The organism is Pantoea sp. GM01 (genome assembly GCF_000282675.1).
GTDB lineage: Bacteria > Pseudomonadota > Gammaproteobacteria > Enterobacterales > Enterobacteriaceae > Pantoea > Pantoea nemavictus.
The window spans coordinates 1-57,671 of sequence record NZ_AKIU01000086.1; the positions used below are offsets into that span (position 1 = coordinate 1).

Here is a 57,671-nt window from a genome sequence, read left to right on the forward strand (position 1 = left end):
GGCGGCGCCCGCCGCAGCGTAACCGTCCCACGCCGAAGGACCGGTCATCTCACCGGACAACACGTTGTTAATGAAGTCCTGCAACTCCACGTCATAGGCATCGATGAAACGCTTTTTCCAGTCGGTGAGAATGCGGGTAGAGAGCTTCGCTGCGCTGCGTGTTTGCACGGACATCGGCTCAGGAAGCCGCGCAATACCGCTTTCGCCCACCACTTCACACTGGATATCGTAGCCGTAAGCACAGTTGACGAAGATTTCAACGTCGATGCGCACACCTTTGGCGGTTTCCAGCAACACGATTTGTGGATCTTTCAGATGCGCAGAGGCTTTACGGGTTGTGCGTGGATAGATCACCTGCGCGCTGACATAATCGTCTTTTAGCAACCAGCGCAGCACATCGAGCTCATGAATCAGCGTATCGGTGATCGCCATGTCGGTAGTGTATAAATCGCCCACCTCGGGATTACGGTGCGCGCAGTGCAGCATCAACGGTTCGCCAATCTCGCCACTGTCAATTACCGCTTTCAGCGCGCGATAGCCGCTGTCGTACGGTCGCATAAAGCCAACCTGCACCAACTGCTTACCGGCTGCCATTTCGGCTTCAACAATGTTCATGCAACCTTGCGCGGTGACCGCCAGGGGTTTTTCACAGAACACCGCTTTACCCGCGTTGATCGCCGCGAGCACGAACTCTTCATGCGTCGGCCCCCACGAGGTAACCAGAATTGCCTGCACCTCGGGCGCGTTAATCAGGTCGTGTGCGTTGTCGTAGATCTCGGCCTGAATGGCCAGATCCTTGATGATCTGTTCGCAGTTAGCGCGGTTGATGTCATTCAGCGCCACCACGCGTGAATGCTGCAGCACCTGGCTACAACGACGAATGTGTTCGCGGCCGATCGCGCCCGTGCCAATTACACCAATATTGAGCGTCATGGAGTGTTCCTTAGGGGGATGTTAGTCGTTCAGGTAAGCAATGCTGGATTTAATTTGCTGAGCAATCTCTTCTTCGCTCCATGCCTCCATCACCGAAGAAAAAGGTTCAAAGGCATAAATACCGCGATAACCCCTCTCTTCCAGACGCTGCACCTGCTGTTTTGATTTCAGCAAGTCATCAGCGCTCAGCATGATGCGCTCTTCGTCGGTAAGCTGATGCGTTGGACGCGTGTCGGCCACACCCGACAAGTGCACCAGCCCGATGTTGCTCACCTCAATACCACCAGCGAAATCCTGCTCAGCGCCTTCATACAAGTGGTGATGAAAGGTATCCAGTACGATTTTGAACGGTGCACCAGCTTGCTTAATCAACTGTTGTGCCAGCGCGGCAGAACGCAGTGAGCTTTGTGGGAAACCGAGCGGCTCGACCAGACCCGCAATGCCATATTCGGCAAACAGCGGCGCAAGGGTTTTCAACGCGTCTATGGTTTGCTGCTGGGAAATAGCGGTGCCATCATTCAATGGACAAAGTACCAATGCTTTAGCACCGGTTGCTTGCGCATCTTTTAATAAGCCGCGCGTTTTTTCCAGTACCTCATCGGTTAATTGATTAAACGGATAAACTGCATTAATCGTTTCGATGGTGAAAGCATGTTGAGTCGCGAGATCACGCACTTCCTCAGCGGATAAATTATCGGTCACGCGGCCACTTTTCATATCATTGCGGATTTCAACTTTATTTAAACCCAGCTGTTCAACCAGCGAGAAAAAACGATCAATACTGAGGTTAGGGGCAATTTTACGATTAACGCACAGTCGGTCATGGCTTATTTTGTAGGTCATGGTGTGTTCTATCCTGAAATAATGATGTTGTTTTAATTTCTGTTTTGTTGTGACGCGACGACACCTAGCGATAGTAAGCTATCTTTTTATGCTGCTCTGCCAGAACGTTGATGGATTTACATCAGCGCAACATCATTTATACAACTCATGGAAATAGTGCTCGACCTGCTCCAGGCTGCGTCCCTTAGTTTCCGGAATCGTGCGCAGCACGAACATTGAACCGCCAATTCCAATCACGGCAAAGGTTAAGAACGCACCCGCCAGACCAAATGCCGCCAGCAGCAGCGGGAACGCCATCGATATGGCAAAGTTAGCCATCCACAGTGCAAACACTGCGCCGCCCATGCAGATACCACGCATGCGCGCGGGGAAAATCTCCGACAGCAGCAGCCAGGTGACCGGCGACAGCGCACCCTGCTGGAAGCACAGGAACATCAACATGCCCGCTAACACCAGATAAGCACGCAGCAGATTGACCTCACCCGCCTGATGATATTCCGGCATGAAGAAGCACACGGCAGCGATGAAGAACAGGCAAGCGGTGCAGCCCATCTGACCGACCAGTACCAGCGGGCGACGGCCAATTTTGCCGATCAGCCAGATACCCACCAGCGTCATCACGACAGAAATCACGCCGTTGGCGATAGTGGCAAACAGCGCTGCATCGTTGCTTAGACCGGTTGCCGTGAGCATGGTCGGTGCGTAATACATGATGGTATTGACGCCGGTGAGTTGCTGGATCGCGGCAATACCAATCCCCAGCAGGAACACTTTTCGCAGCCACGGCGTGCGCAGATCGCGCAGGCGGCCTTTACCCTGCTGCCGGTTCTCTTCGAGGGTCTCTTCAATCTCCTCCAGCTCCCAATCGACATCATCGGCCGCGCGCGTTTTCTCCAGTACTTTACGTGCCTCTGTGCTATTACCGCGCATCACATGCCAGCGCGGGCTTTCCGGCATGAAGATCATGCCAAACCACAGCAGTACCGCTGGCACGGTGGAAATGGCAATCATCCAGCGCCAGGTGTGTTCGCCGCCCCAGATTTCATTAAAGGTGGCGTTGGAAACGTAAGCCAACAGCTGGCCCGAGACGATCATCAGCTCCTGTAAGGTCACCAGCTGGCCACGTTTGTTTGCCGGTGCGATCTCTGCGATATACACCGGCACCGTAGCCGCTGCGCCGCCGACGGCGATACCGAGAAACAGGCGTGAAGCGATCATTGAGATGACATCGGGTGCGAAGGCCGAACCGATAGCGCCAAGCGCGAAGATAAAGGCCAGAGAGATGATGATCTTGCGGCGGCCCCATGCATCAGCAAAATGGCCAGCAAGCAGTGCACCAAAGGCGGCGCCAAATAGCAGTGAACTGGTGACTAATCCGGTGGTAAAAGGCGTGAGCTGTAGATCGTCACGCATAAACAGTAAAGCGCCCGATACTACGCCGGTATCGTAGCCAAACAGTAACCCACCCAGCGTCGCGACCAGCGCAATAATTTTAACAAAAGGTTCAGTTCGCGTGATGCTATTTGGGCCTGATGCCGTGTTGGTCGATATATAAAGTTCTCTTTCCATAATACCTCCTGGTAAAAAATGCTTAAGGAAATACGGCAGAACAAAACAGAACCTTTACGCTATCGATATTTATATTTCATGTTAATTTTTACTTGAAATATAATTTCCGAAATGTGAGTTCAAGCATTTTGCGATTTTTATTTTGATGGAATTACATCAGGTGGGAAGATGGTTATTTGAGCGGGTTTTGGATTGGCAATAAATAAAAAGGTCGCCATGAATGGCGACCCAACAGAACAACAGCGCGGTTATCATGGAATGCACGGATTGGCTTCGTAAGGTGCGCATTTATGCGCACCTGGAAACAAAACGCTTTAATTTAAAACATCCAGCGTACTCCCGCATTATAACGCCAGCCTTTGGCACCATTACCGTCAATCTCCTGGCGGTAATCCGCTTCCGCATACAGCGATACATCACTTTTCAGCGTTGCCGTGCCGCCAAGGCCAATATCCCACATCTGACCGAACTTGCCGCTGTTAAAGCTCACGCTGTCTGGCGCACCTCTGGCACCGGCGCGTGTGGTCGCCGATCCGCCCCAACCGCGCGTATAGCTGGTACGCAAATAGGGCGTATATTGCTGATCGGCCTGATCCTGCCAGGTGCGATCGAGACGCGCACCCACGCGGCCAATGGTTTGATCGTAATTGCCCCAGCTCACGCGGGTGTTATCGCGATCGACCACATCATCCATGTTCAGCTGCAAATACATCAGCTGCGCCTGCGGCTCGAGGCGGATGCCGTTGGCAAACTGCCATGGATAACCGCTTTCCAGCGAGGCGCCCCATCCATTACCTTTAAGCTTGCCGACCTCTTTTTGCCGGGCAATGTCGGTGTCGCCGCGATGCCAGTCAAACGACAGCGCGCCATCAAGATACAAACCGCTGTCGCGCAGCCAGGTGGCATACAGCGACAAGGTGTCGTTATCAAAGCTGGTCGAGCTGTAGCCATCGACTGCATCGGGGCGGATACGCGCATTACCGCGCGTGTAAGCCACACCCGCTCGCAAGCTGTCGTTGGCGCCCTGCAGATGCAGCAGATTGCCGCCGAGCTGAACCGCGCTGTAATCAAGGTCAAAGTCATAGCCGTATTGGCTAACATCGCGATTAGTTTTGTACTTCAGGTTTGAACCGAGATAACGGATAAACATCTCACCGCTGGCGTCACTTCTATCTGAACGCAGCTCGCCAAGACGCTTATGCAGATCGTCCATGACCGCCATGTTGTAATATGCCAATCCGACCGGCGCAGAGATATACGCGGGCATCTGCGGCGTCACCTGCGGCCGCACCACGCTACCTGCCGCATCCGTAATAAAATTGTTTGCCAGGCGATAATTCCATGCGGCCGCGTTTTGTGTTCCGTACAGCCCATATTGCCACGGACCGCTTGCCACATAACCGTTGCTCAGCGCAAAACTACTGGCGCTGGCCGTGCCGCTCACCTGCGCCAGTGAGATGCCTTGGTCCGGCGAGAGGATTGCCGCACTGCCTGCCACTGGCGTGACATCAAGCAAAGTGGTGCCACGGGTATTGCCGTTCACGCGCAGGGTGTCGCTGGTTCATTTTCAGGTTGCTATATATAGTTGTATGCATAATTAATAATGCACATTTCGAGGCGCTGTGTAGTCGATATTAATTAGAAGTCTCAAATAACAGGGTTTTGAAAACACACGCTGCATTAGGCCGCAACGACATCTATCCGCAATCACTTTCGCACCTCATTTTGTCTCTTACGATCTGTGATCATATTCGCAACATCCTGGCAAACACCCTTGTATGGTAGTAGAGCATTTATAGCGCAGGGATTTACCCCATGGCATCGACAACCATTACGCAAACGCCAGTCACCGAGAAAGATAACACTTCACTGATTAATCGCGTCGCCAGTGCATCCGCAATTGGTACTGCAGCCGAATACTATGATTTCTTTGCTTACGGCACGGCGGCCGTGCTGTTTTTCGGCCACCTTTTCTTTCCGAGCCACGATCCACTCATCAGCACCCTTGCCGCGTTTGCCACCTATGCGGTCGGGTTTCTCGCTCGCCCGATTGGCGGCATCGTTTTTGGCCATATCGGCGATAAAGTAGGACGGAAAAAAGCGCTGGTCGCGACCATTCTGATTGTCGGACTCGGAACGTTTTGCATCGGCTTACTGCCGACCTACGAAAAGATCGGTATCTGGGCGCCGGTGCTGCTGATTTTGATTCGTCTGTTGCAGGGCTTTGGCGTGGGGGGTGAACAAGCTGGTGCCTATTGATGACGGCGGAGTATGCGCAGCCCGCCCGTCGCGGCTTCTTCGCCAGCTGGGTGCAAATTGGCGCTCCGGTTGGTTTTCTACTGCCGCTGGCGCTCTTCGCGATCCTCAACGCGACGCTGTCGTCGGACCAAATGATGGATTGGGGCTGGCGCGTGCCGTTTCTGTTGAGTGCGTTGCTGGTCATTGTCGGTTTGTTCATCCGCCTGCGCATTGATGAGTCACCGGTATTTGCCGCCATCCGGGAAACCAAAGCCGCGGAGTCGCGTCCTTTAAAAGAGGTGATTCGTGGCAATCCGCGTTTGGTGATCAATGGCGTGGCGGCCAAACTGATTGAAGCCTGTGCGTTTGCTTTGTTTACCGTGATTATTCTGGCATGGGGCAAAGCCAATAACCTGGATTCCGGCATTCTGATGAACAGCATGATTGTGGCGGTCATTCTTGAAGTCTTTGCCATTCCACTGATGGGCGCACTGTCAGACAGAATTGGCCGTAAGCCGGTGTATATGATGGGTGCGCTGCTGATCGTCATCGCCATTGTGCCGTTCTTCCTCGCCCTGCAGCAAAACAGCTATTGGTTGACGCAGATCGCCATGATCATCGCGCTGACGCTGGGCCACAGCATGTGTTACGCGCCGCAAGCATCCTGGTTCCCGGAGCTCTTCCCCACTCACATTCGCTGCAGCGGCATCGCAGTGATCTGGCAAGTCGGTTCATTAATTGGCAGCGGCGTGCTGGGATTAGTGGCGGTTAAAATTCTGCAAATGACCGAGGGGCATTGGTATGGTTTAGCGCTGTATGTCGCGGTGTTGGGGGTTATTTCGGTCATTGGTTTACTGCGGTTGCCCGAAACTGCGCCAGGTCGCCGCAACGGCGAATATCATCAGTGGCAACAGCATTGATATCCTGACAGAGCGGCGACTTGCCGCTCTGCAATTTTTGTTTATGCATTTTTCGCAGAAGCATTGCCGGTTTAGGGATTTGTAAAAGTTCGCCGATGCAATATCCTTTATTTTCAACATTTTCCTGTACCTCTCGCCTAATCGGATCGCTATCTCCATGCGCAATATGCTGTCGCGTTGTCTTTCCCTGAATGACTTCGAAAAGTACGCCCAACGTCATTTGCCGCATCCGCTCTTCGCCTATGTTTCGGGCGGCGTCGAAGACAATATTGCGCTGCGCAATACGCTCGCATCCTACGCACGTTACAGCCTGATTCCGGAAAATATGGTGGATGTGTCGCAGCGCAACATCCACGTTGATCTATTTGGCCATCGCTACGCCGCACCGGTGGGTATAGCGCCGATGGGCATTTCTGCCTTAACCGGTTTTGATGGGGACATTACGCTGGCACGCTGCGCAAAGGAGAAAAATGTGCCGTTTATTATGAGTGGCTCCTCGCTTACGCGGCTGGAAGATGTGGCGCAGGTCAATCCCAACATGTGGTTTCAGGCCTATCTACCGAAAACGCTGGAAGAGATTGATGCCCTGATCGATCGGGTAAAACGCGCAGACATTCCGGTGCTGGTCATCACCGTGGATACGCCCGTCAAAGCCAACCGCGAAAATAACGTGCGCGCCGGTTTCGCTACACCGTTCCGTCCCAGCCTGCGGCTGGCGTGGGAAGGCATCACGCATCCACGCTGGTTAACCGGCACCTTGCTAAAGACGGTGTTAAAAAGCGGCATGCCCTATTTCGAGAACAATAGCGCGCAGCGTGGCGCACCGCTTTTTTCGAAAAACGCGGTGCGGGATTTCAGCGGCCGAAGCCATTTAACCTGGCAGCATATTGAACACATTCGCGCCCGCTGGCCGGGTGCCATGGTGATCAAAGGTATTCTCAGTCGTACCGATGCGCTGCGCTGTAAAGCTATCGGCATCGATGGGATTGTGGTCTCCAATCATGGCGGGCGCCAGCTCGATACCGTGATTCCGCCACTCTACGTTTTGCCGGAGATTGTTGAGGCCGTCGGGGATATGACGGTGTTGTTTGATAGCGGCATTCGGCGCGGTACCGATGCGATAAAAGCCATCGCGCTGGGCGCGCAAGCCTGCTTTGTTGGACGGCCCTTTAATTATGCCTGCGCCGTGGGCGGCGCGGCGGGGGTAAACCTGGCGATTGACTTGATTACCAGCGAGATCAGTCGCGATTTAGGCATGCTGGGCGCGGCTGCGTTGGCGGATTTAGGGGAAAAGCATCTGCGGGTTACGGGCTGAATCCTACCCCACTATGAAATGGGCTTAGCTTCGTTTCGGTGACGACACCAGCAGCAACCCCAGCACGATCAGCATTACGCCCGCAAAGCTGCTCCAGCGGAAGTTTTCACCGAATGTCGGTAATGAAATCGCGGCCAGCCAAACCAGCACATAGCTCAAGCTCAGTAATGGATAGAGTCGATTCAGCGGCAGATGACGCAGCGCCAGCATCCAGCACAGCATCGACAGCGCATAGGCGCCGAGGCCGATGGCGAGTAACAGCAGCGGTTTCAGGTGATGCATCTGCAATATCTCCCTAAACGGCGGGAGATCGAGCATCGCCAGGCGCAGAACCAACTGCGCCAACGACACCAGTAACACGCTGCACAGCGCCAGCGTCAGCCCTTTCATAGATGACTTCCCATTAGCGCCACGCCGGCGACAATCGCCAGGGTACCGATCCACTGCTGCACGCTATAGGTTTCCCGCCATATCAGCCGCGCGGCTACAGCCACTAACACAAAATTAAGGCTCAGCATCGGATAAGCAACGCTGACCGGCACAACGCGCAGCACCATCAACCACAACAACATTGCCGCGCCGAGTAGCAGTATGCTCAGGGCGATCCACATCAGCAGGCGTTTTTTACCGCGTTGCTGGCCCAAATGTGCCGCCTGCTTTTGGCAAAGCTGGGCGGCGCAACTCAGCACGCTTACTAATAAAATCAGCAGTAGATTCATGGTTTCGCATCGTAGCCGTAATAAACCAGCCGCCCCTGACGATAGACGTCATCGGGTTGCGGTAAGTTTTTGTCCGGCGTGCTGTCACTCGAACTCATCATCAACACCAACGAAACCCGCCCCTGACGACGATGCACGCGTAGCCAGTCGGCAAAGTCATCTGCATCAATATAATGCGACTGCGCATCCGGATAGCTCAGGCCATATTGCAACTCACCTTTCGCATCATAGAAATTGATATCGCTGCGCTGCAGCTCCCACGCAACCGCCGATGCCACGCCAGGATTATTTGCCAGCAGATAACGGCTGGATGCCAGTTGGTCGTGCACCGCACTGACAAAGCTCTGCGGCTGTTTTGAGTCGCGCACCTTGTGTGGGATAGCAAAACCAACCAGCAGCGCCAGCGCCAGCGGACAGAGCGCGGCTAACTGCCAGCGGCCCTGCTGCGGTTTGCGGCTCAGCCAGCCCATCACGCCCCATGCGATAAAGATGAGCGCCGCACAGATCACCCCGTTAACTTCATCGCTGCTGTAAACCGGCCGATGTGCCACGCCCCAGGGCGCCAGCACCACCAATAACACCAGTGTGGTAAGCGCGCCGAACAGCAGGTTAATCCACCCATTCAGTCTGAGCGCTTTCATCACCTGCGCCGATCCGCTGTGCGCATAGTGCGCCATTAACAGCGCCAGCGGGGCGAAGCACGGCAGAATATAGGTTGGCAGTTTGCCCCTGGCGATACTGAAAAACAGCAGTGGCAGCAGCACCCAGCTCAGCAGATACACCGTTCCGGCATGCTGACTGCGCTGGCGCCACGCCCCCATCAGCGATCCTGGCAGCAGCGCCAGCCACGGCAGACATCCCGCCAGCAGCACCGGAAGGTAGTACCAGAATGGTGCCTTGTGCTGCGCATCCGCCTCGGCGAAACGCTGAATATGCTCAACCCAGAAGAAGTAGTGCCAGAAATCGCCTTCTTGCTGATTGATTGCCAGCGCCCACGGCGAGCTGAGCAGCGCGGCAACCACGATAGTCAGCGGCCCCCAGCGTAACAGCTCAGTAAAACGACGCTGCCAAATGGCCCAGGGGAGAATTGCCAGCACCGGCACCGCCAGCGCGAGAAAACCTTTGGTCATGAAACCCATGGCGCAGGCGGCGCCGAGCAGCACATAACCCCATAAGCGCTGCTGCGTGTTCTGCGCCTGGGCGGCCAGCCAAAAACTGCACATCGCCGCTACCAGCCACAGCAGCAGGATCGGGTCAAGCACCGCATAAGTTCCCACGCCGTAAACTAATAGCGATGTCAGGAAAATAACGCTGCCGCTCAGTGCGATTTGGCGACGGGCAAACATCTGCATACCCAGCCAGTAGATCAGTAGCGCACTTAACGTGGTGCTAAAAATCGCGCCGGCGCGTACGCCAAAGTTACTGTGTCCGAACAGCAGTTGGCCGAGATTATTCAACCAATAACCGGCAATCGGCTTCTCGAAATAGCGTAAATCAAAGAAGTGCGGTACCACCCAATTACCGCTGAACAACATTTCGCGGCTGATTTCGGCATAGCGAGTTTCATCCGGCTGCCATAAGGCGCGGAATTGTATCGGGATCAGGTAATACAGCGCAAAGAGTGCCAAGAGCAGCGCAGTTTTGGTGCCTGTTCGCATCCGTGAGTCCTGTTGAAAATTAACGTTGGCAGCCTAGCCAGCCTTCGCGTCCGGGAATATGTCCGCGCACGATGGAGCCCTGTGGCAGCGTAGTGAGATCATCGGGTAACAGCGCGCTCAGCGGACAAAAACAGATCTCCTGCTGCGCCGCACGTCGTAGCAGATCGCCGAACGCCTCAAGGCCAACAATGCCTTCCACTTCGGCATGAATGGTGTAAACCGGTGAGCCGCTCGCGGCATGAATTTGCTCAAGGATGTAGTCATTAAATCCTTCGGCGCTAACTGACTGGCCGACCACTTCATCCCATGTGGGTAACGTCACTGGAATCTGTACCGTGCCCGTGCTGCCATCACTGAGCATGGGCAAGAAGGGTCCGCTGCCGCGGCAGTCGCTGTTATAACGAAAACCAAAGCGCTGTTTAGCGTCTACCACGCGGCCATCTGCCCGCCAGCCCGCCACCGCAGAGCAGGTGACATTGTCACTAATTATCGCCTCCAGCGCCTGTTTACCACGGGCTATCTGCTCTTCCAGCTTATCTGCTGGCCAGACACCCGCCCAGGTTTGCCAGGCAAAGTGATCCCAGGCGTGCAACCCCACTTCATGGTGGTCGGCAGTGGCGCTGATAATCTCCTCCAGGCCGCGACCAATTTCACGTCCCGGCCAGGCGGTGCCGGCCAGCAAAATATCCCAGCCGTAGAGCGATGCTGCGCGGGAACGCAGCATTTTCCACAAGAAGCGCGGTTTCATCAGACGCCACAAGTGGCGTCCCATGTTGTCAGGTCCTACGCTGAAGAAAAAACTGGCCTGTAGCTGATGCAGACTGAATTGCTCCAGCAGAGCCGGCACGCCAAGTTGGGTGCCGCGCCAGGTATCCACATCAACGCGTAAACCGACTCTCTTCATGGCTTCTCCTGCAGCTCAACGGTGCGCAGGAAGAAGTCCAGCGTGTTATCGATGGTGGTGTCCATTTCGACCGTCGGCGTCCAGTCGATCAGGCGGCGCGCATTCTTGATTGACGGCTTGCGGTGTTCCACGTCCTGATAACCCTTGCCGTAATAGCTGCTGCTTTCCACTTCGCGGAAGCCGGCAAACGGCGGGAAGTTGCTGCGCAGTGGATGACGCTCAAAGCTGGCCAGCAATCGCTCAGCCAACTCTTTGATGCTGGCTTCATTTTCCGGGTTACCGATATTCACGATTTGGCCATCGCAATTGTTGTGCTGGTTTTCGATGATGCGGAACAGCGCTTCAATGCCATCGCTGATATCGGTAAAACAGCGTTTTTGCGCGCCACCATCGATTAGCTTGATCGGCGAACCTTCCACCAGATTGAGAATCAACTGGGTAATGGCGCGGGAGCTGCCGATACGCGCGGCGTTAAGGTTATCCAGACGCGGTCCCATCCAGTTAAACGGACGGAACAGCGTGAAGCGTAATCCCTCTTTTTCGCCGTAGGCCCAAATCACCCGATCCAGCAGTTGCTTGGAGACCGAGTAGATCCAGCGCTGTTTATTGATCGGCCCCACCACCAGGTTGGAGTGATCCTCATCGAAATGCTGATCGGTGCACATGCCGTACACTTCGGACGTTGAAGGGAAAATAATGCGCTTTTTATACTTCACGCAGTCACGAATGATTTTAAGGTTCTCTTCAAAATCGAGTTCGAATACGCGCAGCGGATTACGGGTGTACTCAATCGGTGTCGCAATCGCCACCAGTGGCAGCACCACATCACACTTCTTGATGTGATACTCAATCCACTCCGAATGAATACTGATGTCGCCTTCAACAAAGTGGAAGCGCGGCTGCTCAAGGAAGCGGCTGATGGCATCAGAACCAATATCTAAACCGTAAACGTCGAAGTTATCATCCTGCAGCAAACGTTCGGTCAAATGGTTACCGATAAAGCCATTCACGCCGAGGATCAGCACACGCGTGCGGCGTTTCACTGCAGCCACCGGCTGGGAATAGAGCAACGCGCCCTTCACCATGCCGAGGCTCTGTGCCAGCTGGCTGCCATTCATATACACACCGTTGTCACTTTGACCGGTGACCACTTCCAGCGCCCCTTCACCACAGGCAATAATGAAGGGTTCGACGGATAGCACGGTGCCGGGTTTGGCGTGCTGCTCCGTGCTGTGCACGCGCCCTTTCCACACCACAAATTTCACCGTACCGGCGAACGCGAACGCGCCGGGCCAGGGATCGGTTACCGCACGCACCAGATTATTAATAGATTGAGCCGACTGCTCCCACTTGATGCGCCCATCATCCGGCGTACGGCGTCCCACCATCGTCGCCTGACTGTGATCCTGCGGCGTTGTCACGATATCGCCGTATTGCAACGCGGGCAGTGCGCTCTCCAGCAACTGCGTGGCGCAGGCCACCAGTTTGCGATGCAAGGTTAACGCATTGTCCTGTTCGTCGATGGCGACGTGCTGTTGCGCCACGATGTCGCCCGCATCAGCACGTTTCACCATGCGATGAAGCGTAACACCGGTTTCTTTTTCACCGTTCACCAGCACCCAGTTGAGCGGCGCACGCCCACGATATTTTGGCAACAGCGAGCCGTGCAGATTAAACGCCCCCACGCGGGCGCAATTGAGAATGTTGTCGCTCAGCAGCTTGCGATAATAGAAGGAGAAGATGAAATCCGGCGTCATCGATTTGATGCGATCGACCCACAGCGGGTGATCCGCATCTTCCGGCGCATACACCGCAATGCCATGTTCCGCAGCCAGCCGCGCCACCGAAGGAAAAGCGTGGCTCTCTGGCGAGGTGTCAGCGTGAGTGAAGATAGCGCTGATTTCATAACCCGCGTTCAACAACGCAGTAATGCCAGTGCAGCCCATTTCGGCGTAGGCGAAGACGATTGTTTTCATTGCTTAATTTCCTGTACTGAGGCGGTGTCTTGCTGTGGGTGAATAACACGTTGAATGAAGTAGCGCGGACGCGCGCGAACATCGTTGTAAATACGTCCAATGTATTCACCGAGTAAGCCCATACCGATAAACTGCGCGCCGACAAAAATGAACAGCACGGCGAACAGCAGGAATACGCCGTCGCCAGACCAGGCGGCGCCGAGGAACAGGCGCAGCACGATCAACACTAGCGAGAAGGCGAAACCGGTTAAGGCGATTAAGCTGCCAACGATGCTTAACAAACGCAGTGGCGTGGTGGTCAGGCAGGTCACCAGGTCGTACATCAGGTTGATCAGCCGCATAAAGCTGTATTTGGAATCACCAAACTCACGCTCAGCGTGCGCAACGGGCAACTCAATGGTGCGTCGCGCGAAGGTGTTGGCGAGGATCGGGATAAAGGTGCTGCGCTCATGGCAGTTCAGCATCGCATCAACAATATGGCGGCGATAGGCGCGCAGCATGCAGCCGTAATCGCCCATCGCTTTGCCGGTGACGCGCTGAATAAGCTGGTTGATGGTGCGCGATGCACGGCGACGGAACCAGCTATCCTGACGGTTCTGCCGCACCGTGCCGACCACGTCATAACCCTGCAGCGCGGCATGCACCAGATGCGGGATCTCCTCCGGCGGGTTTTGCAGATCGGCATCCAGCGTAATGATCACATCGCCACTGACGTTGCTGAAACCGGCCATAATCGCCGAGTGTTGACCGTAATTACGATTTAGCAACACGCCGACCACGTGGCTGCCGGGCATATCCGCCGCATCGGCGATCATCTCGCCGGAGCGATCGCTGCTGCCGTCATCTACCAGCAGGATTTCATAATCGAGCCCCAATCCCGCGCAGGCCGCGTCGGTGCGACGCAGCAGTTCCGGCAGGCTCTCCTGCTCGTTAAAGACTGGGATCACCACGGATACTTTACGAATCGCTTTCTCTTCCAGCATGTCAAACTCCAGCAATCTGACGTAACGCGTTAACCACGCGAGCGACGTCCTCGTCGCGCATATCAGGGAACAACGGTATTGAGCAGATGCGATCGCTGTTCCATTCGGTATTCGGCAGCGACAGCTGCGGATAGCGCTCGCGGTAATATTTGTGCGTGTGCGCCGCGCGGAAATGCAGCCCGGTGCCGATATCCTGGGCTTTTAATGCTTCCATCAGCGCATCACGGCTGATGCCGCACTGCGCTTCATCGACGCGAATGATGAACAGGTGCCAGGCGTGCTGATGTGGCCAGCCAGGCTGCGCCAGCGGCATAAATGGCGTATCCGCCAACTCGGAAAGATAGCGCTGTGCGATGGCGGCACGGCGTTGGTTAATAGCGGGTAACTTCTTCAATTGAACCAGCGCAATGGCGGCGCTGATATCCGGCAGATTGTATTTAAAGCCAGGCATGATCACTTCCGCCTGTGGTTTGCGCCCGTGCGTATGTCGGTCGTAAGCATCCACGCCTAAGCCGTGGAACTTCAGGCTGCGCATCCGATCGGCCAATGCCGCATCATCCGTCACAATTAAGCCACCTTCGGCGCAGGTCATATTTTTAATAGCGTGGAACGAGAAGATGGCGGTGCCCTGATGACCGACGTGCTGCCCCTGGTAGTAACAACCCGCCGCGTGGGCTGCATCTTCAATTACCGCGATACCGTGACGCGCGCCAATGGCACGAATGGCGTCCATATCGGCCGGCGCACCGGCGTAATGCACCGGAATAATGGCGCGAGTACGCGGGGTGATGGCCGCTTCGATCTGCTCCGGCGTTACCATTAAGGTGTCACGATCGATATCTATCATCACCGGTGTGGCACCCAGCAGCGTGATGATATTGAGCGTGGAGACCCAGGTCAGTGAAGGCGTAATCACTTCATCGCCCGGCTGAATGGCCAGCGCCAGCAGCGCAACGTGCATGCCGGCGGTCGCGGAGCTGAGGGCAATCGCGTGTTGATTGCCGGTCAGCTGGCAAAAGGCCTGTTCCAGTTCTGCGTTTTTCGGACCGGTGGTAATCCAACCTGATTCAAATACCGCTTGGACCGCTGCTAACTCTTCCTCGCCAAGCGAAGGGCGTGAAAAGGGTAAAAAATTCATAGCATTACCTTGGATTTAAGTGTTTTTACGACCATGCAATCCAAAATACGCCGGTAAACTTAACGCAACATTAAATGGGTCAGGTGCTCAATGGCCTTTTTCTGACACGTTGAAGATTGGTAGAGGAAAAGTCGCATTTGCTCATTATTGAGCATGAACCAGCACTGTTCTTAAGGTTATCCTAAGGTTTTAACCCTATACTGAGTCAGGTTATGTCTTATAACGACTGGAGGAGATTGCGATGAGTAACGCGACAGACAGACTTTCTCAGGCTGCACTGCGCCGCCACCATATTGGCGTTAAGACCAAAGGGTTACGTTATCGCGGCGATCTCTATGTGTTTCGCTTTAATGCCGATCACTATGATGTTTTTCTAAATAACGACCGCATCATGTCGCTTGCCACCAGTAACGTGCAGGAAGCCATTCAGCTGTTTAAACAGCAGTCTTAAAGATTTTGAACCAGCTGATTCTCGAGCCCGCTCTGCAATTCTGATGTAAGCCGCTGCAACCTCCCTTTTCCTCTCGCACTCCTGCTCGCTACGGCGTAACGTCTCGGCACCAATGAGCTGGATGGTGCGGAGTAGCGGCAATGGAATGGGAATATGGGTTAATTGGCAGTTTGCTGGGGTTGTCGGTTGGCAGCTTTCTCAATGTGGTGATCTATCGTTTGCCGCGGCAATTGCTGCAACCGGGCTTAGCGCTCAGTTTGTTCTACCCACCTTCTCATTGTCCAAATTGTGCTACCCCCTTGCGCTGGCGCGACAATATTCCGCTGTTGAGCTGGCTGCTGCTGCGCGGAAAATGTCGGTATTGCCGTGGCGAAATTAGCGGGCGTTATCCACAGGTCGAGTTGTTAACGGCACTTTTAACGCTGCTGTTTATCTGGCTTTTACCTTTCACTCTGCACTTGATGGCCGCGTTGCTATTGCTGTGGGCGCTAATAGTCCTCGCCCTGATCGACTTCGAACATTTGCTGTTGCCCGACGTGATTACGCTGCCTTTACTTTGGGCCGGTCTGTTGTTTAAAACCCTCGGCTGGCTGCCAGGTTCGTTACACGAAGCCGTATTAGGTGCCATCGCCGGATACGCCGTTTTATGGCTCTTAGCCGCCGTATATCAACAAATTAGAGGCATTGAAGCGCTCGGAATGGGTGATGCAAAACTGCTGGCAGCGATGGGCGCCTGGCTAGGCTGGCCACTTTTACCCTCCGTGCTGTTATTCGCTTCGGCTGGCGCTATTTTATGTGTTTTGATTGCCAGAATGGCCTGGCGGCGCGAGCTCAATCACGCTATCGCCTTTGGTCCATGGATCGCCTTAGCGGCTATAAGTCACTTTATTCATTCGGTTATTTTTTAACCACCCCATTAGCGGTGCGAAATTAAGCGGCCAATTTCTGGCCAACGCCCTGATTCATATATGGAAAGAGTAAACAAATCTAAACAAAATTAATCATTGTGATGTAGGTCAAAAGGCTCTATATTGGCCGCGTTTTTTCACAGCTGTTACTTTTTTGTTCAATTAGTCAATTGGCGAGCCATACGAGCCCCGGTTGAAGGAGAGATATGATGACGGATAAAGTCCGTATTGATAGTTTTGGTGCCAATGCATTCAACGGAAACAACGACGCATTCTTAGCCCGTCAGGCTGAGTTTGAATCTAACGTTAGGAGTTACCCGCGCAAATTGCCTTTAGCGATCGCTAAAGCCCATGGCGTGTGGATCACAGATGTTGAGAATAAACAATATCTTGACTGTCTGGCTGGCGCAGGGACGCTGGCACTGGGTCATAACCATCCTGATGTTCTTCAGAGCATACAAAATGTCATTACCAGCGGCTTGCCGTTACATACTCTTGATCTGACTACGCCTCTTAAAGATCAGTTCTCTGAATCTCTGCTCTCGCTGCTGCCTGGCCAGGGTAAGGATTATTGCCTGCAGTTCACCGGTCCTTCCGGTGCCGATGCCGTTGAAGCCGCGCTGAAACTGGCGAAGAAAGCCACCGGCCGTAGCGGTGTGATCAGCTTCTCTGGCGGCTACCACGGTATGACGCACGGCGCGCTGTCCGTCACCGGTAACCTGGCGCCTAAAGAGGCGGTTGATGGCATGATGCCAGAAGTCCAGTTCATGCCTTACCCGCACCAGTATCGCTGCCCGCTGGGCATCGGTGGTGAAGCCGGCGTTAAAGCGCTGACTTACTACTTCGATAACCTGATCAACGACGTGGAAAGCGGCGTGCGCAAGCCTGCGGCAGTTATCCTTGAAGCCGTTCAGGGCGAAGGCGGCGTGAACCCAGCGCCAGCTGAGTGGCTGCAACGTATCCGTAAAGTGACTCAGGAACACGGCATTCTGCTGATTCTTGACGAAGTTCAAGCTGGCTTTGCCCGTACCGGTAAATTCTTCGCCTTCGAACACGCGGGTATCGAACCCGACATCATTGTGATGTCTAAAGCGGTCGGCGGCGGTCTGCCACTGGCGGTGCTGGGCATCAAAAAGCAGTTTGACGTTTGGTCTCCAGGTCACCACACCGGCACCTTCCGTGGTAACCAGCTGGCGATGGCCACCGGCCTGACCACGCTGAAAATCCTGAAAGAGCAGGATATCGCGGGCAAAGTTGCGGCGCAGGGTGAATGGCTGAAAGCGCAGTTGACCGCGATGCAGAAACGCTTCCCGGTGATTGGTCACGTTCGCGGTCTCGGCATGATGATCGGTATTGAGATCGTTAAACCGAACGAAGCGGCAGACCACATGGGCAGCTTCCCGGCAGACGGCGAACTCTCTGCGCTGCTGCAGAAGAAGTGCTTCGAAGCAGGTCTGATTCTGGAGCGCGGTGGCCGTCATGGCGCAGTGTTGCGTCTGCTGCCTTCACTGCTGATCACCAACGATGAGCTGGCGATTTTCCTGGATAAATTTGAGCAGGCGCTGATTGGCGCTGGCGTCAAACCTGTTTGATTGGAAGAGTAAATGTCTGAAGTAAACCCGATTCTGGCCGCCTCTGCATCGAGCATTGAGGCTTACCAGCAGGCGATTGCCCAAAGCAGCGCCGCGGTTGTGCAGTGGCTGCAACAGCCTGAGATGTATCAAGGCAAAACGGTTGCCGAACTGCGCGAGCGTATCACGCTCGACTTCAATCCAAACGGCCTGGGTAACCAGGCCGCGATTGAACGCGCGATTGAATATTTCCTGAAAGATAGCCTTTCAGTGCATCACCCACAGTGTGTGGCGCATCTGCACTGCCCTAGCCTGGTGGTAAGCCAGGCGGCTGAAGTGCTGATTAACGCCACCAATCAGAGTATGGATTCGTGGGATCAGAGCCCTTCTGCCACCATTATTGAGATCAAACTGATCGAATGGTTGCGTGCTCAGGTTGGTTATCCGGCTGGCGATGCGGGTGTCTTCACCAGCGGCGGCACACAGAGCAATCTGATGGGCCTGATGCTGGCGCGTGATGCGTTCTATCAGCGTCAGGGGCACTCGGTGCAACAGCACGGCATTACTGGCGATCTGCGTAAGATCAAAGTGCTGTGCTCGGAAAATGCGCACTTCTCCGTACAGAAGAACATGGCATTGCTCGGCCACGGCTATCAGTCTGTGGTGCAGGTGAAGTCCGATCAGTTTGCCCGTATGGATGTGTTAGACCTGAAAGCCAAACTGGCTCAGGCCGACGCTAACGGCGAACAGATCCTGGCTATCGTCGCAACCGCCGGTACCACCGATGCAGGTGCTATCGATCCGCTGCGTGAAATTGCCGGTATCGCTGCAGAACACAATATCTGGGTACACGTTGATGCAGCCTGGGGCGGTGCACTGCTGCTGTCCGAGAAGTATCGCGACTATCTTGACGGCCTGGAACTGGTGGATTCTGTCACGCTGGACTTCCACAAACAGTATTTCCAGACCATCAGCTGCGGTGCCTTCCTGCTGAAGGATGAGCGTCACTACGAGCTGATGCGCTACCAGGCGGCTTACCTGAACTCTGAGTTTGACGAAGAGGCTGGCGTACCGAATCTGGTATCCAAGTCACTGCAGACCACGCGTCGTTTCGATGCGCTGAAACTGTGGATGGGCCTGGAAGCGCTGGGGCAGAAACAGTATGCCGCGATCATCGATCACGGTGTTACCCTGGCACAGGAAGTGGCGAAGTTTGTCACCTCTGAACCGCGTCTGGAGCTGGTGATGCAGCCACAGTTGGCCAGCGTACTGTTCCGCTACCGTCCAGAGCAACTGACTGATACCGCGCAGATTGCGCTGTTCAACCAGCGTATCGGCGATGCGCTGCTGGATTCAGGCCGTGCCAACGTCGGCGTGACTGAGAATCAGGGCGTAACTTGCCTGAAGTTGACGCTGCTGAATCCAACCGTGACGCTCGAGGATGTTAAAGTCCTGCTGGCGCTGGTTGAAAAAACGGCAAATCAGCTGCTGAACGCGTAATAACCTGTGATGCGAAAAAGCCGATAACTGGCAACGGTTATCGGCTTTTTTATTGGCCTTTAGTCGTGGTCGTCGCGACTCTTGTTTGCTGATTAATCTACAGACGTCTGAGCATTAAGCTCGCGCACATAATCAAGAAATGCTTGCAGCGGCGCGGGGATTAGGCGACGCCCGTTGTAGTAGAGCCATAGGCCGGAAAAGCTTTGCCACCATTGCGGCAAAATCGGCTGCAGGCTGCCATCGTTGAGCGCCGGTTTGATCCAATCTTCAAACAGATACACTACGCCGCAACCGGCAATCGCCGCTTCCACCGTCAAATCCATTGCTGCGCCAATGCTACAAATGAGCGGCCCCTGCGGCTGCAGGCGCACGGTTTCCTCGCCGTAGGTAAATTCCCACTCGCCCACCACGCCCGTCGCATAGCGCCCGTACAAACAGCGATGCTGCATCAGTTCGCGCGGATGCTGCGGCGTACCAAACTGCGCCAGATAGCCGGGCGATGCCGCCGCGGCGAAACGCTGGGTGCGAGGTCCAATCGGTAGCGCCACCATATCCTGCTCCAGATGATCGTCGTAACGAATCCCTGCATCGCAGCTATCGCGGAACACATCCTGCACGTTACTTTCTGCCACCACTTCCAGCTGGATATCCGGATAACGCTGCAGAAAGCCCGGCACAATCGCCGGTAACACGATGCGCGCCGCGCTCACCGGTACGTTCAGACGCAAAGTGCCGCCCGGCGTATCGCGGAAATTATTTAGCGCATCCAGTGCGGCATCCACTTCATTCATTGCGGGCAGTAAGCGCGACATCAGCGCCCTGCCGGCTTCGGTTAACGCTACCGTACGCGTGGTGCGATTGAACAACCGCACGCCGAGCTGTTCTTCAGCGCGCCGTACCGCATCACTCAAGCGCGACGGGTTACTGCCGGTCATCCGTGCCGCTTCACGAAATCCACCTGCTTTTGCTACTGCTACGACTGCGTGAAGCAGTGCGATATCCAGCGCCATTGTCCGTCACTCCGTACACTGTGTCCCGATTTGCACGGATAGTTGCACAGCGACTGGGCGATTACAATCTCTCTACACACTGACCAAGGAGCTTTCCATGTCTCATCCCGCATTGACTTATACACTTGGCGATCGCCAGGTTGCACGACTCGGTTACGGTGCCATGCAGTTGGCTGGCCCCGGCGTATTTGGTCCGCCGAAAGATGAAGCACGCGCTTTACAGGTGCTGCGCGATGCTATCGCCGCTGGCGTCAATCACATCGACACCAGTGACTTTTATGGCCCGCACATAACCAATCAGCTGATTAAAACAGCGTTGCACCCTTACGCTGACGATCTGGTGATCGTCACCAAAGTGGGCGCGCGGCGCGATGAGAAAGGCGGCTGGCTGCCGGCCTTTACGCCGGAAGCGCTGACGCAGGCGGTGGAAGATAACCTGCGTAATCTCGGACTTGAGGTAATGGACGTGGTAAATCTGCGTTCGATGCTGGACGTGTATGCACCAAAAGAAGGTTCGCTGGAGCCGCAGGTTGAAGCGATGATCAAGCTGAAAGAGCGCGGTTTGATTCGTCATATCGGGCTCAGCAACGTTACCGCCAAACAAGTAGCCGATGCGCAGGCGATGACGCCGATTGCCTGCGTGCAGAACCTCTACAATCTGGCCAATCGCCAGGATGAAGCGCTAATCGATCAGCTGGCAGCACAAGGAATTGCTTACGTGCCGTTCTTCCCGCTGGGCGGTTTTTCACCGCTGCAGTCGGATCGGCTAACCGAAGTGGCGAACGAGTTGAACGTTACGCCGTTACAAGTCGCGCTAGCGTGGCTGCTGCAACGTTCACCGAACATTCTGCTGATTCCCGGCACCTCATCGCCAGAGCATTTGAAGCAGAATCTAGCGAGTCGCGAAGTGACGCTGTCTCCAGAAGTGTTTGAGCGTTTAGACAGCATCGGAAAGGCATAAAGCACCTATCGTAGCGGCGCAATTTATTGCGCGATTTCTGGATGAGCAACGTGCCGCCATTAAAACGCGCGATAAATCGCGCCGCTACAGTGTGTATCATCGTCTAAACGATTCCTGCGTCTACCAGACAACCTTTAAGCACACCAAATGCATCCTGGCACTGCCGTTCGTCGACACAGGCAAATCCCAGCAGCAAGCCGCGCCGGTCCTGCGGATGCATATAGTATTGCGACAGTGGACGCACCTTTACGCCACGCCGCAGCGCCAGCGCGGCCACCGCCACATCGTCGCAGCCCGCCGGTAAATTCATCACCAGATGCAAACCCGCTTCATGATTCACCAGCGGTAAAAACGCCGCACCGAGATAGCGTTCAATCAGGCCGATCATAAATCGTCGACGCTGGCTGTAGAGCTTACGCATGCGGCGGATGTGCGCCACGTAATGCCCTTTCTGGATGAACTCGGCCAACGCGCGCTGCACCAACAGATGGCCGCCGCGATAGAGTTCCGCCGCCGCCACGCGCAACGGTTGTGCCAGCGCTTTCGGCACCACCAGATAACCTAATCGCAGTGCCGGATAGAGCGTTTTGCTGAAGGTGCCCATGTAAATCACAGGCGCATCCGGTTCAAACCCTTGCAGTGATGGGAACGGCTGGCCGGAGAAACGAAACTCACTGTCGTAATCATCTTCCACCAGCCAGCTTTTGTGTTTGCGCGCCAAATCCAGCAACTGCTTACGGCGCTCAAGGCTAAGATGCACGCCAAGGGGATATTGATGTGACGGTGTCACGAAAATCATCTTAGGTGCCCGACTGCGCGGGGGTAAATCCGGGATCAAGCCCTGCTCATCAACTGAAATGGCATTAATTTTTAGTCCATTAATACGCAGCAAATTTCGCGTTCCCCAATAGCCGGGCTCCTCAATCCACACCTGATCGCCGGGATCGCATAGTACGCGCGACACGAGATCCACGGCCTGATGAATGCCTTCAGTAATGATGATTTGATCGGCATCGGCACGCACCGAACGCGCCACGCTAAGGTACTCCGCCAATGCCTGGCGTAAATGCGGACAGCCGCCGTTGCTGCTGTAGATCAGCCGCTCAATATCCGGTTCACGGTTCAGGCGCGCCTGAATTTGGCTGAAAAGTTTATGTGGAAACTGCGTGACATCGGGCGCACCCGGAACGAATGCTCCCCATTGATACGGCGACGCATTGGCATGGCCGAGCAAAGAGGCACCGCGTTTAGAAATTGCCGCCGGTTTGTTGGTTAGTGGCGCCATGGCCGCGTCATTGCGCGGCGTGTTCAGCGAGCCTTCCGGCAGGTTTTCTGCAATCCAGGTGCCGCTGCCGGTGCGCGCCGTGACGTAGCCCTGCGCCATCAAATTCTCATACACGTTCAACACGGTGTTGCGTGACACCGACAGCTCACGCGCCAAATCGCGGGTGGCGGGTAATCGCGTGGCGCGCGGAAATATCCCTTCAGCGATAGCGATTTGCATGCAAGCCAGCAAACGCTGCTGCAACGTCCCTTCCTGCATAAACTGCATGCGCTCTAATACATGATCGGCGTACAAACTTCGCAATTGGCTCCCCTCTTTTCTCTAAAAGTGGCTCTGGCATCATAACGCAGCCCGGGCATAAATAAGCGTGTTTGTCGTGATTTGTAAAGACGCGTATCGCTAAGGAAAGGTTATGGAAGGTAAAAACAGCCAGTTGCAACAACGCAAAGATGACGCCCTGCCACGCGGCACCGGTAATCTTTGTCAGTGGTATGTAGAACACGCCGAAAACGCGACGCTGCGCGACGGTGAAGGCAATAGCTGGATCGATTTCGCCGGCGGTATTGCGGTGCTGAATACCGGCCACCGCCATCCACGCATCGTGCAGGCGATTGCCGAACAGTTAGAGAAATTTACCCATACGGCGTTCCAGGTCACGCCGTATGAGAGCTATGTGGCGCTGGCTGAACGCCTTAACCGCGTGGTGCCCATTGCGGGCAAAGCCAAAACCGCCTTCTTCTCCACCGGCGCCGAAGCGGTCGAAAATGCGGTGAAAGTGGCGCGTGCAGCCACGCGTCGCCACGGCATCATCACTTTCGGTAATTCATTCCACGGGCGCACCTTTATGACCATGGCGATGACCGGCAAAGTGGCACCCTACAAACGCGATTTTGGCCCGATGCCTGCTTCGGTATGGCACGCACGCTATCCCAACAGCGTTACCGGCATCAGCGTGGAGGATGCGCTGACCAGCCTGCAGGATATCTTCACTCAGGACATCGCACCGCAGGATGTTGCCGCCATCGTGCTCGAGCCGATTCAGGGTGAAGGCGGATTCCACGTCGCCCCGCCTGAGTTCTTCAACCGCCTGCGCACATTGGCCGATGAACACGGCATTCTGCTGATTGCCGATGAAGTGCAATCCGGATTTGCCCGCACCGGTAAGCTGTTCGCCATGGAACATTATGCGGTGAAAGCGGATCTGATCACGATGGCGAAAAGTCTCGCGGGCGGTATGCCGCTCTCAGCGGTAAGCGGTCGCGCCGAGATTATGGATGCGCCGGGTCCCGGTGGTCTCGGCGGCACCTACGCCGGCAACCCGCTAGCCATTGCCTCAGCACACGCGGTGCTCGACGTGATTGCCGATGAGAAGCTGTGTGAGCGTTCTCAACAACTCGGCGCACAGCTGACCGATTTCCTGCACGGCATACGTAGCCAGTCCGCAGCGATCACCGATATTCGTGGTCTTGGCTCGATGATTGCGGTGGAGTTCGCCTCAGCGCAAACCGCACAGACTATTCAGCAACAGGCGATGGCGCAGGGGCTGCTGCTGCTCACCTGCGGCCCACAGGGCAATGTCATCCGCTTCCTCTATCCGCTCACCATCCCTGATGCGCAATTCAGCCAGGCGCTGGAGATTCTCAGCAGCGTGCTGAGTCAGCATTTCGATTCTTAGGCTGTTGCCACTCTTCCCGGCCCGCGCTGCGGGCTGGGCTTCTCACCTGTTGTAACCTGGTGGCGACCGCTGCTGCCTGAGAGACGCTTTGGAGAAATATTGATGAGTTCACAGAATGCCGATGTTTTGGCGCAGGGCCTGAAGCCACGCCACGTGCGGATGTTATCGATTGGTGGCGTTATCGGCGCCGGACTGTTTGTCGGTTCGGGTCATGCCATCGCTGAGGCCGGTCCCGCCGTGCTGCTGGCCTACCTTGCCGCCGGTGCGCTGGTCGTGCTGATTATGCGTATGCTGGCGGAGATGGCGGTGGCCTCACCGGATTCCGGCTCCTTCTCCACTTACGCCGACAAATCGCTGGGGCGTTGGGCCGGTTTTACCATCGGCTGGCTCTACTGGTGGTTTTGGGTGCTGGTAATTCCGCTGGAAGCCAACGCGGCGGGCACCATTCTGCATTCGTGGTTTCCACAGGTTGCGGTATGGGAATACACGCTGGCGATCACCACGTTTCTCACCATCAGCAACCTGTTCAGCGTCAAAAATTATGGCGAGTTCGAGTTTTGGTTTGCCCTGCTGAAAGTCGTGGCGATTGTCGCTTTCCTCTGCGCGGGCAGCCTGGCGGTATTCGGTTTAATGCCTGGCAGCAGCACGCAAGGCATTTCGCATCTGTATGATACGCTTGGCTTTATGCCAAACGGCATCAGCGCGGTATTGGCGGCGATTCTCACCACTATGTTCTCGTTTATGGGCACGGAGATCGTCACCATTGCCGCAGCGGAATCGCGCGAGCCGAAGAAGCAGATTACTCAGGCAACCAACTCGGTGATCTGGCGTATTGCGCTGTTCTATTTGCTGTCGATTTTCATTGTGGTAGCGCTGGTGCCGTGGAACACGCCATCACTGATGAAAGCCGGTTCTTACCAGACGGCGATGCAGATGATGAACGTGCCTTACGCCAAACAGATCGTTGATGTGGTGGTGTTGATTGCGGTGTGTAGCTGTCTCAATTCGGCGCTGTATACCGCGTCGCGCATGATCTACTCGCTGTCACGCCGTCAGGATGCACCCGCCATGGCGTCACGTACCACGCGCAGCGGCACGCCGTGGGTGGCGGTGCTGCTTTCCACGGCAGCGGCCTTCCTTGCGGTGATCGCTAACTATCTGGCGCCCAGCGCGGTGTTTGAATTCCTGCTGGCCAGTTCCGGTGCCATCGCTTTGCTGGTGTATCTGGTGATCGCCGCCTCGCATCTGGTGCTGCGCAAAAAGCGCGAAGCGCGCGGCGAAACGCTCAGCTATCGCATGTGGCTGTTCCCTGGCCTGACGTGGGCGACGATGGTATTCATCGTCGGCGTGTTGATTGCCATGCTGTTTAATCAGCAACATCGACCAGAGATTATTGCTACCGGCCTGCTCACGCTGGCGGTGGTAGCCGCCAGCCGCATTGTGCAGCGCAAACGCGTAGCGCGTAAAAGTGAGGAGATGGTGGCGTTGCGCTCATAAGCGCTGAATTCCGGGCAAGGATGCCGCGGAACTTAATCGTACTGCACGTCGATACTGATCGACTCTTCCAGCACATTAAGGTTAATGGCGCATTTTCGCCACACCGGCAAGCCGTTGGTCATGTTGTTATCAATGAAGTACTGCTGAAAGTCTTTCAGCGCTAACGAAAGATCGCCAATCGCCCGCGCATCCGGTTCAAACCAATCCGGCTCACCGTTTTCATCGATGTAATCGAATTGAAATTGCCCGCCATCATCGTCCGCAAACAGTTCGGCCTGAACGATCAATTCCCGCGCACCTTGTGGGCCACAGCTAAAGATGATCTGGCCGATACGGCGATAAAGGTCTTCGTATTGCATAGGTCTTGAGTTCCTCGAATTAATTAGCTGCGCGCAATAAATTGCGCCGCTACAACGTCATTGCACCTAGCTGTAGCGGCGCGATTCATCGCGCAATGTATTACATCGCATTGATGAGGTGCGATTATATTGACTTTAGTTCGCATGATAAGAGAATGAGGCTCTTCGAACAGAAAGTTGCAAGAAATGGAGTTTATCATAGCCTGTTCACATCGTTTTCCCTGGGTTAACACCAACAAAAAATCCGCTGCGTTACTGGCCATTGCTGTCGCCCTCTCTCTCGCCAGCTGCTCCTCACCGCCGCCGAAATCGCTGGTAACGCCTTTACCAACGGTCAACAAGCCGCCGATGCCCACCAAACCCACGTTAAGCAAAGAACCGGTGCGTGGCGTGTGGCTGACCACGGTTTCGCGCCTCGACTGGCCACCGATTAATTCAGTCAATGCCAGCCCGGCCAGTCGTATCCATCAGCAGCAACAAGCGTTGACAGACAAGCTGGATAAACTGAAAAGCCTCGGCATCAATACCGTGTTTTTCCAGGTCAAACCCGACGGTACCGCGCTGTGGCGTTCAAGCATTTTGCCGTGGTCCGATATGCTGACTGGCAAAATCGGTGCAGATCCCGGCTACGATCCGCTGAAATTTATGCTCGATGAGGCGCACCAACGCGGTATGAAGGTGCACGCGTGGTTTAATCCCTATCGCGTCTCTACCAATGTCAAATCCTCCACCATGAATGCGCTGAACAATACGTTAGCGCTGCAGCCGGCTAGCGTGTATGTGCTGCATCGCGACTGGATCCGCACCGCCAGCGATCGCTTCGTACTCGATCCAGGCATTCCTGCGGCGCGTGACTGGATCACCAGCATCGTTGCAGAAGTGGTGTCGCATTACCCCATTGATGGCGTGCAGTTCGATGACTATTTCTATACCGAAACGCCCGGTTCGATGCTCAACGACAGCGCCACTTTCCGCCAATATGGTCAGGGCTTTGCCTCTAAGGCTGACTGGCGGCGCAACAATACCTTGTTATTGATTGAGCAGGTTTCACGCACCATTAAGCAGCTCAATCCAAACGTGGAATTTGGCGTCAGCCCAGCGGGCGTGTGGCGCAATCTTTCCCATGATGCGGCGGGCTCCGACACGCGCGGTGCGGCCGCTTACGACGAAGCCTATGCCGATACGCGCCGCTGGGTGCAAATGGGGTTACTCGATTACATCGCGCCGCAGCTTTACTGGCCGTTCGCGCGCCAGGCAGCACGTTACGACGTCCTGGCCAATTGGTGGGCCGAGGTGGTGAAGCCGACGCACACGCGCCTGTATATTGGCGTCGCGCTGTATAAAATCGGCGAAGCCTCGAAAAGCGAACCCGACTGGACGGTCAACGGCGGCGTGCCGGAGTTGAAAAAACAGCTCGATCTCAATGAGTCGGTGCCGCAAATTAACGGTACGATTTTGTTCCGCGAAAATTACCTCAATCAGCCGCAAACGCAAGATGCGGTGAATTATCTGAGAAGTCGCTGGGGCCGGTCGCCATAGAGGCAAAATAACGATTAGTTAAGCACCGTATCAAATCACCGCACCTTCCGTAGCGGCGCGATTTATCGCGCAATAAATTGCGCCGCTACAATGGGTGCTCTCGGTAATGAGGTTTTTCATGTCTTAACTGACAACCATTACGCCATAAACCGCGCAATATGCTTGTTAAGCCAGCAACTCCTCACTCTGCATCAAGGCAAAAAACGACTCCAGTTCACGCAGCATCATGGAGGCGGCAATGGACAGCTGACGCTGCGGCGCGACGCACAGCGATAAGGTAAAGGGTTTCAGCACGGTATCGATCAGCGGGATAAACTTCAGTTCACCGCGCCGATATTCATCGACGATATCCAGCCAGCACATCAGGCTGATGCCCACGTCATCCCGCACCAGCGAACGCAGCATGTGAATGTTATTGGTGCGCGCCACTTCATTAATCTTAATCCCCGAACTGTTTACCAACGCGTCCAGCGGATCGGCCAGCATCAGCGGCGCAGCCGGTACGATAAACGGCCAGGATTCACAGTGGCTAAAGCGAATAGATTCCAGATTAGCCAGCGGATGTTGGCTACTTACTACAATCCCCAGACGTAAATCAGCAAACGACTTCACCAGCAGCTCGCGCGAGCTTTGCGGATTGAGCATGATGCCGAAATCCGCATCCCCCGCCGTCAGCGCGTTGGCAATATGAATGTTGCTCATGGTGGTCAGCGTAAACGAAATGCCCGGATAGTCGGCGCGAATGCGCTGCAAAATTGCGGAGAAGAAGCCGCGATTAATGGCATCGATGGTGGCGATATGCACGTGACCGTGGCGCAACCCGCGCAGATCGTCCAGTTGGGTACAGACGCGGCCAAAGTCGCGCTGCCAGTTTTTTGCTGCATTCAGCAGGATCTCACCGGCGGCGGTCATACGTAATCCTGATGGATGGCGCTCAAACAGCGGCATATCCAGCTGCTCCTCCACCCGCAATATCTGCCGATCGATTGACGATGCCGAGACGTGCAGCACCTCAGAAGCCTTGCGCAGTGAACCCTGGCGGGCCACCTCAGTGAAATAAAGCAGAAATCGGGAGAAGGCGAACATAAGGGGTGCTCTCTTTTTTGCAACGCATCATGCGAATTAAACAGATGGACGCTTACACAAGGGCAAAATAATAATCGTCGCCATGATAAAAACAAGGGTTTGCGTAGCTGCAACGCTGGTGACATCCCTGTTCAGGCAGACAGATTATGAAATCGACCAACTTCCCTGTCACCGTCATCGCAAAGCAGGTCAACGGTGCAGGCAATGTGTTATTTACGCTGGCGAGTGACAACGCCCAGCCGCTGCCGGCCTTCACGCCCGGTGCGCATATCGATGTAGTGATTCCCGACTGCGGTACGCGCCAGTATTCACTCTGTGCAGCGGCGGCAACGGCCGATCGTTACGAAATTTGCGTGCGTCTTGATGATAACTCCAGCGGCGGTTCGCGCTGGCTGCACCAGCAAGTCGACTGCGGCGCTAGCTTACAGATCTCCGCACCTCGCAACCATTTTCCCCTGCCACACGCGCCGCGCACGCTGCTGTTTGCTGCGGGTATCGGATTAACCCCGCTACTGGTGATGGCCGAAGCGCTGGCGGCGCGCCAGGCGGATTTCACGTTGCATCTTTATCTCAAACGCGCCGATGAGTTGGCATTCAGCGAACGCCTCAACCAGCTTGGCGCACAGCTGGTAGTCCACTACAGCAGCGAAGGTGACAGCCTGCGCCAGCACATCCCGGACGATCTCAAGCAACCGCACAACAGCGTACTGGTCGCCTGCGGCCCGGCCGGTTTTATGGGCGCGTTGCAGCAGCGGGCGTTGCAGCAAGGCTGGAAGGCCGATCAATTGCACAGCGAACGCTTCAAACCCACAGCGGCAGTGACGGCTGGCGGCGCGTTTGCCGTGGAAATCGCCTCTTCCGGCGCACGCTATGCCGTGGGTGCAGAACAAACTATCGCGGAAGTGCTTGAGGAAGCGGGCATTGAAATCGAACTTTCCTGCGAACAGGGCATGTGCGGCGCCTGTATTACCGGCGTAATAGCCGGCGAGCCGGATCACCGCGATGACGTGCTGAGCCAGCAAGAGCGCGCGGCCAATAATTGCATTGTGCTGTGCTGTTCGCGCGCACGATCCCCACTGCTGGTGCTGGATCTATGAACCGTTATCCGGGAGCGACCGGGGCGCGTTTACCCCGCTGGCTGCTGCCAGAAAACTGGCCGCTGACGAACCAGCAACCGCAGCTGGCCACCTTACATTTCCACGCGGCGGGTCTGCAGTTCGAACCTGCCAGCCATCAGCCACATCCGGATTATCTGCCGCTCAACGGCGCGCTGGTGCTGCCGGCCTTTATCGAGCCGCATGCGCATCTGGATAAAACCTTCACAATTCAGCGCAGTCCAGCGCAACAGCCCGGCTTGCTGGCTGCGATTGCAGCGATGCATCAGGACCGTGTGCACTGGAACGTCGAAGATTTGCAGCAGCGCGCCACGCAGGCGCTGCACTGGGCGGTGGAAGCCGGTGTCGGTTTGCTGCGCACGCACATTGACTGGTTCTCGGTTGATGCACCATTAGCGTGGCAAGTGATTGGCGATCTGCACCATCCGCTGTGCAATCTCGAACGCGTGGCGCTGGCGCCCCTCACCTTCTTCGCCGATGCCAGCGATGCACAGCATATTGCCGCGCAGGTGGCGACCAGCGGTCCGGGCGCGCTGTTGGGCGGTTTTATTCATAGCAGCAACTGGGATGCGCAGGCGTTTCAGCATCTGCTGGACGCCGCCGAGCTGTGGCAGCTGGATGTCGATCTGCATATTGATGAAGAACTTAACCCGCAAGCGCAAGGATTACGCTGGCTGGCGCACTATTTGCAGCAGCATCCCTTTAGCGGGCAGATCACCTGTAGCCACAGCTGTGCGTTATCGCAGCAGGACGATGCGGAGCAGATTCTCGATGTGCTCGCTCAACATAAGGTCACATTGATTGCGCTGCCGCTCACCAATCTGCTGTTACAGGATGCGGTGCCGGATCGCACGCCGCGTCAGCGCGGGTTAACGCTGGTAAAAGAGGCGCAGGCGCGCGGCATGCCGCTGCTGCTCGGTGCCGACAACGTGCAGGACGCGTTTTGCCCGTTCGGCAGCTATGACCCGCTTGATACGTTGTTTAGCGGTTTGCTCAGTCTGCAACTCGACGCGGCGTTTGATCAGGCCTCGGCGCTAATCTGCCAACGCAGCGCGCTGCAGGCCAACGATTTAGTGATATTTCCTGATGCTGAGGTGGCGAGCTGGCCGTTACGTCAACGCCAGCGCTATCGGCTAAAAAACGGTGTGCGTTATGGAGAAACAACAGATGGCGCTTGATGAAGGAGCGGGAAAACCGCTGGCGAAATATGCTGCGTGGCGACGCGCGGGCGACTTCATTTTCCTCTCCGGCATTATCCCGGTGAATCCGCAAACTGCCACCATCGTGCGCGGTTACGACGACATTCCTGAAGCGGCGCAGCAACTGCTGGGTCGCAGCGGTGAGTTCTCCACCGATATCAAAGAGGGACCGATTCTGGCGCAAAGCTGGTACGTGCTGGAGAGCATTCGCGCCACCATCGAAAGCGCGGGCGGCCAGATGAGCGATGTCTTCAAGCTGGTGCAGTATTTCCGCAATCTCGACCATTTCCCCCACTACAGCCGGGTGCGTAAGCAGTTTTTCCCTGATGCACCGCCGGTTTCTACCGTGGTGCAGGTGAGTGAGATGCTGCCGAGCCCGGACGTACTGATTGAAGTTGAAGCCACGGCGTGGTTGCCGCAATAACACGAGGAGTTGAAATGTTGCATGGTTATATTCCGGCAAACCGCTTTTTGCCGTATCTGAGCTGGACCGATATCGCCACGCTGGACGATAAAGCTAACACCGTTATCGTGTTGCCAACCGGCGCGATTGAGCAGCATGGCCCACACCTGCCGTGCGCGGTGGATAGCGTGATCTCCTCGGGCGTGGTCGGTCATGCGCTGGCGCGTTTACCGGCGGCGATCCCGGCTTACGCCATCCCGCCCATCACCTATGGCAAATCAGATGAACATCTGCATTTTCCCGGCACGCTGACGCTGACCGGCGAAACCCTGCTGCACACCATTCTGGAGATTGGCGAATCACTCTATCGCGCCGGTTTCCGCAAATTCCTGATGGTTAACGGCCACGGCGGTCAACCGCAGCCGTTGCAGATGGCGGCGCGCGAACTGCGTCTGCGCCACGGCGACATGATCATCATCATGCAAGACACCTTCAAAGTTCCGAACTGCGCCGAGAGTTTTATGGATGACAAAGAGCGGCAAATGGCGATGCACGCCGGTCACGCCGAAACCGCGCTGATGCTGGCGCTGGCGCCCGACACCGTGCAAATGGACAAAGCGGTGGCTAACTATCCGCCGGCATTCCCCTGCCCAACGCTCTCAACCAACAAACCGATGGCGGCGTGGGCTTCTTACGACTTCGGTCCCAGCGGCGTGATTGGCGATCCGTTGCCCTCCACGCCTGAGCAAGGCGCTGCGATCCTCGACTCGCTGGCGCAAAGCTGGGCGCAGGTCATTACCGAAGTGCATCAAATGACGTGGGTGACACGCGCCGAACCGGCGTGGGGCACCGGCCAGTGGCAAGGCAAAGTATTAGACCACAACGACGCAGCCGCCTTTTTACAACCGCGCTAGGGAATATTGATGAAAAAAACATTTAGCATTGCTGCCGCACTTGCGCTGGCCCTGTCGGCCCCGAGCATGGCGGCTGAGAAATTCACCTTTATGACCAACTGGTATGCGCAGGCCGAGCACGGCGGCTTCTACCAGGCGCAGGCACAGAATCTGTATCGTGATGCTGGTCTCGACGTCACCATTAAAATGGGGGGTCCGCAGGTGCATACCATGCAGCTGATGGCCGCGGGCCAGGCGGATTGCATCATCAGCGATAACATGCAGGCGCTGGAAATCTGGCAGCAAGGCGTGGAAGCGATGCCGGTGGCCACCACCTTCCAGCACTCGGCCATTGCGTTTCTCACCCATCCGGACGTGAAGAGTCAGGCCGATCTGCAGGGCAAAACTTTCCTGCTGGCCGCCGAAGCCTACACCTCCTATTGGCCGTGGGCGCAGAGCGCATTGAACCTGAAAAATGCCCGTGTGCGCCCTTATACCTTCAGCATTCAGCCGTTCCTCGCCGATAAAACTCTGGTGCAGCAAGGCTATATCACCTCCGAACCGTTTGCCGTGCAGAAGGCCAATGCGCAGGCCAATGTTTATCCGATCAGCGATTGGGGTTATCCACCGTACGGCAACAGCATCGTGTGCATGAAATCGACGATTGAGAAACGTCCCGCCGCAGTTGCGGCGTTTGTGAAGGCCTCGATGCAGGGCTGGAAGAATTACCTGCAGGATCCCAGCGCCGGTAACGTGCTGATCAAGAAAGAGAACCCACAAATGAGCGATGAACAGATCGCTTTCGGCATCGCTCAGATGAAGAAATATCAGATGCTGACCGGCGGCGATGCGCAAACCGGCGGTATCGGCATCATGACTGAAGCGCGTCTCAAGCAAACCTGGCAACTGCTGGTCGATACCAAGCTGATCGATCCGGCCAAAGTACCGTTTGATGGCAGCTACACGCTTAAATTCATTCAAGACGTCAAGGTTCTGCCATGAATACCGCCAGCCATCTGACGCTGCTGAATCACGATGCGCAAGCGGTGCCGCGTTCTGCGGCGCCGCCGGCAATTGAAGTGTTGTCAGCAGAAAAAATCTATCCCAACGGCACGCGCGCGCTGCTGCCGGTCGATCTCACCATTCGTCAGGGCGAATTTGTCTCGCTGCTCGGTCCATCCGGCTGCGGCAAAAGTACCTTGCTGAAAATGATCGCCGGGCTGATTGAGCCGACCGATGGCAAATTGCTGCTGTTTCGTCGCGATCGCCGTGAAAATCAGCGCGATCTGCCGCTGTCATTCGTGTTTCAGGAAGCCACGCTAATGCCGTGGAGCAACGTGCATAAAAACGTGCGTCTACCACTCGATTTAGCCGGTGTACCGCGTGCCGAAGCCGATACGCGCGTGCGTGAGATCCTTGAGCTGGTTGGCCTCGGCCAGTTTGGTCACGTGCTGCCGCGCGAGCTCTCCGGCGGCATGCAGATGCGCGTATCGATTGCGCGCGGCCTGGTGACGCGTCCCAAAGTGCTGTTGATGGACGAACCGTTCGGTGCGCTGGATGAGATTACGCGTAACAAGCTGGATAGCGATCTGCTCGATTTATGGCAGGAGCAGAAGCTGACCGTGGTGTTCGTCACCCACTCGATTCAGGAAGCGGTGTTTCTCTCGCAGCGGGTGATCATGATGGCGGCGCGGCCGGGGCGCGTGGTGGATGACATCCGCATTGAAAGTAGTGTGCCGCGTGATGATGAATTCCGCGTCAGCCAGCACTTCACCCAATACGCCCAACAGCTGCAGCGCGGCCTGTTGGCAGCGAGCAAGGAGAGTCAATGATGAAACCGCTAGCGGCACATCGCCAATTTCAGCAGTGGCTATTTCCGGCTATCGTCGCCATCGCCATGCTGCTGCTGTGGCAGTTTCTGGTCACCACCTTCAAGGTGCCAACGTTTCTGGTCCCTTCACCGCTGGTGGTAGCGCAAAGCCTGGTGCAAAACTTCCCGACGCTGTTTATGTCGCTGCTTTACACCCTGAAAATCACCGTCATCTCGTTTGTGCTGGCGATTATTATCGGCTCAATTGTGGCGTTTCTGCTGGTGCAAAATCGCTTTATCGAGACCGCGCTGTTCCCCTATATCGTGTTTTTGCAAGTAACGCCGATCGTCGCCATCGCCCCGCTGATCATCATTTGGGTGAAAGACACCACGCTATCGCTGGTGGTGTGCGCCACGCTGATGGCGGTGTTTCCAATAATTTCCAATACCACGCAAGGTCTGCGTAGCGTGTCGCCAGGTTTGCTGAGCTATTTCCGTCTCAATCACGCCTCGCGGCTGCAGATTCTGCTGCGCCTGCGCATTCCTTCCGCGCTGCCCTACTTCTTCGGTGCGTTGCGCATCTCCAGCGGTTTGTCGCTGATTGGCGCGGTGGTAGCGGAGTTTGTTGCCGGCACCGGCGGCACCGATACCGGGCTGGCGTACCAGATTTTGCAGGCCGGTTATCAGCTCAATATCCCGCTGATGTTTGCCGCGCTGCTGCTAATTTCGCTGGCTGGCTTCCTGCTGTTCGCACTGATGTCGTGGCTGACGCGCCGCGTGCTGGCGGCATGGCATGAGAGTGAGCTAAGTCCCAGCTAATGGTCGCACCCAACGTAGCGGCGCAATTTATTGCGCATTGCTGGCACGGTGAGTGTGAAACAGCGCGATAAATCGCGCCGCTACGATCATGTGCATGCATCAGGTGCGGCGCCAGAACCCAATAAACAATAGGAATAAAACATGTCTGATTCCGATCGCCAGTCTGCACTGGCGGCGCTGGTCGCGGCGTTGCCTGAACTCGACTGGATCAAAGAAGCGCCGAAGGTTAAACGTCTGTCGCGTGATTTCCACTGGTTCAGTCCGGTGCTGAAACCGCAGCTGGAAGAGAAGTTTGCAGAACTGGCGGTGCGACCGCGTGATGAACAGGAGCTCATGCAGATCGTCTCGGCCTGCGCCAAACAGCGCGTGCCGCTGAACCTGCGCGGCGGCGGTACCGGCAACTATGGTCAGCTGATTCCGCTGAACGGCGGACTGATGGTCGATATGACGCGGCTCAACGCCGTTACCGCCGTTGGTCACGGCACGGTGCGCGCGCAGGCGGGCATTCGCCTTGGCGAGCTGGAAGCGCATACGCGTCCGCTCGGCTGGGAACTGCGCTGCATGCCCTCCACCTGGAAACTGGCGACGCTCGGCGGCCTATTTGGCGGCGGATTTGGCGGTGTTGGATCGATCAACTACGGTCCGCTGGCCGCGCCGGGTAACGTGTTGTCGGTGCGACTGATGACCATGGAAGAGACGCCGCGCATTATTACCCTACAAGCGCCGGACGCACTGCTGCTGCATCATGCGTATGGCAGCAACGGCATCGTGCTTGAGATTGAACTGGCGCTGGCGCCACGTCATGACTGGATCGAGCGTCTCGACCTCTTCGCTGACTTCCCGGCAGCGATGGCCTTCGCCGATGCGTTAGCACGCTCGCCCGGCATGGTAAAACGCCAGATTGCCGTATTCGCTGCGCCGGTTCTTGATTACTTCACCGATCTGGCCGCTGCTGATGTGGCGGGCAAGCACGGCGTGATTGCAGTGGTCGGCAGCGAAAGCGATGGGTTGCTAGCTGCGCTGGTAGCTCAACATGCTGGCCGCAATGCACTCCATTTCGCTGAAGGGGAAAACAGCGGCCATTCGCTGATCGAATATTGCTGGAACCACACCACGCTGCAGGCGCTGAAAATCGATAAAACGCTCACTTACCTGCAAACCGCCTATACGGCGGAGAACTATCAGCAGCAAGCCGTAGCGCTGGAAGCGCAACTCTCCGATGAAGTGATGTCGCATATTGAATTCCTGCGCGACATGAATGGCAGTATCACCTGCAGCGGTTTGCCGCTGGTGCGCTATAGCGACGAAGATCGTCTTAACGCCATCATGGATATTTACCGCGCTAATGGCGTGAAAATAAATAATCCGCACGTGATTCATATTGAAGATGGCAAGCAAGGCATGGTGCGCGCCGATGTGGTGGCGATGAAACGCGCCTGCGACCCGCATAATTTATTAAATCCCGGCAAATTACGCGGCTGGGAAGTGCGTGACACGTTACCGGATGTGCCTATTCCGGGCGTGAATTGATCATTTTATTTTAATTAGGGATGTGCAAATGAAAACACTTAAATGTGTCGGATTGGCTGCGCTGTTTTTCCCTCTGGCTCCGGCGGCATTCGCCGCCACGCAGAGCAATATCAGCGATTGTCAGTACGATGCCAGCGGGGTAAATAGCTTTAGCGATATATTTACCTGCGGCACGGTGAGCGGCAGTTTACGCACGCTTTATTACTCCACGCATAATGCGTATTTCGCCAAAGGGTTCAATCAGGATACCGCCAGCTACGGCGGCAGCCTGAAATATGAAACGGCGCCGGTCTATGGTTTTCGTGCGGGTGTCAGCGCGATATTCCTGCGCGGCATCGATCATCCCGATGAAGCACATACCATTAGTGATATTGGTGATAATCAGACCAACGTCGGTGAAGCCTATTTAAGCTGGCAGCAGGATGATTTCCACATCACCGCCGGCGATCAGCGCATCAATATTCCCTTTGTCGGCGACTACGACTGGCGTATTACGCCAATTCTGTTCCGCGGCGTGGATGCTAATTACGGCGACAGCACCAATTATCTCCATGCCACCAAAGTCTGGCGTTATAAGCCCTGGGGCGACGATCAGTTCCTCAACACCACCGCCTACACCGATATTGATGAGCGCACTAACGGCATGTGGGCGATTGGCGGCGGGCGCGGTACGCAGTGGGATGATAAAAAGCTCGCGGGTCAGTTGTGGTACGAAGAGTACGCCGACTATTCACGCCTGGTGTACGGCGAGTCCCATTTGCAGTGGCAACAAACGTTATTCCAGCCGGACGTGGGCTTGCAATTTATGCGTGGCACCAGCGACGGCAAAGCGTTAGCAGGTGAAGTGAACAGCACCTCTTACGGTGCACAGCTGGCGCTAAGCTTTACCCCAGCGCTGAGCTGGAAGCTGGGTTATAACCACATCGCCGCCAGTGCCAATAGCTGGGGCAACGGTTCGCTGGTCGTGCCGTATGCGCATAACACGTCATCCGGCCCCTATTTCGCCCAGCCGTTCTTTACCAGCACCCAGGATTTAGGCAGCGGCAATGCTTATTCCACCAATCTGAATTACGTGCTGAATGAAAATCTTTCACTGGGTACGCAATATTCATTTATGGATCTTAAACCTTCAGCCGCTTCAGACAGTATTAATCAATCTGAATATCTGGTCTATTTCACCTGGGCCTTCAGCGGCGTGCTAAAAGGATTGAGTGTGACTGATTTCGCCGGGGTGCAAACGTCACCGCTGTACGATAGTCACTTCTGGCAAAACCGTTTAAGTTTGCAATACGATTTTTAACGTAATATCCGCCAGCAACCTCCTGTTGCTGGCTATTTTCATTAATAGGGATCGGTGGCGCTCATTAATTCAATACTGCGTTCCACCCCGTTCACCCGCACCTTAAGAAAACGTCGGGTACGCCAGCTGCCATCGGGATTTTGCACCGCTTTTTCAAATGTCGGGCCATGCAGCAGCAGCTCTTTATTATTGTTGTAACCAAAGCCGACATCTTTATTGCCAATCCAGTGCTGCTCAAACGCCACGACTTTCGCCGCATCCAGCGTTCTACTCTCTTCGGCGCTGCAGGCGGTAAAACTTTTACGGAAAATAAAGCATAAACCGGCCTGATAACGATCTTTGCCATTGGTCTCTACCAGCGCAATCGAGAAACCGGTATAGGCGGCGATTTTGACGTAGAGTTTGGTGCGCGCGCCCTGGCCGGAAATATGCACCTTCACCACCGGGCTGGAGCCTTCGCTGTGCCAGCTACCAATCGAATCGGCATTGTCACGCGCCTGCAAATAGATATTGGCGGCGCCTTCTGGTGTGCGATTGCTGAAGTCGACCTGGGTTTCACTTTGCGAAAGATATTGCGCGGTGCCGACTATGCGCACGTGTATTTGCGTGGACGACCCTGAAAAGTTGAATTCACCGACGTAAAACCACTGGTCAGCGTCTTTACGGTTATCCATATGATGCTGCGAAGTGATGACATCGTAATTAAGCGAGCCCTGAATAATCGCGCCCCAATCAGAGATCTCCATCACGCCACGATCGCCTTCCGCCAGCAGAGCCCATGGCTCAATGCCATCGGTGCTGTAATCAAAACCGGCGCTCTGATTGTGAATGCTCTTTTGAATAATGGTGGCGCGACAGTAGCCGAGTTTGAGCGGATTAGCGGTCGACTCAATCGCTAAACCTTCAATCACCCACTGACCGTTCGTTAGGTCACCGGCAAATTCGGAATGCTCAATCCAGCCATTGCGGATAAAGGATTGGGTACAACGCGGCAGATCCAACACCGGTTTCAGGGTGCCGCCTTGCAGGTTGAAATTTGATAGCTCAATCGCCGTAGAGTGATCCCACGCCCCCTGAGCCTGATCGGACCAGCGCGCATAGACGATGCTGTCCTGGCAGCCGCGCGCATAAAACTGGTCGATTTTACAATCCAGCGTATCGATCAAATCGAGTGCGCGCCCGCCCAAATAACGGAACTCCATGCTGCTGACGCGCAGGAACTGGCCACCTGTGATGGTGTTAGCAAAGAAGCCCACTTTGTTAAACGCTGTGCCGCCATCCTCACCACTATTGGAACTCATCCCTTTGACGACAAAACCGGAAACTTCGGCGTAACGCGCCTTTACTTTGAAGAAATGCAGGCCGCGCGGTTTGGTTTCCCAGTTAAACACCAGCGTGGTAGTCGGAAAATAGCCGAAGTTAACCGATGCGCCGGTGACTTTAAAACGGTTGATTTCAGTGGCCGAGATATCAAACGTCGACATGCTAAACACGCCTGCGGTAAAGCGAATCCCAGCCGAAGGCAATACGCGCTGTGACCAGGCAAACATGCGCTTCACCGCCTCTACACAGTCAGTTTTACCATCGGCGACCGCGCCAAAATCAACCACCGTTACTGCGTTGTAATCGAACAGCACACGCTTCCAGCGCTTTCTTCCAGCGGTAACAAAGTTCAGTCCGCCATCATCTACGGTTGTGGTATCGGAAGCATCGTAGATAAATACACCACCGCCCATTTTAGTGCCTTGTGTATATTCCAATACCGAAGCAACTTCACCTGCGGTTGACGGCTCCGTCGCACGTAGTTGTGCGATATCACGTAACTGAATCACAGATGCCGCTGCCGCAACGGCATTTTGCGGCGTGATATTGGTATTGCCGGACGAATTCGTCATGGTGTACCCCTTAACCGTTAAGAGAAAGTAACTGCCCCCTGCAGTATAAGTAACTGAAAATTAATATGTTGCTGAGTACCAATCTAAACAACGGCATTGAGAGCCCGCCTGGCATTCTGCTTTAGACAACGCCATGAATTGTGATAGAAAGCGCAGCGACAAAATGATGATTAACAGAATTTTCGCAGGCAGGTTGTGGCTTTGATTGGCGCGGATAAGCCGTAAACACCGGGTAATACCCGTGATTTCCTCAGCGGAGAATTGATTTATTTTCATCAACAGTGAAGCGGCCAGTAACTATAAGTTACTGGCCGCGCGGTTCAGAACGTGGCGTTCAGGCCGACATTCCAGCTAACCTGATGGTAATCACTGTTACCGGCGACGGTTGAAACGGCGGCAAACGCATTCACCGTTTGCCCGCGCGGCACGTTGGCGCCAAGCGACATGTCCAGCCAGTTTTTGTCGCCGGCTTCAATGCTGCGCTCAAAAGAAGTACGCGTTGATTTCAGCCCAGCCCGCACCGTGGCATCGGTATCGCCAAACTGGTGATTGTAACTGACCTGCGCCCACGGATTGACCAGCCACTGTTTGCTATCAATGCGCCAGCCAAGCGAGCCAATCTGCGAATGCGTGGTTTGATCGCCATAGCGCATCGCGGTGCTGCTGTTGCTGTTTTCGCTATAGCCGCCAACGCGGCCGTAATCCAGGGCGTAACCGGCCATGGGTCCGGTACTCAGATGCTCGCCCAACGGCAGCGCCCAGCCGGTTTGTACCCGCATCCCGAGCAATTTTCCGCTGCTGCTACCCTGCTCAGTGCGCTGCGCCGGGCCGATGTGAATGTCACGTTCGATGCTGTCAAAATCGAGATCGGCATAGTGCAGATCGGCGTTGATCCAGCCCTGATCGAACAGCGTCAGTTGGCTATAGAGCGCCACCAGATTGCCGCGCAGCTTGTAATCATAGTTGGAGGAAGGTTGCTGACGCTGGTTGCTGTTGGAGAACAGCACGCCGGTTTGCCAGTTATCGGTGAGCTGATAGCCGATACCGAGCGTGATGTTGGCGGTGTTAGCATCACCGTTATTCCAGCTTTCACCGCGATAATCGACATGCTGCCCGGCATAACCGCCAAACACGCTGAATTGACCGGCATTCGCTGGCTGTTGACGCTGCTGCTGCAGATGTCCGTCCAGCGTATTTTGCATATCGCGCGCCATCATCAGCGGTGACTGCGATAGCGCCGCCACCTGCGCGGGCGCATCGAGAATCGACTGAATGTAATCGGCGATCATCGCATGGACTGCCGGGCTGGGATGCAGGTGATCGGCAAACAGATAATCCTGCGCGCGGGTAAAACCGGGTGTGCCAGAAGTGCATTCCGCCGCCGACGTTCCCACCGGACAGGCCATGCCGATGGTATTAGTCAAACCATATTGCGTGGGGCTGGCGATCACTTCATTAAACAAACCGGCGATATCAACGCGCACGATGTTGCTGCGCAGCGCCGCCAATCCCGCTTCTTGTTGTTGGTTGTAGCCATCAGACAGTGCAGTAACCTGCTCGGTGAGCACTTGCCATGCGGCATACAGCTGCTGTGCCAGTGCATCGCGCACCAGCGGGATTGACGAAATCTGCCCTGCCGCCTGGTCAAAAGCCTGCTGCACCGCCTGCTGGCGCGCGGCGGCATCGGGCGTTGCTGCACTATCCAGCGACTGAAATGCCGCCACCAGCGCCGGTGTGGCAGCCGAACCCAGCACGCTTAAAACCGCTTCCACCATATAGGGCGTCGAACCCAGCTGCGGGACGTTCGGCACAATCACCGCGCCGGCACCGGCATCTAACAGGGTTTTGACCTGGGCCACTGCGGCCGTGGCGCTGGTGCTGATGGTTTCACGCGCGGTCAGCGGATTGGTGACGGCAGCGGCGATGTCGTTGGCGCCGACCCAATGGATGTAGAGCCCGTTGCTGTCAGCGCGACCGCCGGTGGATTGCAGATAGCTCGCCAGCTGATCCTGCGTATTCAGGTTGGGATCAATTTCTGGCACCGCCACCCCGCCACCCTGCGCATAGTTGCTGCCGCCGCGCGACGAGGCTTGCAGATTTTGTCCGAGATGCGCCGCAAGAATTTCGTCATACAGCGGATGTTGCGCACCATCGAACGTGAAGCGACCCACGTTGCCGCCATCACTTAGGCTATCGCCAAACACCGTCAGGTTATCCCACGCCAGCGCGGAAACTGGCGCCAGCAAGGCGCTGAGCGTGGCGAGCGCAACAGCAGAAAGTGCAGATTTAGGGTTTTTCATCATCAACTCCGAAAAGGGTAAACCGCGCGCGGGCAGTCACAGCAGCGCAGGCCAGCAAAGGCGCATCAGGGATGCGCAAAGTGATAACAAGGACGTTAAATATCTAGTCATGAAGCGGAGGTATTACCAGTTTGCTGCTGCAAAATTGCGGGCGCGGTGATGACATGCATTTAAATTAAACCTTTAGATCATCCCGCCGATAACCAAAGATGAACCGTTAAACGGTTCGTTTAAAACATCAGGTCGGTTTCTTAATAACCCCATGCGGCGCTGAAGCGCAGAGAGACACATACAGAAGTGTCCGGCGAAGGGGAATCTTGCGAAGCAGCTGAGGTTGCGCATTGCGGCGCGACCGCCATTACGCTGCGCGCCTTATGTTCAACAGCATAATCATCGCCTGAGGCTGCCCATGTTTGGTGTGAAAAAGTCGAGTCTTTCATTGCCGTTTTATAAAAGTGGCGATGTGATTAAAGATATCAATGCGATCAAACAGCATGTTGCATGGATTGAGTTTTCGCCCCACGGCGAAATCATCACTGCTAATCCCCTATTCCTTGCTACCACCGGCTATCAGCTGAATGAGATTCAGGGCAAGCATCACCGCATCTTCTGCAGCCCGCAGTACAGCCAATCCTCCAGCTACCTCACCTTTTGGCAAACTCTGGCGGCTGGCGAATCGGTTACTGGTATTTTTGAACGCTTCAATAAGCAACATCAGCGCTTCTATCTTAGTGCCACTTATTTCCCGGTAAGTGATGAGAAAGGCCATGTTTATAAGGTGATTAAAGTCGCTTCCGATATCACCGAACGTCATCAGGAGCTGGAGCATAAAGAGGCGGTGATTACCGCGCTCGACCTCTCCATGGCGGTGATTGAATTCACGCCGGATGGCCAGATCCTCAGCGCTAATAATAACTTCCTGACTCACATGGGCTATGAGTTGGCTGCAATTGTTGGGCAGCACCATCGTCTGTTCTGCTTCGATAACTTCTATCGCGAGAATCCCGACTTCTGGCGCAAGATTGCCAAAGGACAACATTTCGTTGGCCGCTTCGAGCGCAAAACCGCCAGCGGCGAACGTATCTGGCTGGAAGCCAGCTACAACCCGGTGTATGACGCGGATGGCAAAGTCTACAAGGTGATTAAGATTGCGTCGGACATCACCGCGCGCGTAGAAGCCGCCAAGCGGGTGGCCGATATTGCGCTCACCACCTCGGAAGAGACCTCGCAAATCACCGATAACGCCAACGAAGTGCTGGATGAAACCATCCGCAACTCGGGCCTTGTCGCGGTACAGGTGAATGCGGCGACCGCCATCGGTGCCGAGCTCAACGCCTCGGCGAAAAGCATCAGCGAGGTGGTCGAGACCATCAACCTGATCGCCTCACAAACCAATATTCTGGCACTCAATGCGGCGATTGAATCCGCGCGCGCCGGTGAAGCCGGTCGCGGCTTTAGCGTGGTGGCGGGCGAAGTGCGGCGCCTGGCGGCATCAACCTCCAGCGCCACCAGGCAGATCACTCAGGTGGTCGAACACAACGCCAGCCTGATTGCGCAAATGGAGCAGCAGCTGAATGAGGTGAAGCAGTTTGTGGTGACCGAGCAGGATAAAATCAGCGTGCTGTCACGCAGCCTGCGCGAGATTAACAGCGGCGTACATGAGTTTGTGAATGTGATACATCGGTTGGATGTTTGAGACGAAGAGGCTTCATACCGCACATTTTCGCTAGCGGCGCGATTTATCGCGCCGCTACCGTATCTGCGGAAAATTACATCATTTGCGGTTCACGGATTGCCTGACCTTTGGCAAAGCGCGCCAAACTGTACGGCGTCATATCGGTGAACAGCGGTTTATTATTCACCCGCTGCGCGCACAGCAAACCCGCGCCGGGGCCGATACCAAAACCGTGCCCGCTGAAACCCGAGGCGATAAACAAACCTGGCAGGTTATTCATCTCATCAATCACCGGCACCAGATCCGGCGTGGTATCTATCCAGCCGCCCCATGCGTGATCGACTTTAATGCCGTTCAGCTGAGGATAAAGCTGCACCAGCGCCTGCATCGCTTCCTGCACGATGCCATTATCCGCTGCTGGATCGAGGGTGCGGATCTTCTCGAACGGCGACACGCCCTGGTTCGACCACGCACCCGCCGCTTCCGGACCGTTAAAGAATGAGCCGTTAATTCGCACCTTGAGCTTCTTGGCGATTTTGCTGCGATACATCGGGTAGAACCTGGTGGCATAGCGGATATTTTGCGGCGCAAGATCAATCTGCCCGCGCCCGGAAAGCGCCACGGTGTAGCTGCCATCCTGGCGACGGCGAATGCACAAGCCACCGGTGCTCAGACAACCTTTGATCACTTCCGGGGCGGCGGTGGTTTTGAACGCGGTGCCGAGAATATTGGCGCTCGGCAATTCAATGCCGTATTGCTTTAGGAAGCGCGAACTCCACGCGCCGCCGCAGCAAATTACGCGGTTCGCTTTTACCAGGCCGCGCTCGGTCCAGACGCCCGTCACGCGTCCGCCGGAGACATCCAGGCCGCGCACCGCGCAGCGTTGATGCACAAAAGCACCCAGATTTTTCGCGCCGGTGGCGATGGCCGGTGCGGCAAGTGACGGCTCAGCGCGGCCATCGCTCGGCGACCACACGCCGCCGACCCAAGGCGAACTGTTGCCGATGCGATCGCGCGCTTCTTTCGCTGATAGCAAATGGCTAACAAAGCCGATTTGCTGCGCCTGTTTTCCCCACGCTTCCCAGCGCGCCAGATCGCTTTCGCTCTGTGTACCGTAAGTGATGCCCTGACGTGAGAAGCCCAGATCGAGGCCGATTTCTCGGCTTAACTCATCCCAGCGCTGTAAACTGCGGATCGCCATCGGCAACTCGTACAGGTCGCGGTTCTGCTGACGAACCCAGCCCCAGTTGCGCCCGGACTGCTCACCGCCAATTACCCCTTTTTCAAACAGCGCCACTGAAACGCCCTGTTTGGCCAGCTCATAGCTCACCGAGGTGCCAATAATGCCGCCGCCAATCACAATCACATCAACGGATTCGGGAAAGCGTTCACTGTCTGCAACTGCATTAACTTTTATGCGCATCGTCTTAAGTCCTGCACGCCACTAGGGTGACGAAATCACAAATGATGTTCAGAGGGGATGTGCATGATCCACAACACTCTGGCTTCACTCGCGCTATGGTTGAAAATGTTATGCGGTAAATGGCTCTGAAACTGGAAGCTATCGCCAGCGCGTAATCGGGCGCTGTCGCCATCAATCTCCAGCGTCAACTCACCCTCCATCACTAAACCCGCCTTCTCGCCCTTGCCCATCAACATTTCGTCGGAACGCACGCCCGGTGGAATATTGATAAACATAAACTGCAAATCGTGTTCGCCCGCCGCTGACAGCATCTCCTTTGAGATGCCCCGTTTCCCGACGTTGAAATGCGGTCGCTCAACGGCGCGCCGCACATAATGCTCCGCGCCGCGCAGCGTCGATGCGTGCTCTTCGAGAAAGGCAGAGAGCGGCACCTTCAGCACCAGCCGCAGCTGCTCCAGCACACGCACGGTGGGATTGGTCAGGTTGCGCTCTATTTGGCTAATGGCGCCAGCGGATACATTCGCCAGCTGCGCCAAATCAGTGATGGTCATATTGCGCGCCTTGCGAATCCGTTTCAGGCGCGATCCAATATCCGCTTCCTGCGCGCCCGTCGCTTCGTCACTGATATTCACTTTTTTCATCGGCTTTAACCCTTCCAGCGGATAACTTTATCGAATTTCGCACAGCGCAGTCGCCGCGTTTATTTCCCTGACACTGTGTTTTTCGCTGAAATTAAGGGTGCGAGACAGCAATATATGCCGCAGCAATGTTATGGCATGCCCCATTTGGTTTTAATGGTCTGCAAGGTGCCGTCATCTTTCATCGCGGTTAAGGCGCTATTAATTTCGGCCATTAATTTATCGTTGCCTTTTTTCACGCCAAACGCCATCGGCGAAACATGTTCGGGCTTATAACCGTCAATCACATGCATGCCTTTTAACCCACCGGCTTTTTCCTGCGCTTTAAGAATCGGATAATCATTCATCCCCGCCGCGATGCGTCCCAGCGATAAATCACGCGTCATATCAGCCGGGCTGTCATAAACCTTCACCTCTTTGGCGATGCCGCTGGCCATCAGGCTTTGGGTATAATCGGTGCCTGCCATGGTGCCGACGATGTCACCCTTCACATCCTGCCACGAGTTATAGGTCTTCTTGTTGTCATCGCGCACCACCAAACCGGCACCAAATGCGGTCACGGGCTGCGAGAAAGTAATACGTTTGGCGCGCTCTTCCGTGGGCGTCATACCCGCCACAATCATGTCGATTTTGCCGGCAATCACCGACTGAATCAGGGTGGAAAAAGGAATCGCCGTGTAATTAATTTCAAGGTGCTGGCGCTTAGCCACTTCTGCCGCTACGTCGGGCATGAAGCCTTCAATTTTACCGCTTTTAGTATCGAGGAAAGTGGTCGGCGCGCTGGACGGCGGCGAGCCCGCGGTGAGCGCCGCAGCCTGGGCATTGAGGCTAAATGCAGCCGCCAGACAGGCGAATAATAACCGGGAACGATTAGCAGACATAACTCACTCCTGAATCAAATGAAAAGGGCGAACGTCATTTTCACTATAATGAAATTATTCAGGTGGGTGTCAATGTTTTATTTAAGCAAAATGCGTGAATTCACAATTCACAGATAAACCCTTTGATTACATGCATTATTACACCTATAGCTTGTTCATATGGCGATAATAAGTAAAAGCTATCTCTCCCCGGCGGGTATTGATTGACAGTGATTTGCTATCGGGGATATTCATTATAATGAAATTAACCTGCAGGGGATTATCATGGATTGGAGTAGTATTCACGTTTATCTGCCCTTCCTGTTGCAAGGGGCAGAAATGACGATTTACATCACCCTTTTGTCTCTGATAATCAGTACACCGCTGGGACTGATTTTCGCCGCAGCGAAGATGTGTCCGTGGAAAATAGTCTCCTGGCCCATCGCGACCGTGATTAATATTACGCGCGGCCTGCCAATGATTGTGGTGCTGTTTTATATCTATTTTGTCTTTCCGGATATCGGCATCACGCTGTCGTCATTCCAGGCCAGCGTAATTGGCATTGCCTTCTGCTTTTCAACCTATATCGCGGAGATTTTCCGGGCCGGTATTGAGTCGGTCGATCGCGGCCAGCTGGAAGCCGCACGATCCATGGGCATGAGTTTTCCGAAAGCGATGTACCGCGTGGTGTTGCCGCAGGCATTTCATGTCGCGCTGCCGCCTTACAGCAATACGCTGGTGATGATGCTGAAAGATTCTGCGCTGGCATCCACCATCGCCGTCACCGAAATGACGCGTCAGGGCCAGCTGATTGCCGCCTCCACGTTCGATAACACCACGGTGTACACGCTGGTGGCGCTGCTCTATCTGGTGCTGTGCCTGCCACTGCTGGCACTGACTAAGCAGCTGGAAAAACGTCAGATTAAAGGAGCCTGAGATGATTGAAATTCGTGATGTGCACAAAAGATTCGGTCATGTCGAGGTGCTGAAAGGCGTGAGTTTTAGCGTCAGCGAGGGCGAAGTGGTGTGTTTGATCGGCCCTTCCGGCTCAGGGAAATCGACCATTTTGCGCTGCATTAACGGCCTCGAAACTTATGAAGGCGGCGACATCGACGTGCTGGGTCAGCGCGTCAACAACAAACATAAAAGCATCAATGATCTACGTCGCCAGATTGGCATGGTGTTCCAACGTTTTAACCTGTTCCCCCATCGCAGCGTGTTAGAAAACGTGATGGAAGGCCCGATTCACGTCAACGGCGAACCGCGGCAGGTCGCGGAAAAAAGGGCTAAAGATTTGCTGGCAATGGTTGGGCTTGGCGAGAAGATTAACGCATGGCCGACCCAGCTTTCGGGCGGCCAGCAGCAGCGCGTGGCGATAGCGCGCACGCTGGCGCTGCAGCCCAAAGCCATTCTGTTTGATGAACCGACCTCGGCGCTCGATCCGGAACTGGTGGGTGAAGTGCTGCAGGTTATGCGCAACCTGGCGCGTGAAGGCATGACGATGATTGTGGTGACACATGAGATGCAATTCGCGCGCGAAGTCGCCGATCGCGTCTGCTTCCTGCACAGCGGGCAAATTGTCGAGCAAGGTCCCGCCGATCAGATTTTGCTCAAACCTCAAGAGCCACGCACGCAAGATTTCCTGCGCCGCGTGCTGGGCAACGTGGTGTCGACGACCTGCGCCTGCTGCCAGCAGGCGGTTTAATCCGCCGCGAAAGTTTCTGCCAAAGCCGTGCTGATAAGCGCATGAATCGGTTATTTGCGCGGCAATTCATTACATCCTGTATTTCGCGAACGCTTTAATCTTGAACTCATTAATTATTGCTCGCACAAATTGTAGCGGCGCGATTTATCGCGCGCATTAATGACGGCTCTATGCCCATCGAGGCATTGCGCAATAAATTGCGCCGCTACGAAATGTGCGGTTGGTATAGTTCTTAATTAGCAAGGGAAAACATGAAAGTACAAAAAATCACCCAACCGGCAGCCATTGAAGTTATGGAGCCATGGGGCAGCGTGGCAGGTTTGCCGGGTAGCGGCAGCATTGCATTATCCGGCATACAAAAAGTGATTCCCGGAAAAGAAGATATCGACACCGGCATCTTCGAATGCGGCGTAGGTTCCTATCGTCGCGCGGTAAAACAGGCTGAAATCATGCACTTTCTTAATGGCAACGGCTCATTTACGCCGGATGGCGAAGAGACGCTCTATTTCCAGCCCGGCGATTCGTTGTTCTTTGAAGCCAATACCGAAGGCACCTGGATAATTGAAAACACCATGCGCAAACTGTATGTGATTTTCGACGCCAGCTAATTGGTGCGCTGCTTTTTAAATATCTAATGTTGCCTGGTGCGCATCAATGCGCACCCTACAGAATCCCGCCTTACTTTGACCCGCCTGTTTCGTAAATTTTTGTCTTCACACTGGCATTTTGCACAAAAATGACTCATATAGATAGCATCAGCTATCTTTTATAGCATTGGCTATATTCCTCTGGAGATGATCATGTTTGCTCAACGCCTTGTGCCTGCCGTCGTCATGCTGCTGTCACTTAGCTCGCTGTTGCCCTTTGCGGCATCAGCGGCAGAAAAACTCAAAGTGGTGACCACTTTCACGGTGATTGCGGATATGGCAAAAAACGTGGCGGGTGATGCCGCCGAGGTGACCTCAATTACCAAAACCGGCGCCGAAATCCATGAATATCAACCCACGCCGGGTGATATTCGTCGCGCGCAGGGCGCTAATCTGATTCTGGTGAACGGCTTTAATCTTGAGCTGTGGTTTAGCCGCTTTTACCAGCGTCTGAACGATGTGCCGCAGGTTACCGTGACGCAAGGCATTGAACCGATGGGCATTTCCGAAGGCCCGTATAACGGCAAGCCTAATCCGCACGCATGGATGTCGCCTGATAACGCTCTGATTTATGTCGATAACATTCGCAAAGCGCTGCAGCAATATGATCCTGACAATGCCGCGATTTATCAGGCCAACGCCGATCGCTATAAAGCGCAGATCCAGCAAACCATTGCCCCGATGCGCGAAGCTATCGATAAACTTCCGGCAGATAAACGCTGGCTGGTCACTAGCGAAGGCGCTTTCTCGTATCTGGCGCGTGATTTCGGCTTAAAAGAGCTTTATCTATGGCCGATCAACGCCGATCAGCAAGGTACGCCGCAGCAGGTGCGTAAAGTGATCGATGCGGTGCGCACCCATCAAATTCCGGTGATTTTCAGTGAAAGCACTATTTCGGCTAAACCGGCGCAGCAGGTGGCGCGCGAAGCCGGTATTCATTACGGCGGCGTGTTGTATGTGGATTCGCTGAGCAATAGCGATGGCCCGGTACCGACCTATCTCGATCTGCTGCGCGTCACCACCGCAACCGTGGTGCAAGGCATTACCGAAGGAAGCCAGAAATGAGCAGAATCGAAGTCAATGCCGCCGCAGGATTGAGCGTGGAAAACGTCGGCGTCACCTACCGCAACGGCCACACCGCGCTACGTAAAGCCTCATTTAGCGTGCCCGCCGGCAGCATCACCGCGCTAATTGGCGTCAACGGTTCCGGAAAATCTACGCTGTTCAAGGCGATCATGGGATTTGTCCCGCTCTCTTCCGGGGCGGTGACGCTGGCCGGAATGCCGGCCAATAAGGCGTTGAAACACAATATCGTCTCCTATGTGCCGCAATCTGAGGAGGTCGACTGGAGCTTTCCGGTGCTGGTGGAAGATGTGGTGATGATGGGTCGCTACGGCTATATGGGCATGCTGCGCATTCCGCGCGCGGCCGATAAACAGAGCGTTGATCAGGCGCTGGAACGTGTCGGGATGAGCGCTTATCGCCATCGACAGATTGGCGAGTTGTCCGGCGGGCAGAAAAAGCGCGTTTTCCTGGCGCGCGCGCTTGCGCAAAGTGGCCAGATTATCCTGCTGGATGAGCCCTTTACCGGCGTGGATGTCAAAACTGAAGCCGCGATCATCGCCCTGCTGAAAGAGCTGCGTGACGAAGGCCGCACCATGCTGGTCTCTACGCACGATCTCAATGCCATTCCGGATTTCTGCGACCGCTGCGTGCTGGTGAAAAATACCGTGCTGGCGAGTGGCTTGCTGCATGAGACGTTCACCGCGGACAACCTGGCGCAAACCTTTGATGGCGCGCTGCTCGAGCGTAACGCGGTATTAATGCAGCTGATGAAAGACAAAAATCCGCAGCGGGGGGCTAACCATGTCGTGGATTATTGAGCCGTTCGGCTATCAATACATGCTGAATGCGATGTGGATCGCCGCGCTGGTCGGGGCGATTTGCGCTTTCCTCTCCTGTTTCCTGATGCTAAAAGGCTGGTCATTGATTGGCGATGCGCTGTCACACTCGATTGTGCCCGGCGTAGCAGGCGCCTATATGCTTGGACTGCCCTTTGCCCTTGGCGCATTCCTCTCCGGCGGCCTGGCGGCGGGCAGCATGCTTTTTCTTAATCAGCGCACGCGCTTGAAAGAAGATGCGATTATTGGCCTGATCTTCTCGTCATTTTTCGGCATCGGGCTATTTATGGTGTCGCTCAATCCCACCTCGGTGAATATTCAAACCATCGTACTGGGCAATATTTTATCGGTCGCGCCTGCCGATATCTGGCAGCTCGGCGCCATTGGTTTTATCACCCTCGGCATTCTGCTGGTGAAGTGGAAAGACCTGATGGTGACTTTCTTCGACGAAAGTCACGCGCGCTCGCTGGGTTTAAATACGCTGCGGCTAAAAATCCTGTTCTTTACCCTGCTGTCCGCTTCCACCGTTGCTGCGCTGCAAACGGTTGGCGCCTTTATGGTGATTTGTCTGGTGGTGACACCGGGCGCTACCGCCTATTTGCTGACGGACCGTTTTCCGCGCCTGTTGCTGATTGCCGTCACCATCGGCAGCGTCACCAGTTTTCTCGGCGCCTGGAGCAGCTACTTTCTTGACGGTGCCACCGGCGGCGTGATTGTGGTGGCGCAGACGCTGGTGTTTTTAGTGGCGTTTGTGTTTGCCCCGAAACATGGCGTGCTGGCTGCGCGTCGTCGCGCACGTCTAACCATGGAGGATGGCGTCAATGAGTGAATTATTGCTGAGCCCCTTCCAGTTCGAGTTTATGAACATGGCGCTGATCACCACGTTGGTGCTGTCGCTGCCGTGCGCGATGCTGTCGGCCTTTCTGGTGCTTAAAGGCTGGTCGTTGCTGGGTGATGCGATGAGCCACGCGGTGTTTCCCGGCGTAGTGATCGCCTGGCTGATTGGTTTGCCCTACGCTATCGGCGCCTTTATCGCCGGAATGGTGTGCGCCGTCGCCACCGGCTATATCAGCGAAAATAGCCGCATCAAACCCGATACGGTAATGGGAATTGTCTTCTCGGGCATGTTTGGCGCAGGTTTGGTGCTGTACCTGAAGCTGCAACCTGAAGTGCATCTCGACCACATTTTGTTCGGCGATATGTTGGGCATCAGCCTGGCGGATATCATTCAGACCGCGGTGATCGCTGTGATTGTCAGCGTGCTAATTGGCATGAAATGGCGAGATTTACTGCTGCATGCGTTCGATCCCAATCAGGCGCGCGCCTGCGGCATCAACGGCAAACTGATGCATTACGGCTTGCTGTGTCTGATTTCATTAACCATCGTCGCCGCGTTGAAATCGGTAGGGGTGATTTTGTCGATTTCCATGCTGATTGCGCCAGGCGCCATTGCCTTGCTGTTGGCGCGCCGTTTTCTGCATGTGATGCTGCTAGCGATGGGCATTGCCATGGTGACGGGTTTCAGCGGCGTCTATGCGTCGTTCTTCCTCGATAGCGCACCGGGTCCAACCATCGTGGTGATTTATGCCGCGCTGTTTGTGTTGGCGTTTGTGTTTGTAACGGTGAGAGATCGCCGCACGCAGCAGGTTCATGGCTGATTGCGCAGCGTCTCCTTCCTCCGCTTACGTAGGAAGGTCGTAATGGGGGCCGCGAGCACATTTTGTGTTGCTTAAAGGGCAGCGCCACGTTGCCGAAATACGATTACGCACTCCTTTACGCAAATGGTAGCCTTAATGTTTTGTTGGCCAGATATCACCTACGATTAAGGAACATGATGAGCATCGTCAATCCCGCTGGGCTCAAGGCACGCAGCTATTACAATCACGTAAAAATCCGACCGGGCACGCCGGTCTTTCCCACGGGCCAGGTAGCGTGGGATGAAAACGGTGACGTGGTTGGCATTGGTGATATGAAAAAACAGGTCGAGCAGGTTTATGCCAACATCGATCGATTACTGGAAGGATTGGGCGCACAGCGCGACTGGATTGTGCGCACGACCACCTATGTGACCGACCTTGCACTCGTCCCGGAAATTCATCCGATACGCCAGCAATTTTTCACCGGACTGGAATTGCCCGCCAGTACGCTATTCCAGATTGCCGCGCTGGCAGAACCCGAGCTCATGCTGGAAATTGATGTGGTTATTATGCTGCCGCTGTGAATACAGGTTGCTGATTAATTTAGCGGGTCGCCACGTATAGCGACCCTACAAGCGTTGCAGCGTTGATGAGATGATAAAATACGACCGATTGAACAGTGGGCGCGGCCTGGCGCCCTCTTCTTACTACCGCACGATATCCACCAACTGATGAAATTCCCGATCGTAATAGACTAACGGCGCGACATTACTGCGCGGATGCCGTACTTCGGTTACTTCACCCAAAAAAATCGCGTGCGTCTGCCAGTCAACGGTTTGCGCCAGCCGACACTCAAATGTCACCAGTGAATCCGCGCACACTGGCGCACCATTCGCGCCAGTGTGCCATTGGCCGCTATTAAAGCGCTCATGTCGGCGGGCAGAGCTGCTGAACATCTCCACCAGCGCTAGCGCATCCGCAGCTAATACGTTGACACAAAACTGCCCGCTCTCAATGAGCATCGCAAACATCGATGCGTTGCGATTAACGCATACCAGCAAAGTAGGCGGTTCCGCACTTAAGGAGGTGACCGCCGTGGCGATCATGCCGCCGGGCTGCCCCTGATGATTTACGGTAATTAAACATACGCCTGCCGCCAGTTGGCGCATACCACCGCGATAAGCATCGGCAAGGGGAATGGCATGCTCTGTCATGATTGGCTCTCGCGCATGATACGGCCCTCAATGGGATGATGCGGATCGCCTGGGCCGAGGCTAGAACCTTTACCCGGCGATACCAGCCGATCGCAGAAGCGTTCATCCTCCACTGTCCACGGACAATCCAGCGCGGCAATCCCCTCACGCCACTGCTCAAAGGTACGCGGTCCGATCAATGTGCTGGTGACCAGCTGATTACGCATCACCCACATCTGCGCCACGTGCGCCGGTTGGCGTCCGCTGCTCTCGGCATAGGCCGCCAGCTCACTCGCTACTTTGAGTGATTCCGGGCGCCATTCCGCTTCCATCATGCGCGGATCGGCTCGTCCAGCGCGACTATCACTCTCAGGAGCCGTATCCACGCGATACTTTCCGGTCAGGATACCGCGCGCTAACGGGCTGTAGCACACGGCTGCTGCGCCGAAGTAAGCCGCTGACGGTAAAATTTCCACCTCGGCTTCGCGGTTAGCAAGGTTATATAACGGCTGCGTCGCTATTGGCCCGGCAATGCCAGCCTCGCGCGCCAGGCGCACGGTTTCCGCTAAACGCCAGGCTTTAAAGTTTGAGACGGCAAAGTAGCCGATTTTTCCCTCACGAATCAGGTCGGCAAACGCCAACACCATCTCCTCCAATGGCGCAGCGAAATCCGCTTTATGCATATACAGCACATCAATGTAATCCGTACCGAGGCGCGTCAGCGATGCGTGCGTCGCCTCGCGAATCCACTTGCGCGACATGCCCCGCTGATTCGGACCATCGCCCATTGGATTGCCAACCTTGGTGGCCAGTACCCAATTATCGCGATCGTCAGCAATCGCACGACCAACCACCCGCTCGGATTCACCTTTGTTGTACATATCGGCGGTATCGATGAAGTTCACGCCGCTGTCACGGGCGTCGGCGATGATGCGCTTTGACGTCATTTCGTCGGTGGCGCCGCCGAACATCATGGTGCCAAGACAAATTTCAGAAACCTTGAGCCCGCTGCGCCCGAGATATCGGTATTGCATGTACACATCCTCTCTATTTGATCGCGATAAAGGACAACCCAACAACTAGCCGGGAATTACCGCGGTAGTGGCGATCTCAATCAGAAACTCGGGACGCACCATTTCAAGTTTCACGCAGAAACGCGCCGGCAGCAGTGCCGGGAAATAGGTCACGTAGATTTCATTGAATTTGTGATAATCGTCGAGATCGCGCAGGAAGATCTGGTTCATCACCGCATGATCCATGCTGCTGCCCGCCGCTTCCAGTACCACTTTGATGCTGTCGAGCACGCGCCGCGTCTGCACTTCGATATCGCCGATGCCCACAATGCTGCCATCAACCGGATCGGTGGATAGCATCCCCGCGACGTAGACATGATTACCCGCTTTAACGCCCCAATTAAGGTGATTAAGGCCGGTGGCCGTTTTTCCGATGATCCAACCTTGTGGATTAATTGCCTGATTCATCTACATCTCCCGATAATAGTTAAGGGTTAACGTCCTGAATGACGTAAGAAAGGCCGGCCTAAATCGCCCGGTGCGGCACCAGCTTTGCCCATCATGATCCAGGCAATGAGCGCGACGACAAACGGCATCGCCATCAGTAACGCGGGCGCAATGTTCACGCCAAGGTATTGGCCCTGAAACTGCAATGCCTCCAGCAATCCGAGTAACGTGGCGACGATCAATACGCGCAACGGCATCCAGCGGGCAAAGATGGTGATGGCAATTGCCAGATAGCCGCGTCCCGCGGTCATGTTGTCAACGAAGGTGCCGCCTGAGGCGACAATACACAGGTACGCGCCGCCCAACCCCGCCATCAGGCCGGTGAAAAGCGTAGCGCTGAAACGAATTCGCAGCACGGAATGCCCGGCGGCATCGGCCGCTAATGCATTCTCACCCACCGCACGCAGCAGCAATCCGACGCGGGTGAAGCGCAGCACGCCCCACAAAACAATGGCGATCACGACCGCCAGATAAAACACTGGGCTTTGGGAAAACAGCGCGCGTCCCACTACCGGCAAATCCGCCAGGATTGGCAGCTTGAGTATCGAAACCGAACGCATCGATCCGGCTGCAGGCGCACCACTCAGCCATAGCTGCCGAATCAGCGAGGTCGCGCCAATGGCGAACAGGTTAAAACCGATGCCCATCACGATTTGGTTAGCGCGTGCCAGCACGGTACCTAACGCCAGCAGCAGCGCGGCGAGTAAACCACCCAGCATGCCCGCGCCAAGCGCCAGCAGCGGCGAACCGGTTAAAGCCAGCCCTAGCGCCGAGGTAGAAGCACCGAAGAGCATTAAGCCTTCCAGCCCAATGGTGAAAACCCCCGCACGTTCAGAAACGGTTTCTCCTAGCGCCGCCAGCAACACCGGCACGCACAGGCGCAACCCACCCGCAAGAAACATCGCCAGAGTTACAGTGTTGAATTCCATACCGGCCTCCCTTTCACCAGCATTAAGCCGCTTAAAACCGCCAGAATCAGAATCGGCATACCGCCCAGAACATCGGCTATTGCCGCAGGAATCGAAAAGGTAGTTTGTAGTGCCAGCGCAGCACTGTTAACCGCACCAAAGTAGAGTGAGACGATTACCGCCCCAAACGGTTGCAGTCCGGCGAGAAATGACACCGCCAGTCCTTCAAAACCTAACCCCGATGAGAAGCCGTCGATCAGGCGATACTGCACGCCGAGCACTTCAAAGGTGCCCGCCAGGCCGCTGATGGCACCAGAAATTGCCATGCTGGAGAGCACGGTTTTAGCGGCAGATTGTCCCTGTAAGCGCACAAAGCGTGGACTTTGCCCACTGGCGCGCAGTTTTAAACCGAAGGCGCTATGGTTGAGCATCACCCACACTGCCACGGCGATCAGCAGCGCCAGAAACACGCCCGCATGCAGTCGCGTGCCCTCAATCACCTGCTGAAATACGCCATCGGCCGGAAGCTGCGCTGACATATTGAAATTTGAGTTCACCGGGCGCATCGGTCCCTGCACCAGATACTTCAGCAAATAGATGGCGATAAAATTCATCATCAACGTAACGATGATTTCATCGATGCCACGCCACACTTTCAGCAGTGCCGGGATCGCGCCCCAGATAGCACCACACAAAGCACCGCTGATAATTGCCAGTGGCAGCAGCGCCGCCCCCACATCACCGAAGGCGAGAAACGGCAACATCGCGCCAATCGCTCCCATCTGCAGCTGCCCTTCGCCGCCGAGATTAAACATGCCGCCACGAATGGCGATCAGTGCGCCGAGCGCCACCAGCAGGCGTGGCGTCATAAACACCAGCGTGTCCGAAAATGCACGGATATTACCGAATGCGCCGTCAATGGCGGTGGACAGCGCCGCATGCATCGGCACGCCCATGCCAGCGATGAGGGCCAAGCCCACCCCTAGCGAGCCGACAAAAGCACTGAGTGTGATCCACAACGATCGTGACGCGCTGAGCTGTGCTAGCACGCGGCGCAAGGAAGCGCTGGTTTGTGCCAGCGTGGTGACGGAATCAGACATGCACACCTCCAGTCATCTGCGCACTGTGACCCGATGTCATCAAGGTGCCAATTCGTTCCATATTCATCTCATCACCCACTACAGTGCCGGTAATACGTCCACCGTTCATCACAACGATGCGGTCCGATACGCGAATTAATTCTTCAATGTTTGAGGAGATAA

General features: G+C 55.4%; 53 protein-coding genes and 1 pseudogene (1 of these 54 running past the window's edge). 28 read left to right on the top strand and 26 right to left on the bottom strand.

The window, feature by feature from the left end; genetic code table 11:
• From PMI17_RS21970 to PMI17_RS21985, 4 genes are all read right to left on the bottom strand, one after another.
• Nucleotides 1-933 (bottom strand): Gfo/Idh/MocA family protein (locus tag PMI17_RS21970; protein ID WP_007892972.1); only part of this gene is annotated, 933 nt, incomplete at its 3' end.
• A 21-nt stretch (nt 934-954) separates the two neighbouring features.
• Entirely contained in the window at nt 955-1,776 is an 822-nt protein-coding gene (locus PMI17_RS21975; RefSeq protein ID WP_007892974.1) for a TIM barrel protein, read from the bottom strand.
• Nucleotides 1,777-1,908: 132 nt separating this feature from the next.
• On the bottom strand, nt 1,909-3,345 hold the full coding sequence (locus PMI17_RS21980) for a sugar porter family MFS transporter (protein WP_007892976.1): 1,437 nt from the start codon (nt 3,343-3,345) through the stop codon (nt 1,909-1,911).
• Nucleotides 3,346-3,664: 319 nt separating this feature from the next.
• Nucleotides 3,665-4,894 carry an autotransporter outer membrane beta-barrel domain-containing protein gene (locus PMI17_RS21985; RefSeq protein WP_081496542.1) on the bottom strand — a complete coding sequence of 410 codons (1,230 nt, stop codon included), beginning with the start codon at nt 4,892-4,894 and terminating at the stop codon, nt 3,665-3,667.
• A gap of 266 nt (nt 4,895-5,160) precedes the next feature.
• Here PMI17_RS21985 and PMI17_RS21990 point away from each other — a divergent pair.
• Nucleotides 5,161-6,503 (top strand): annotated as a pseudogene (locus PMI17_RS21990) (MFS transporter).
• Nucleotides 6,504-6,660: 157 nt separating this feature from the next.
• Complete coding sequence (locus PMI17_RS21995) at nt 6,661-7,818, top strand: alpha-hydroxy acid oxidase (RefSeq protein ID WP_007892982.1); 1,158 nt, start codon at nt 6,661-6,663, stop codon at nt 7,816-7,818.
• Between the two features lie 24 nt (nt 7,819-7,842).
• Here the strand turns inward: PMI17_RS21995 and arnF are convergent, their stop codons facing one another.
• The 7 genes from arnF to arnB are packed head-to-tail and all read right to left on the bottom strand — an operon-like array spanning nt 7,843 to nt 15,196.
• Complete coding sequence (arnF, locus tag PMI17_RS22000; protein ID WP_007892983.1) at nt 7,843-8,208, bottom strand: 4-amino-4-deoxy-L-arabinose-phosphoundecaprenol flippase subunit ArnF; 366 nt, start codon at nt 8,206-8,208, stop codon at nt 7,843-7,845.
• Nucleotides 8,205-8,537, bottom strand: a complete 333-nt coding sequence (gene arnE / locus PMI17_RS22005; RefSeq protein WP_007892984.1) for a 4-amino-4-deoxy-L-arabinose-phosphoundecaprenol flippase subunit ArnE — start codon at nt 8,535-8,537, stop codon at nt 8,205-8,207. Before arnE ends, arnF begins: the two co-directional genes overlap by 4 nt.
• The gene (gene arnT, locus PMI17_RS22010) at nt 8,534-10,195 is read right to left on the bottom strand and encodes a lipid IV(A) 4-amino-4-deoxy-L-arabinosyltransferase (protein WP_007892985.1); all 1,662 of its coding nucleotides are present in this window, start codon (nt 10,193-10,195) and stop codon (nt 8,534-8,536) included. Before arnT ends, arnE begins: the two co-directional genes overlap by 4 nt.
• A gap of 19 nt (nt 10,196-10,214) precedes the next feature.
• Complete coding sequence (arnD, locus tag PMI17_RS22015) at nt 10,215-11,099, bottom strand: 4-deoxy-4-formamido-L-arabinose-phosphoundecaprenol deformylase (protein WP_007892986.1); 885 nt, start codon at nt 11,097-11,099, stop codon at nt 10,215-10,217.
• Nucleotides 11,096-13,075 (bottom strand): bifunctional UDP-4-amino-4-deoxy-L-arabinose formyltransferase/UDP-glucuronic acid oxidase ArnA, encoded by a 1,980-nt coding sequence (gene arnA / locus PMI17_RS22020; RefSeq protein ID WP_007892987.1) that lies wholly within the window; start codon nt 13,073-13,075, stop codon nt 11,096-11,098. Before arnA ends, arnD begins: the two co-directional genes overlap by 4 nt.
• Nucleotides 13,072-14,058 (bottom strand): undecaprenyl-phosphate 4-deoxy-4-formamido-L-arabinose transferase, encoded by a 987-nt coding sequence (gene arnC / locus PMI17_RS22025; protein ID WP_007892988.1) that lies wholly within the window; start codon nt 14,056-14,058, stop codon nt 13,072-13,074. Before arnC ends, arnA begins: the two co-directional genes overlap by 4 nt.
• A 1-nt stretch (nt 14,059) precedes the next feature.
• Nucleotides 14,060-15,196: a UDP-4-amino-4-deoxy-L-arabinose aminotransferase gene (arnB, locus tag PMI17_RS22030; protein ID WP_007892989.1), complete on the bottom strand. Its 1,137-nt coding sequence runs from the start codon at nt 15,194-15,196 to the stop codon at nt 14,060-14,062.
• 241 nt (nt 15,197-15,437) lie between these two features.
• On the opposite strand from arnB, the gene PMI17_RS22035 reads away from it, so the two are divergent.
• The 4 genes from PMI17_RS22035 to PMI17_RS22050 all read left to right on the top strand — a co-directional run bounded on the left by PMI17_RS22035 (nt 15,438) and on the right by PMI17_RS22050 (nt 19,626).
• On the top strand, nt 15,438-15,647 hold the full coding sequence (locus PMI17_RS22035; protein WP_007892990.1) for a hypothetical protein: 210 nt from the start codon (nt 15,438-15,440) through the stop codon (nt 15,645-15,647).
• Nucleotides 15,648-15,787: 140 nt separating this feature from the next.
• Nucleotides 15,788-16,555, top strand: a complete 768-nt coding sequence (locus PMI17_RS22040; protein ID WP_007892991.1) for an A24 family peptidase — start codon at nt 15,788-15,790, stop codon at nt 16,553-16,555.
• 206 nt (nt 16,556-16,761) lie between these two features.
• Nucleotides 16,762-18,147 (top strand): diaminobutyrate--2-oxoglutarate transaminase, encoded by a 1,386-nt coding sequence (locus PMI17_RS22045; protein ID WP_036622040.1) that lies wholly within the window; start codon nt 16,762-16,764, stop codon nt 18,145-18,147.
• A 12-nt stretch (nt 18,148-18,159) separates the two neighbouring features.
• Nucleotides 18,160-19,626 (top strand): aspartate aminotransferase family protein, encoded by a 1,467-nt coding sequence (locus tag PMI17_RS22050; protein ID WP_007892993.1) that lies wholly within the window; start codon nt 18,160-18,162, stop codon nt 19,624-19,626.
• Between the two features lie 92 nt (nt 19,627-19,718).
• Here the strand turns inward: PMI17_RS22050 and PMI17_RS22055 are convergent, their stop codons facing one another.
• Complete coding sequence (locus PMI17_RS22055; RefSeq protein ID WP_007892994.1) at nt 19,719-20,636, bottom strand: LysR family transcriptional regulator; 918 nt, start codon at nt 20,634-20,636, stop codon at nt 19,719-19,721.
• 97 nt (nt 20,637-20,733) lie between these two features.
• Between PMI17_RS22055 and PMI17_RS22060 the strand changes: the two genes are divergently transcribed.
• Complete coding sequence (locus tag PMI17_RS22060) at nt 20,734-21,597, top strand: aldo/keto reductase family oxidoreductase (RefSeq protein ID WP_007892995.1); 864 nt, start codon at nt 20,734-20,736, stop codon at nt 21,595-21,597.
• A gap of 103 nt (nt 21,598-21,700) precedes the next feature.
• Here PMI17_RS22060 and PMI17_RS22065 read toward each other — a convergent pair whose 3' ends face one another.
• Nucleotides 21,701-23,185: a PLP-dependent aminotransferase family protein gene (locus tag PMI17_RS22065; RefSeq protein WP_007892996.1), complete on the bottom strand. Its 1,485-nt coding sequence runs from the start codon at nt 23,183-23,185 to the stop codon at nt 21,701-21,703.
• 109 nt (nt 23,186-23,294) lie between these two features.
• On the opposite strand from PMI17_RS22065, the gene gabT reads away from it, so the two are divergent.
• Together gabT and gabP are read left to right on the top strand one after the other, a co-directional pair.
• Nucleotides 23,295-24,557 carry a 4-aminobutyrate--2-oxoglutarate transaminase gene (gene gabT, locus PMI17_RS22070; RefSeq protein ID WP_007892997.1) on the top strand — a complete coding sequence of 421 codons (1,263 nt, stop codon included), beginning with the start codon at nt 23,295-23,297 and terminating at the stop codon, nt 24,555-24,557.
• Nucleotides 24,558-24,659: 102 nt separating this feature from the next.
• Nucleotides 24,660-26,054 (top strand): GABA permease, encoded by a 1,395-nt coding sequence (gene gabP / locus PMI17_RS22075; RefSeq protein ID WP_007892998.1) that lies wholly within the window; start codon nt 24,660-24,662, stop codon nt 26,052-26,054.
• Between the two features lie 32 nt (nt 26,055-26,086).
• Here gabP and PMI17_RS22080 read toward each other — a convergent pair whose 3' ends face one another.
• Nucleotides 26,087-26,413, bottom strand: coding sequence for a hypothetical protein (locus tag PMI17_RS22080; protein WP_007892999.1), 327 nt, complete (start codon nt 26,411-26,413; stop codon nt 26,087-26,089).
• 186 nt (nt 26,414-26,599) lie between these two features.
• Between PMI17_RS22080 and PMI17_RS22085 the strand changes: the two genes are divergently transcribed.
• Complete coding sequence (locus PMI17_RS22085; protein ID WP_007893000.1) at nt 26,600-27,952, top strand: glycoside hydrolase family 10 protein; 1,353 nt, start codon at nt 26,600-26,602, stop codon at nt 27,950-27,952.
• A gap of 165 nt (nt 27,953-28,117) precedes the next feature.
• Here PMI17_RS22085 and PMI17_RS22090 read toward each other — a convergent pair whose 3' ends face one another.
• Nucleotides 28,118-29,038: a LysR family transcriptional regulator gene (locus PMI17_RS22090; protein WP_007893002.1), complete on the bottom strand. Its 921-nt coding sequence runs from the start codon at nt 29,036-29,038 to the stop codon at nt 28,118-28,120.
• 146 nt (nt 29,039-29,184) lie between these two features.
• Between PMI17_RS22090 and PMI17_RS22095 the strand changes: the two genes are divergently transcribed.
• The 9 genes from PMI17_RS22095 to PMI17_RS22135 all read left to right on the top strand — a co-directional run bounded on the left by PMI17_RS22095 (nt 29,185) and on the right by PMI17_RS22135 (nt 38,107).
• On the top strand, nt 29,185-30,135 hold the full coding sequence (locus PMI17_RS22095; protein WP_007893004.1) for a PDR/VanB family oxidoreductase: 951 nt from the start codon (nt 29,185-29,187) through the stop codon (nt 30,133-30,135).
• Nucleotides 30,132-31,331 carry an amidohydrolase family protein gene (locus PMI17_RS22100; protein WP_007893006.1) on the top strand — a complete coding sequence of 400 codons (1,200 nt, stop codon included), beginning with the start codon at nt 30,132-30,134 and terminating at the stop codon, nt 31,329-31,331. Before PMI17_RS22095 ends, PMI17_RS22100 begins: the two co-directional genes overlap by 4 nt.
• Nucleotides 31,321-31,776, top strand: a complete 456-nt coding sequence (locus PMI17_RS22105; RefSeq protein ID WP_007893008.1) for a RidA family protein — start codon at nt 31,321-31,323, stop codon at nt 31,774-31,776. The genes PMI17_RS22100 and PMI17_RS22105 overlap by 11 nt, the downstream gene beginning before the upstream one ends.
• Nucleotides 31,777-31,790: 14 nt before the next feature.
• Nucleotides 31,791-32,669, top strand: coding sequence for a creatininase family protein (locus PMI17_RS22110; protein WP_007893009.1), 879 nt, complete (start codon nt 31,791-31,793; stop codon nt 32,667-32,669).
• A 9-nt stretch (nt 32,670-32,678) separates the two neighbouring features.
• Nucleotides 32,679-33,650, top strand: a complete 972-nt coding sequence (locus PMI17_RS22115; RefSeq protein ID WP_007893010.1) for an ABC transporter substrate-binding protein — start codon at nt 32,679-32,681, stop codon at nt 33,648-33,650.
• The gene (locus PMI17_RS22120) at nt 33,647-34,480 is read left to right on the top strand and encodes an ABC transporter ATP-binding protein (protein WP_007893012.1); all 834 of its coding nucleotides are present in this window, start codon (nt 33,647-33,649) and stop codon (nt 34,478-34,480) included. Before PMI17_RS22115 ends, PMI17_RS22120 begins: the two co-directional genes overlap by 4 nt.
• Nucleotides 34,477-35,277, top strand: a complete 801-nt coding sequence (locus PMI17_RS22125) for an ABC transporter permease (protein WP_007893014.1) — start codon at nt 34,477-34,479, stop codon at nt 35,275-35,277. Before PMI17_RS22120 ends, PMI17_RS22125 begins: the two co-directional genes overlap by 4 nt.
• Before the next feature lie 141 nt (nt 35,278-35,418).
• On the top strand, nt 35,419-36,807 hold the full coding sequence (locus PMI17_RS22130; RefSeq protein WP_007893016.1) for an FAD-binding oxidoreductase: 1,389 nt from the start codon (nt 35,419-35,421) through the stop codon (nt 36,805-36,807).
• A gap of 28 nt (nt 36,808-36,835) precedes the next feature.
• Entirely contained in the window at nt 36,836-38,107 is a 1,272-nt protein-coding gene (locus tag PMI17_RS22135) for a hypothetical protein (protein ID WP_007893017.1), read from the top strand.
• A gap of 41 nt (nt 38,108-38,148) precedes the next feature.
• Here the strand turns inward: PMI17_RS22135 and PMI17_RS22140 are convergent, their stop codons facing one another.
• Together PMI17_RS22140 and PMI17_RS22145 are read right to left on the bottom strand one after the other, a co-directional pair.
• Nucleotides 38,149-40,002: a hypothetical protein gene (locus PMI17_RS22140; protein WP_007893019.1), complete on the bottom strand. Its 1,854-nt coding sequence runs from the start codon at nt 40,000-40,002 to the stop codon at nt 38,149-38,151.
• Nucleotides 40,003-40,322: 320 nt separating this feature from the next.
• Nucleotides 40,323-42,302 (bottom strand): autotransporter domain-containing esterase, encoded by a 1,980-nt coding sequence (locus PMI17_RS22145; RefSeq protein WP_007893020.1) that lies wholly within the window; start codon nt 42,300-42,302, stop codon nt 40,323-40,325.
• A gap of 409 nt (nt 42,303-42,711) precedes the next feature.
• Here PMI17_RS22145 and PMI17_RS22150 point away from each other — a divergent pair, with 409 nt between their 5' ends.
• The gene (locus tag PMI17_RS22150; protein WP_007893021.1) at nt 42,712-43,998 is read left to right on the top strand and encodes a PAS domain-containing methyl-accepting chemotaxis protein; all 1,287 of its coding nucleotides are present in this window, start codon (nt 42,712-42,714) and stop codon (nt 43,996-43,998) included.
• Nucleotides 43,999-44,071: 73 nt separating this feature from the next.
• Here PMI17_RS22150 and PMI17_RS22155 read toward each other — a convergent pair whose 3' ends face one another.
• The 3 genes from PMI17_RS22155 to PMI17_RS22165 all read right to left on the bottom strand — a co-directional run bounded on the left by PMI17_RS22155 (nt 44,072) and on the right by PMI17_RS22165 (nt 46,919).
• The gene (locus PMI17_RS22155; protein WP_007893022.1) at nt 44,072-45,400 is read right to left on the bottom strand and encodes an FAD-binding oxidoreductase; all 1,329 of its coding nucleotides are present in this window, start codon (nt 45,398-45,400) and stop codon (nt 44,072-44,074) included.
• A gap of 35 nt (nt 45,401-45,435) precedes the next feature.
• A complete protein-coding gene (locus tag PMI17_RS22160; RefSeq protein WP_007893023.1) occupies nt 45,436-46,041 on the bottom strand; it encodes a cupin domain-containing protein in 606 nt (201 codons plus the stop codon).
• Nucleotides 46,042-46,169: 128 nt separating this feature from the next.
• A complete protein-coding gene (locus tag PMI17_RS22165) occupies nt 46,170-46,919 on the bottom strand; it encodes an ABC transporter substrate-binding protein (RefSeq protein ID WP_007893024.1) in 750 nt (249 codons plus the stop codon).
• A 264-nt stretch (nt 46,920-47,183) separates the two neighbouring features.
• On the opposite strand from PMI17_RS22165, the gene PMI17_RS22170 reads away from it, so the two are divergent.
• The 8 genes from PMI17_RS22170 (at nt 47,184) to PMI17_RS22205 (ending at nt 53,372) form a co-directional block, all read left to right on the top strand.
• A complete protein-coding gene (locus PMI17_RS22170; RefSeq protein ID WP_007893029.1) occupies nt 47,184-47,834 on the top strand; it encodes an amino acid ABC transporter permease in 651 nt (216 codons plus the stop codon).
• Nucleotide 47,835: 1 nt separating this feature from the next.
• Nucleotides 47,836-48,603: an amino acid ABC transporter ATP-binding protein gene (locus tag PMI17_RS22175; protein ID WP_007893036.1), complete on the top strand. Its 768-nt coding sequence runs from the start codon at nt 47,836-47,838 to the stop codon at nt 48,601-48,603.
• A gap of 251 nt (nt 48,604-48,854) precedes the next feature.
• Nucleotides 48,855-49,211 (top strand): cupin domain-containing protein, encoded by a 357-nt coding sequence (locus tag PMI17_RS22180; protein ID WP_007893037.1) that lies wholly within the window; start codon nt 48,855-48,857, stop codon nt 49,209-49,211.
• A 225-nt stretch (nt 49,212-49,436) separates the two neighbouring features.
• Nucleotides 49,437-50,315, top strand: coding sequence for a metal ABC transporter substrate-binding protein (locus PMI17_RS22185; RefSeq protein WP_238344519.1), 879 nt, complete (start codon nt 49,437-49,439; stop codon nt 50,313-50,315).
• On the top strand, nt 50,312-51,133 hold the full coding sequence (locus PMI17_RS22190) for a manganese/iron ABC transporter ATP-binding protein (protein WP_007893039.1): 822 nt from the start codon (nt 50,312-50,314) through the stop codon (nt 51,131-51,133). Before PMI17_RS22185 ends, PMI17_RS22190 begins: the two co-directional genes overlap by 4 nt.
• Entirely contained in the window at nt 51,117-51,980 is an 864-nt protein-coding gene (sitC, locus tag PMI17_RS22195; protein WP_007893040.1) for an iron/manganese ABC transporter permease subunit SitC, read from the top strand. Before PMI17_RS22190 ends, sitC begins: the two co-directional genes overlap by 17 nt.
• Nucleotides 51,973-52,809: a metal ABC transporter permease gene (locus PMI17_RS22200; protein ID WP_007893041.1), complete on the top strand. Its 837-nt coding sequence runs from the start codon at nt 51,973-51,975 to the stop codon at nt 52,807-52,809. Before sitC ends, PMI17_RS22200 begins: the two co-directional genes overlap by 8 nt.
• 176 nt (nt 52,810-52,985) lie before the next feature.
• The gene (locus tag PMI17_RS22205) at nt 52,986-53,372 is read left to right on the top strand and encodes a RidA family protein (RefSeq protein WP_007893042.1); all 387 of its coding nucleotides are present in this window, start codon (nt 52,986-52,988) and stop codon (nt 53,370-53,372) included.
• Nucleotides 53,373-53,495: 123 nt separating this feature from the next.
• Here PMI17_RS22205 and PMI17_RS22210 read toward each other — a convergent pair whose 3' ends face one another.
• The 6 genes in view from PMI17_RS22210 to PMI17_RS22235 are tightly spaced (at most 45 nt apart) and all read right to left on the bottom strand, a layout consistent with a single transcriptional unit that may run on beyond the window.
• On the bottom strand, nt 53,496-54,002 hold the full coding sequence (locus tag PMI17_RS22210; RefSeq protein WP_007893044.1) for a flavin reductase family protein: 507 nt from the start codon (nt 54,000-54,002) through the stop codon (nt 53,496-53,498).
• Nucleotides 53,999-55,015 carry an aldo/keto reductase gene (locus tag PMI17_RS22215; protein WP_007893046.1) on the bottom strand — a complete coding sequence of 339 codons (1,017 nt, stop codon included), beginning with the start codon at nt 55,013-55,015 and terminating at the stop codon, nt 53,999-54,001. Before PMI17_RS22215 ends, PMI17_RS22210 begins: the two co-directional genes overlap by 4 nt.
• Before the next feature lie 45 nt (nt 55,016-55,060).
• Nucleotides 55,061-55,462, bottom strand: a complete 402-nt coding sequence (locus PMI17_RS22220; protein WP_007893048.1) for a Rid family hydrolase — start codon at nt 55,460-55,462, stop codon at nt 55,061-55,063.
• A 26-nt stretch (nt 55,463-55,488) separates the two neighbouring features.
• Nucleotides 55,489-56,430, bottom strand: a complete 942-nt coding sequence (locus PMI17_RS22225; protein WP_007893050.1) for an ABC transporter permease — start codon at nt 56,428-56,430, stop codon at nt 55,489-55,491.
• Nucleotides 56,412-57,509: an ABC transporter permease gene (locus PMI17_RS22230; RefSeq protein ID WP_007893052.1), complete on the bottom strand. Its 1,098-nt coding sequence runs from the start codon at nt 57,507-57,509 to the stop codon at nt 56,412-56,414. The genes PMI17_RS22225 and PMI17_RS22230 overlap by 19 nt, the downstream gene beginning before the upstream one ends.
• A protein-coding gene (locus tag PMI17_RS22235) for an ABC transporter ATP-binding protein (RefSeq protein ID WP_007893053.1) crosses the window boundary here: on the bottom strand, nt 57,502-57,671 show its end. 1,333 nt of this gene lie beyond the right edge of the window; 170 of the gene's 1,503 nt are visible here — the last part of the coding sequence; the start codon falls outside the window, past its right edge; it ends in the stop codon at nt 57,502-57,504. The genes PMI17_RS22230 and PMI17_RS22235 overlap by 8 nt, the downstream gene beginning before the upstream one ends.

Bases quoted from the DNA above. Each gene is read 5' to 3' on its own strand.
- PMI17_RS22090 (WP_007893002.1), bottom strand. From the start codon at position 29,038: ATGTTCGCCTTCTCCCGATTTCTGCTTTATTTCACTGAGGTGGCCCGC.
- PMI17_RS22230 (WP_007893052.1), bottom strand. From the start codon at position 57,509: ATGTCTGATTCCGTCACCACGCTGGCACAAACCAGCGCTTCCTTGCGC.
- PMI17_RS22210 (WP_007893044.1), bottom strand. From the start codon at position 54,002: ATGACAGAGCATGCCATTCCCCTTGCCGATGCTTATCGCGGTGGTATG.
- PMI17_RS22095 (WP_007893004.1), top strand. From the start codon at position 29,185: ATGAAATCGACCAACTTCCCTGTCACCGTCATCGCAAAGCAGGTCAAC.
- arnT (WP_007892985.1), bottom strand. From the start codon at position 10,195: ATGCGAACAGGCACCAAAACTGCGCTGCTCTTGGCACTCTTTGCGCTG.
- arnD (WP_007892986.1), bottom strand. From the start codon at position 11,099: ATGAAGAGAGTCGGTTTACGCGTTGATGTGGATACCTGGCGCGGCACC.
- PMI17_RS22190 (WP_007893039.1), top strand. From the start codon at position 50,312: ATGAGCAGAATCGAAGTCAATGCCGCCGCAGGATTGAGCGTGGAAAAC.
- arnE (WP_007892984.1), bottom strand. From the start codon at position 8,537: ATGAATCTACTGCTGATTTTATTAGTAAGCGTGCTGAGTTGCGCCGCC.
- PMI17_RS22035 (WP_007892990.1), top strand. From the start codon at position 15,438: ATGAGTAACGCGACAGACAGACTTTCTCAGGCTGCACTGCGCCGCCAC.
- PMI17_RS22060 (WP_007892995.1), top strand. From the start codon at position 20,734: ATGTCTCATCCCGCATTGACTTATACACTTGGCGATCGCCAGGTTGCA.
- PMI17_RS21975 (WP_007892974.1), bottom strand. From the start codon at position 1,776: ATGACCTACAAAATAAGCCATGACCGACTGTGCGTTAATCGTAAAATT.
- PMI17_RS22160 (WP_007893023.1), bottom strand. From the start codon at position 46,041: ATGAAAAAAGTGAATATCAGTGACGAAGCGACGGGCGCGCAGGAAGCG.
- PMI17_RS21980 (WP_007892976.1), bottom strand. From the start codon at position 3,345: ATGGAAAGAGAACTTTATATATCGACCAACACGGCATCAGGCCCAAAT.
- PMI17_RS22225 (WP_007893050.1), bottom strand. From the start codon at position 56,430: ATGGAATTCAACACTGTAACTCTGGCGATGTTTCTTGCGGGTGGGTTG.
- PMI17_RS22125 (WP_007893014.1), top strand. From the start codon at position 34,477: ATGATGAAACCGCTAGCGGCACATCGCCAATTTCAGCAGTGGCTATTT.
- arnB (WP_007892989.1), bottom strand. From the start codon at position 15,196: ATGAATTTTTTACCCTTTTCACGCCCTTCGCTTGGCGAGGAAGAGTTA.
- PMI17_RS22040 (WP_007892991.1), top strand. From the start codon at position 15,788: ATGGAATGGGAATATGGGTTAATTGGCAGTTTGCTGGGGTTGTCGGTT.
- PMI17_RS22105 (WP_007893008.1), top strand. From the start codon at position 31,321: ATGGCGCTTGATGAAGGAGCGGGAAAACCGCTGGCGAAATATGCTGCG.
- arnF (WP_007892983.1), bottom strand. From the start codon at position 8,208: ATGAAAGGGCTGACGCTGGCGCTGTGCAGCGTGTTACTGGTGTCGTTG.
- PMI17_RS22120 (WP_007893012.1), top strand. From the start codon at position 33,647: ATGAATACCGCCAGCCATCTGACGCTGCTGAATCACGATGCGCAAGCG.
- PMI17_RS22085 (WP_007893000.1), top strand. From the start codon at position 26,600: ATGGAGTTTATCATAGCCTGTTCACATCGTTTTCCCTGGGTTAACACC.
- PMI17_RS22180 (WP_007893037.1), top strand. From the start codon at position 48,855: ATGAAAGTACAAAAAATCACCCAACCGGCAGCCATTGAAGTTATGGAG.
- PMI17_RS22175 (WP_007893036.1), top strand. From the start codon at position 47,836: ATGATTGAAATTCGTGATGTGCACAAAAGATTCGGTCATGTCGAGGTG.
- arnA (WP_007892987.1), bottom strand. From the start codon at position 13,075: ATGAAAACAATCGTCTTCGCCTACGCCGAAATGGGCTGCACTGGCATT.
- sitC (WP_007893040.1), top strand. From the start codon at position 51,117: ATGTCGTGGATTATTGAGCCGTTCGGCTATCAATACATGCTGAATGCG.
- PMI17_RS22165 (WP_007893024.1), bottom strand. From the start codon at position 46,919: ATGTCTGCTAATCGTTCCCGGTTATTATTCGCCTGTCTGGCGGCTGCA.
- PMI17_RS22155 (WP_007893022.1), bottom strand. From the start codon at position 45,400: ATGCGCATAAAAGTTAATGCAGTTGCAGACAGTGAACGCTTTCCCGAA.
- PMI17_RS22200 (WP_007893041.1), top strand. From the start codon at position 51,973: ATGAGTGAATTATTGCTGAGCCCCTTCCAGTTCGAGTTTATGAACATG.
- PMI17_RS22100 (WP_007893006.1), top strand. From the start codon at position 30,132: ATGAACCGTTATCCGGGAGCGACCGGGGCGCGTTTACCCCGCTGGCTG.
- PMI17_RS22205 (WP_007893042.1), top strand. From the start codon at position 52,986: ATGAGCATCGTCAATCCCGCTGGGCTCAAGGCACGCAGCTATTACAAT.
- gabT (WP_007892997.1), top strand. From the start codon at position 23,295: ATGGAAGGTAAAAACAGCCAGTTGCAACAACGCAAAGATGACGCCCTG.
- PMI17_RS22130 (WP_007893016.1), top strand. From the start codon at position 35,419: ATGTCTGATTCCGATCGCCAGTCTGCACTGGCGGCGCTGGTCGCGGCG.
- PMI17_RS22115 (WP_007893010.1), top strand. From the start codon at position 32,679: ATGAAAAAAACATTTAGCATTGCTGCCGCACTTGCGCTGGCCCTGTCG.
- PMI17_RS22170 (WP_007893029.1), top strand. From the start codon at position 47,184: ATGGATTGGAGTAGTATTCACGTTTATCTGCCCTTCCTGTTGCAAGGG.
- PMI17_RS22215 (WP_007893046.1), bottom strand. From the start codon at position 55,015: ATGCAATACCGATATCTCGGGCGCAGCGGGCTCAAGGTTTCTGAAATT.
- PMI17_RS22050 (WP_007892993.1), top strand. From the start codon at position 18,160: ATGTCTGAAGTAAACCCGATTCTGGCCGCCTCTGCATCGAGCATTGAG.
- PMI17_RS22110 (WP_007893009.1), top strand. From the start codon at position 31,791: ATGTTGCATGGTTATATTCCGGCAAACCGCTTTTTGCCGTATCTGAGC.
- PMI17_RS22045 (WP_036622040.1), top strand. From the start codon at position 16,762: ATGATGACGGATAAAGTCCGTATTGATAGTTTTGGTGCCAATGCATTC.
- PMI17_RS22220 (WP_007893048.1), bottom strand. From the start codon at position 55,462: ATGAATCAGGCAATTAATCCACAAGGTTGGATCATCGGAAAAACGGCC.
- gabP (WP_007892998.1), top strand. From the start codon at position 24,660: ATGAGTTCACAGAATGCCGATGTTTTGGCGCAGGGCCTGAAGCCACGC.
- PMI17_RS22185 (WP_238344519.1), top strand. From the start codon at position 49,437: ATGCTGCTGTCACTTAGCTCGCTGTTGCCCTTTGCGGCATCAGCGGCA.
- PMI17_RS22145 (WP_007893020.1), bottom strand. From the start codon at position 42,302: ATGAAAAACCCTAAATCTGCACTTTCTGCTGTTGCGCTCGCCACGCTC.
- PMI17_RS22080 (WP_007892999.1), bottom strand. From the start codon at position 26,413: ATGCAATACGAAGACCTTTATCGCCGTATCGGCCAGATCATCTTTAGC.
- PMI17_RS22140 (WP_007893019.1), bottom strand. From the start codon at position 40,002: ATGACGAATTCGTCCGGCAATACCAATATCACGCCGCAAAATGCCGTT.
- PMI17_RS21995 (WP_007892982.1), top strand. From the start codon at position 6,661: ATGCGCAATATGCTGTCGCGTTGTCTTTCCCTGAATGACTTCGAAAAG.
- PMI17_RS22055 (WP_007892994.1), bottom strand. From the start codon at position 20,636: ATGGCGCTGGATATCGCACTGCTTCACGCAGTCGTAGCAGTAGCAAAA.
- arnC (WP_007892988.1), bottom strand. From the start codon at position 14,058: ATGCTGGAAGAGAAAGCGATTCGTAAAGTATCCGTGGTGATCCCAGTC.
- PMI17_RS22150 (WP_007893021.1), top strand. From the start codon at position 42,712: ATGTTTGGTGTGAAAAAGTCGAGTCTTTCATTGCCGTTTTATAAAAGT.
- PMI17_RS22135 (WP_007893017.1), top strand. From the start codon at position 36,836: ATGAAAACACTTAAATGTGTCGGATTGGCTGCGCTGTTTTTCCCTCTG.